The sequence below is a fragment of the Spirosoma taeanense genome, from assembly GCF_013127955.1.
Classification (GTDB): domain Bacteria; phylum Bacteroidota; class Bacteroidia; order Cytophagales; family Spirosomataceae; genus Spirosoma; species Spirosoma taeanense.
Map to the genome: position 1 here is coordinate 1441332 of NZ_CP053435.1, position 57671 is coordinate 1499002.

49 protein-coding genes (1 of these 49 only partly in view) are annotated in these 57671 nt (G+C 51.6%); 17 read left to right on the top strand and 32 right to left on the bottom strand.

Annotated features, from left to right (window positions below; genetic code table 11):
* Together rsfS and ftsH are read left to right on the top strand one after the other, a co-directional pair.
* Positions 1 to 327: the 3' portion of a ribosome silencing factor gene (gene rsfS / locus HNV11_RS06145; RefSeq protein ID WP_171738834.1), read on the top strand. 69 nt of this gene lie to the left of the window's left edge; 327 of the gene's 396 nt are visible here — the last part of the coding sequence; the start codon falls outside the window, past its left edge; the stop codon is at positions 325 to 327.
* A 123-nt stretch (positions 328 to 450) separates the two neighbouring features.
* Positions 451 to 2484 (top strand): ATP-dependent zinc metalloprotease FtsH, encoded by a 2034-nt coding sequence (ftsH, locus tag HNV11_RS06150; protein WP_171738835.1) that lies wholly within the window; start codon positions 451 to 453, stop codon positions 2482 to 2484.
* Between the two features lie 69 nt (positions 2485 to 2553).
* Here the strand turns inward: ftsH and HNV11_RS06155 are convergent, their stop codons facing one another.
* From HNV11_RS06155 to HNV11_RS06210, 12 genes are all read right to left on the bottom strand, one after another.
* Positions 2554 to 3045: a metallophosphoesterase family protein gene (locus tag HNV11_RS06155; RefSeq protein ID WP_171738836.1), complete on the bottom strand. Its 492-nt coding sequence runs from the start codon at positions 3043 to 3045 to the stop codon at positions 2554 to 2556.
* Positions 3046 to 3096: 51 nt separating this feature from the next.
* Entirely contained in the window at positions 3097 to 4770 is a 1674-nt protein-coding gene (locus HNV11_RS06160) for a fatty acid--CoA ligase (RefSeq protein ID WP_171738837.1), read from the bottom strand.
* 141 nt (positions 4771 to 4911) lie between these two features.
* A complete protein-coding gene (locus HNV11_RS06165; protein ID WP_171738838.1) occupies positions 4912 to 6153 on the bottom strand; it encodes a NupC/NupG family nucleoside CNT transporter in 1242 nt (413 codons plus the stop codon).
* A gap of 167 nt (positions 6154 to 6320) precedes the next feature.
* Positions 6321 to 8609, bottom strand: a complete 2289-nt coding sequence (ppk1, locus tag HNV11_RS06170; RefSeq protein ID WP_240163799.1) for a polyphosphate kinase 1 — start codon at positions 8607 to 8609, stop codon at positions 6321 to 6323.
* A gap of 126 nt (positions 8610 to 8735) precedes the next feature.
* Positions 8736 to 10736 carry a DNA topoisomerase (ATP-hydrolyzing) subunit B gene (gene gyrB / locus HNV11_RS06175; protein ID WP_171738840.1) on the bottom strand — a complete coding sequence of 667 codons (2001 nt, stop codon included), beginning with the start codon at positions 10734 to 10736 and terminating at the stop codon, positions 8736 to 8738.
* A gap of 479 nt (positions 10737 to 11215) precedes the next feature.
* Positions 11216 to 11620, bottom strand: a complete 405-nt coding sequence (locus HNV11_RS06180; protein WP_171738841.1) for a hypothetical protein — start codon at positions 11618 to 11620, stop codon at positions 11216 to 11218.
* Positions 11621 to 11686: 66 nt separating this feature from the next.
* Entirely contained in the window at positions 11687 to 12898 is a 1212-nt protein-coding gene (locus tag HNV11_RS06185) for an alanine dehydrogenase (RefSeq protein WP_171738842.1), read from the bottom strand.
* A gap of 77 nt (positions 12899 to 12975) precedes the next feature.
* Positions 12976 to 13398 (bottom strand): tRNA (adenosine(37)-N6)-threonylcarbamoyltransferase complex ATPase subunit type 1 TsaE, encoded by a 423-nt coding sequence (gene tsaE / locus HNV11_RS06190; RefSeq protein ID WP_171738843.1) that lies wholly within the window; start codon positions 13396 to 13398, stop codon positions 12976 to 12978.
* Between the two features lie 39 nt (positions 13399 to 13437).
* Entirely contained in the window at positions 13438 to 14748 is a 1311-nt protein-coding gene (locus tag HNV11_RS06195) for a Gfo/Idh/MocA family protein (protein ID WP_171738844.1), read from the bottom strand.
* A gap of 83 nt (positions 14749 to 14831) precedes the next feature.
* Complete coding sequence (locus HNV11_RS06200) at positions 14832 to 16559, bottom strand: RagB/SusD family nutrient uptake outer membrane protein (protein WP_171738845.1); 1728 nt, start codon at positions 16557 to 16559, stop codon at positions 14832 to 14834.
* A gap of 15 nt (positions 16560 to 16574) precedes the next feature.
* Positions 16575 to 19823, bottom strand: a complete 3249-nt coding sequence (locus tag HNV11_RS06205; RefSeq protein ID WP_171738846.1) for a SusC/RagA family TonB-linked outer membrane protein — start codon at positions 19821 to 19823, stop codon at positions 16575 to 16577.
* A gap of 301 nt (positions 19824 to 20124) precedes the next feature.
* The gene (locus HNV11_RS06210; RefSeq protein ID WP_171738847.1) at positions 20125 to 21882 is read right to left on the bottom strand and encodes a phospho-sugar mutase; all 1758 of its coding nucleotides are present in this window, start codon (positions 21880 to 21882) and stop codon (positions 20125 to 20127) included.
* A 220-nt stretch (positions 21883 to 22102) separates the two neighbouring features.
* Here HNV11_RS06210 and HNV11_RS06215 point away from each other — a divergent pair, with 220 nt between their 5' ends.
* On the top strand, positions 22103 to 24502 hold the full coding sequence (locus tag HNV11_RS06215; protein ID WP_171738848.1) for a TonB-dependent receptor: 2400 nt from the start codon (positions 22103 to 22105) through the stop codon (positions 24500 to 24502).
* An 82-nt stretch (positions 24503 to 24584) separates the two neighbouring features.
* On the opposite strand, the gene HNV11_RS06220 is transcribed toward HNV11_RS06215, so the two are convergent.
* The 4 genes from HNV11_RS06220 to HNV11_RS06235 all read right to left on the bottom strand — a co-directional run bounded on the left by HNV11_RS06220 (position 24585) and on the right by HNV11_RS06235 (position 28850).
* A complete protein-coding gene (locus HNV11_RS06220; RefSeq protein ID WP_171738849.1) occupies positions 24585 to 26246 on the bottom strand; it encodes a D-alanine--D-alanine ligase family protein in 1662 nt (553 codons plus the stop codon).
* Positions 26247 to 26391: 145 nt separating this feature from the next.
* Positions 26392 to 26658, bottom strand: a complete 267-nt coding sequence (locus HNV11_RS06225) for a NifU family protein (RefSeq protein ID WP_171738850.1) — start codon at positions 26656 to 26658, stop codon at positions 26392 to 26394.
* Positions 26659 to 26700: 42 nt separating this feature from the next.
* On the bottom strand, positions 26701 to 27804 hold the full coding sequence (locus tag HNV11_RS06230; RefSeq protein WP_171738851.1) for an Mrp/NBP35 family ATP-binding protein: 1104 nt from the start codon (positions 27802 to 27804) through the stop codon (positions 26701 to 26703).
* A 29-nt stretch (positions 27805 to 27833) separates the two neighbouring features.
* Positions 27834 to 28850 carry a GSCFA domain-containing protein gene (locus HNV11_RS06235; RefSeq protein ID WP_171738852.1) on the bottom strand — a complete coding sequence of 339 codons (1017 nt, stop codon included), beginning with the start codon at positions 28848 to 28850 and terminating at the stop codon, positions 27834 to 27836.
* A 265-nt stretch (positions 28851 to 29115) separates the two neighbouring features.
* Here HNV11_RS06235 and HNV11_RS06240 point away from each other — a divergent pair, with 265 nt between their 5' ends.
* Positions 29116 to 29493, top strand: coding sequence for a hypothetical protein (locus HNV11_RS06240; protein WP_171738853.1), 378 nt, complete (start codon positions 29116 to 29118; stop codon positions 29491 to 29493).
* A 56-nt stretch (positions 29494 to 29549) separates the two neighbouring features.
* On the opposite strand, the gene rplI is transcribed toward HNV11_RS06240, so the two are convergent.
* The 4 genes from rplI to HNV11_RS06260 all read right to left on the bottom strand — a co-directional run bounded on the left by rplI (position 29550) and on the right by HNV11_RS06260 (position 31774).
* Positions 29550 to 29993 carry a 50S ribosomal protein L9 gene (gene rplI, locus HNV11_RS06245; RefSeq protein WP_171738854.1) on the bottom strand — a complete coding sequence of 148 codons (444 nt, stop codon included), beginning with the start codon at positions 29991 to 29993 and terminating at the stop codon, positions 29550 to 29552.
* 83 nt (positions 29994 to 30076) lie between these two features.
* Positions 30077 to 30328, bottom strand: a complete 252-nt coding sequence (gene rpsR, locus HNV11_RS06250; protein WP_012925715.1) for a 30S ribosomal protein S18 — start codon at positions 30326 to 30328, stop codon at positions 30077 to 30079.
* Positions 30329 to 30330: 2 nt separating this feature from the next.
* Positions 30331 to 30705: a 30S ribosomal protein S6 gene (gene rpsF, locus HNV11_RS06255; RefSeq protein WP_171738855.1), complete on the bottom strand. Its 375-nt coding sequence runs from the start codon at positions 30703 to 30705 to the stop codon at positions 30331 to 30333.
* 127 nt (positions 30706 to 30832) lie between these two features.
* Positions 30833 to 31774, bottom strand: coding sequence for a hypothetical protein (locus HNV11_RS06260; RefSeq protein WP_171738856.1), 942 nt, complete (start codon positions 31772 to 31774; stop codon positions 30833 to 30835).
* A gap of 191 nt (positions 31775 to 31965) precedes the next feature.
* On the opposite strand from HNV11_RS06260, the gene HNV11_RS06265 reads away from it, so the two are divergent.
* The 5 genes from HNV11_RS06265 (at position 31966) to HNV11_RS06285 (ending at position 35627) form a co-directional block, all read left to right on the top strand.
* Positions 31966 to 32625, top strand: coding sequence for a YggS family pyridoxal phosphate-dependent enzyme (locus HNV11_RS06265; protein WP_171738857.1), 660 nt, complete (start codon positions 31966 to 31968; stop codon positions 32623 to 32625).
* A 47-nt stretch (positions 32626 to 32672) separates the two neighbouring features.
* On the top strand, positions 32673 to 33050 hold the full coding sequence (locus HNV11_RS06270; protein WP_171738858.1) for a DUF423 domain-containing protein: 378 nt from the start codon (positions 32673 to 32675) through the stop codon (positions 33048 to 33050).
* 122 nt (positions 33051 to 33172) lie between these two features.
* A complete protein-coding gene (locus tag HNV11_RS06275) occupies positions 33173 to 34768 on the top strand; it encodes a peptide chain release factor 3 (protein ID WP_171738859.1) in 1596 nt (531 codons plus the stop codon).
* A 95-nt stretch (positions 34769 to 34863) separates the two neighbouring features.
* The gene (locus HNV11_RS06280) at positions 34864 to 35301 is read left to right on the top strand and encodes a hypothetical protein (protein ID WP_171738860.1); all 438 of its coding nucleotides are present in this window, start codon (positions 34864 to 34866) and stop codon (positions 35299 to 35301) included.
* 47 nt (positions 35302 to 35348) lie between these two features.
* A complete protein-coding gene (locus HNV11_RS06285) occupies positions 35349 to 35627 on the top strand; it encodes a hypothetical protein (RefSeq protein WP_171738861.1) in 279 nt (92 codons plus the stop codon).
* A gap of 254 nt (positions 35628 to 35881) precedes the next feature.
* Here HNV11_RS06285 and HNV11_RS06290 read toward each other — a convergent pair whose 3' ends face one another.
* The gene (locus tag HNV11_RS06290; RefSeq protein ID WP_171738862.1) at positions 35882 to 37315 is read right to left on the bottom strand and encodes a sensor histidine kinase; all 1434 of its coding nucleotides are present in this window, start codon (positions 37313 to 37315) and stop codon (positions 35882 to 35884) included.
* A 71-nt stretch (positions 37316 to 37386) separates the two neighbouring features.
* Positions 37387 to 38064 carry a response regulator gene (locus tag HNV11_RS06295; RefSeq protein ID WP_171738863.1) on the bottom strand — a complete coding sequence of 226 codons (678 nt, stop codon included), beginning with the start codon at positions 38062 to 38064 and terminating at the stop codon, positions 37387 to 37389.
* A gap of 335 nt (positions 38065 to 38399) precedes the next feature.
* On the opposite strand from HNV11_RS06295, the gene HNV11_RS06300 reads away from it, so the two are divergent.
* The 3 genes from HNV11_RS06300 to HNV11_RS06310 all read left to right on the top strand — a co-directional run bounded on the left by HNV11_RS06300 (position 38400) and on the right by HNV11_RS06310 (position 42578).
* The gene (locus tag HNV11_RS06300; protein WP_171738864.1) at positions 38400 to 39611 is read left to right on the top strand and encodes a hypothetical protein; all 1212 of its coding nucleotides are present in this window, start codon (positions 38400 to 38402) and stop codon (positions 39609 to 39611) included.
* Positions 39608 to 41266 (top strand): hypothetical protein, encoded by a 1659-nt coding sequence (locus tag HNV11_RS06305; protein WP_240163801.1) that lies wholly within the window; start codon positions 39608 to 39610, stop codon positions 41264 to 41266. The genes HNV11_RS06300 and HNV11_RS06305 overlap by 4 nt, the downstream gene beginning before the upstream one ends.
* 97 nt (positions 41267 to 41363) lie before the next feature.
* Positions 41364 to 42578, top strand: coding sequence for a S8 family peptidase (locus HNV11_RS06310; protein WP_171738865.1), 1215 nt, complete (start codon positions 41364 to 41366; stop codon positions 42576 to 42578).
* 321 nt (positions 42579 to 42899) lie between these two features.
* Here the strand turns inward: HNV11_RS06310 and HNV11_RS06315 are convergent, their stop codons facing one another.
* The gene (locus HNV11_RS06315; RefSeq protein ID WP_171738866.1) at positions 42900 to 45998 is read right to left on the bottom strand and encodes an efflux RND transporter permease subunit; all 3099 of its coding nucleotides are present in this window, start codon (positions 45996 to 45998) and stop codon (positions 42900 to 42902) included.
* 173 nt (positions 45999 to 46171) lie between these two features.
* Here HNV11_RS06315 and HNV11_RS06320 point away from each other — a divergent pair, with 173 nt between their 5' ends.
* Positions 46172 to 47023, top strand: coding sequence for a response regulator transcription factor (locus tag HNV11_RS06320; RefSeq protein ID WP_171738867.1), 852 nt, complete (start codon positions 46172 to 46174; stop codon positions 47021 to 47023).
* A 21-nt stretch (positions 47024 to 47044) separates the two neighbouring features.
* On the opposite strand, the gene HNV11_RS06325 is transcribed toward HNV11_RS06320, so the two are convergent.
* Positions 47045 to 47527 carry a response regulator gene (locus HNV11_RS06325; RefSeq protein WP_171738868.1) on the bottom strand — a complete coding sequence of 161 codons (483 nt, stop codon included), beginning with the start codon at positions 47525 to 47527 and terminating at the stop codon, positions 47045 to 47047.
* A 442-nt stretch (positions 47528 to 47969) separates the two neighbouring features.
* Between HNV11_RS06325 and HNV11_RS06330 the strand changes: the two genes are divergently transcribed.
* Complete coding sequence (locus HNV11_RS06330; RefSeq protein ID WP_171738869.1) at positions 47970 to 48116, top strand: hypothetical protein; 147 nt, start codon at positions 47970 to 47972, stop codon at positions 48114 to 48116.
* A gap of 358 nt (positions 48117 to 48474) precedes the next feature.
* Positions 48475 to 48759, top strand: coding sequence for a hypothetical protein (locus HNV11_RS06335; RefSeq protein ID WP_171738870.1), 285 nt, complete (start codon positions 48475 to 48477; stop codon positions 48757 to 48759).
* Positions 48760 to 48839: 80 nt separating this feature from the next.
* Here the strand turns inward: HNV11_RS06335 and HNV11_RS06340 are convergent, their stop codons facing one another.
* From HNV11_RS06340 to HNV11_RS06355, 4 genes are read right to left on the bottom strand one after another with little or no spacing between them, the layout of a single operon-like run.
* Positions 48840 to 49259, bottom strand: coding sequence for an arsenate reductase ArsC (locus tag HNV11_RS06340; RefSeq protein ID WP_171738871.1), 420 nt, complete (start codon positions 49257 to 49259; stop codon positions 48840 to 48842).
* Positions 49256 to 49714: an arsenic resistance N-acetyltransferase ArsN2 gene (gene arsN2 / locus HNV11_RS06345; RefSeq protein WP_171738872.1), complete on the bottom strand. Its 459-nt coding sequence runs from the start codon at positions 49712 to 49714 to the stop codon at positions 49256 to 49258. Before arsN2 ends, HNV11_RS06340 begins: the two co-directional genes overlap by 4 nt.
* A 10-nt stretch (positions 49715 to 49724) precedes the next feature.
* Positions 49725 to 50636 carry an arsenite methyltransferase gene (locus tag HNV11_RS06350; protein ID WP_171738873.1) on the bottom strand — a complete coding sequence of 304 codons (912 nt, stop codon included), beginning with the start codon at positions 50634 to 50636 and terminating at the stop codon, positions 49725 to 49727.
* A gap of 57 nt (positions 50637 to 50693) precedes the next feature.
* A complete protein-coding gene (locus HNV11_RS06355; protein ID WP_171738874.1) occupies positions 50694 to 51023 on the bottom strand; it encodes an ArsR/SmtB family transcription factor in 330 nt (109 codons plus the stop codon).
* Positions 51024 to 51295: 272 nt separating this feature from the next.
* Here HNV11_RS06355 and HNV11_RS06360 point away from each other — a divergent pair, with 272 nt between their 5' ends.
* Positions 51296 to 52507 carry a glycosyltransferase family 1 protein gene (locus tag HNV11_RS06360; RefSeq protein ID WP_171738875.1) on the top strand — a complete coding sequence of 404 codons (1212 nt, stop codon included), beginning with the start codon at positions 51296 to 51298 and terminating at the stop codon, positions 52505 to 52507.
* A gap of 15 nt (positions 52508 to 52522) precedes the next feature.
* Positions 52523 to 53803, top strand: a complete 1281-nt coding sequence (locus HNV11_RS06365) for a sensor histidine kinase (protein WP_171738876.1) — start codon at positions 52523 to 52525, stop codon at positions 53801 to 53803.
* Here the strand turns inward: HNV11_RS06365 and HNV11_RS06370 are convergent.
* The 4 genes from HNV11_RS06370 to HNV11_RS06385 form a co-directional block, all read right to left on the bottom strand.
* A complete protein-coding gene (locus HNV11_RS06370; RefSeq protein WP_171738877.1) occupies positions 53800 to 55029 on the bottom strand; it encodes an efflux RND transporter periplasmic adaptor subunit in 1230 nt (409 codons plus the stop codon). The genes HNV11_RS06365 and HNV11_RS06370 overlap by 4 nt on opposite strands.
* A gap of 3 nt (positions 55030 to 55032) precedes the next feature.
* Entirely contained in the window at positions 55033 to 56379 is a 1347-nt protein-coding gene (locus HNV11_RS06375) for a TolC family protein (protein WP_171738878.1), read from the bottom strand.
* A gap of 169 nt (positions 56380 to 56548) precedes the next feature.
* The gene (locus HNV11_RS06380; protein WP_171738879.1) at positions 56549 to 56923 is read right to left on the bottom strand and encodes a YtxH domain-containing protein; all 375 of its coding nucleotides are present in this window, start codon (positions 56921 to 56923) and stop codon (positions 56549 to 56551) included.
* A 32-nt stretch (positions 56924 to 56955) separates the two neighbouring features.
* On the bottom strand, positions 56956 to 57207 hold the full coding sequence (locus HNV11_RS06385; protein WP_171738880.1) for a YtxH domain-containing protein: 252 nt from the start codon (positions 57205 to 57207) through the stop codon (positions 56956 to 56958).
* Positions 57208 to 57671 lie beyond the last annotated feature (464 nt).

Sequence of the window (57671 nt, forward strand, 5' to 3'; positions counted from 1 at the left end):
GAAAAGAAAGCGCATGACATTGTTGTAATGGACCTGCGTAATGTCAAGAATGCCATTTGCGATTACTTCATTCTTTGCTCGGGTAATTCCGATACACAGATTGACGCCATCTCCACTTCTGTAGAAGAAGAAGTTTATAAAGCCAGCAAGCAGGACCCCTGGCACAAGGAAGGAAAGCTGAACCGGGAGTGGATTCTGCTTGATTACGTGGACGTAGTCGCCCATGTATTCAAAAAAGATCGACGGGCGTTCTACGACCTTGAGCAGCTTTGGGGCGACGCCGAAATCCAGTACATTGAAGATGGCGAGTTGTCAACAGTAGGCTAAATCTACTGGCTATTTTGGCCCGCTTATGGGGCAGGCAAACCGCTTGTCCTAACCGTCAACCCAGAGAAACATTCGTTCATAATACGGTGTTACTCAAGAAATCCGTTTGTACAACCTGAGGAAATGTCAGAAAACAACAATAGAAATCCGTTAGTACCCCGGGGTAATGGCCCAAGAAAGCCAAACTTTCAGGGGTGGATTGTAGCGCTGCTGATTGCCGCTATCCTGGGCATTACGTTTTTCAACAAAAGCTCGGCTACCCGCGAGATTTCGCAGAAGCGGTTTGAGCGGATGGTGAAAGATCATGAGGTATCAGAGGTAATTTTAGTCAATGATAAAATTGCGGAAGTAACCCTTACGCAACAGGCCGCTCAAAGTCCTAAATACCGTAGTCAGTTCGCCGATAAGCCTTACTTTGGCACGAGTCACGGACCTCATTTTCAATTTCAGGTTGCCTCTGGTGAATCGTTTAAGAAGGATCTAGACCAGTTGCAGCAGGGCCTGCCTGATAATGAGAAGATTGATTTCAAGTTCGAGAGCCGGAGCGACTTTGGCAGTATTATCAGCACGTGGGGCTTCCTGATTGTGATGATCCTGGCTATGTATTTTCTACTGGGCCGGATGTCGGGCGCGGGTGGACCAGGCGGCCAGATTTTCAACATTGGCAAATCAAAAGCCGCCCTGTTCGACGCAGATAACAAGGTAAAGATTACGTTTAACGACGTAGCTGGTCTGGACGAGGCTAAAGAAGAAATCAAGGAAATTGTTGATTACCTGAAGAATCCAACTAAGTTTACCAAGCTTGGCGCCAAGATTCCAAAAGGTGCGCTCCTGATTGGCCCTCCGGGTACGGGTAAAACCCTGCTGGCGAAAGCCGTTGCCGGTGAAGCCGGTGTACCGTTTTTCTCACTGTCGGGCTCCGACTTTGTGGAGATGTTCGTTGGTGTGGGTGCGGCCCGTGTACGGGATTTGTTCAAGCAGGCTAAAGAGAAAGCCCCCTGTATCATTTTCATTGATGAGATTGACGCGGTAGGCCGGTCGCGGGGGCGGGGCTCCATGCCCGGTGCCAACGATGAACGCGAAAACACGCTGAACTCGCTGCTGGTGGAGATGGATGGGTTTGCAACCGACTCCGGGATTATTATCCTGGCTGCTACCAACCGTCCCGACGTACTTGATTCAGCCTTGCAACGTCCTGGCCGATTCGACCGTCAGATCAGCATTGACAAACCGGATATTATTGGCCGGGAAGCTATCTTCCGGGTTCACTTGAAGCCAATCAAGCTTTCGGCTGACGTTGACCCGAAAGAACTGGCTGCGCAGACGCCTGGCTTTGCTGGTGCTGAAATTGCCAACGTTTGTAACGAAGCGGCCCTGATTGCTGCCCGCAGCGACAAGGAAGCCGTCGATATGAAAGACTTCCAGGACGCTATGGACCGCGTGATTGGTGGTCTGGAGAAGAAGAATAAGCTGATTTCGCCCGAGGAAAAAGAGATCGTTGCTTACCACGAAGCCGGTCATGCCGTAGCAGGCTGGTTCCTCGAACATGCCGATCCGCTTGTTAAGGTAACGATTGTTCCCCGTGGTGTAGCCGCGCTGGGTTATGCGCAGTACCTGCCTCGTGAACAGTATCTGTACCGTACCGAGCAGCTTATGGACGAAATGTGCATGGCGCTGGGCGGTCGGGCAGCCGAAGATCTGATTTTCGGTAAAGTATCGACGGGGGCGCTGAGTGATCTGGAGCGTATCACTAAACTGGCTTACAGCATGGTGACGATGTACGGCATGAACGACAAGATCGGGAATGTATCGTTTTACGATTCCAAACAGTCGGACTACGCCTTTAACAAACCGTACTCGGAAGAAACGGCCAAGCACATCGATGAAGAAGTCCGCAAGATTGTTGAAATAGCCTATAACCGGACGAAAGACCTGCTGACAGATAAGCGGGAAGCGCTGGAGGTTATTGCCAAAGAATTGCTCGAAAAAGAAATTCTTTATCAAAACGATCTGGTGCGTCTGATTGGTAAGCGTCCGTTCGAACGCGAGACGGTCTACCAGGCTTATAAGAACAAAGGCGTTGCCGAAGAGGTGAAGGAAGAAATTGGCAAGGAGGCTAAGCCTGCCGAAACCGAACCGGAATCGTTACCGCTCTAAAGCAATTAATCAACAAAAAAGGCTTCTCAAGCGGGAAGCCTTTTTTGTTTGTGTTCCAGTGGATCGAGGCTATTTTTTGCCCAGCTCAACAACCTGCATATCGGCAATCCGGCCTGCATCGAGTGTAAAACGGATAGCTGTGCGCATGAGATGAAAGCCGGTTTTACCGGCCGCGCCGGGATTGATGAATAATAAATTATGCATGGCTGGATCACGCACGACTTTCAGAATATGTGAGTGGCCGCAAATAAACAGGTCAGGCGGGTTAAGTTGTAAGTTGGGCCTGACGACGGGATTATACCGGGGTGGTGCACCACCAATATGGGTCATCCAGATGTCCAGTTCTTCCAGTTCAAACCGCTGATGGGCGGGAAGGTCGCTTGATTCGCGATCGATATTGCCGCATACAACCCTGGTGGGTTTAAACGCTTTTAACTCATCAATCACCGTTAAGGCGCCCACGTCGCCAGCGTGCCAGATTTCATCACAGGCGTCGAAGTGCCTGAAGAGTTGTGGGTCCAGAAAGCTATGCGTGTCAGAAAGCAGGCCAATGCGAGTCATAAGAATCAATTTTCAGCAAATCCATTTATGGAGTCTGTCTCTGGCTTGCTGTTACTGTAAAATCAGGTCTTTCATCTCCGACCGGATTCGCTTTTTATCTATTTTACCAACGCTGGTTTTAGGGATTTCGGGTACGAACAGAATCCGGTCGGGAACGTACCATTTGTTGAGCTCGCCAAGCTGCACTTTAGCCTGCATGCCAGATTTTATACCCTCAGCGGTTAGTTCAGCCCCCGGTTTCTGCACGATCAGGGCATGCGGGCGTTCGCCCCAGCGTTCGTCGGGCAAGCCAACGACGGCGGCTTCGGCTACGCCGTCAACCTGCGACAACAAGTCTTCAATGTCGAGTGAGGAGATCCATTCGCCACCGGTCTTAATCACGTCTTTCGTTCGGTCAGCAATCAACACCCAGTTGTCGGGCGTAATGCTGGCTACGTCGCCGGTATGGAGCCAGCCACCTTTCCAAAGGGCCGCTCCACATTCGGGGTCTTCGTAATACCCCTGCGTTAGCCAGGGTCCCCGCGCCACAATTTCGCCCAATGAATGTCCGTCGTGCGGCACAAAATTCCCTTCATCGTCCATCAGATGCATCTCAATAAACGGTGCAATCCGGCCGGCGCGGGTGAGATAGTCAACCTTCTCGTCAACAGGTAGGTTACGTTCAAGATCGTTCAACTGGGAAAGCGCCATGATTGGAGCCGTTTCCGACATGCCATAGCCCTGATACACCTGGATGCCAAGTTCAAGCGCGCCTTTAGCCAGCCCTTTCGTCAGCGCCGACCCACCGATGATCACCTTCCAGCGGGTTAAATCGACCTGATTGGCGACTGGACTGTTGACCAGCATATTTAGGATGGTGGGAACGCAGTGCGACAACGTAACGCCTTCTTTCAGCAGGAGTTTCAGCAAAAGTTCAGGCTCATATCGCCCCGGATAAACCTGCTTGGTCGACAGCATGGTCGCCAGAAACGGGAAACCCCAGGCATGCACGTGAAACATAGGCGTAATGGGCATATACACGTCCGTTACCGACGAAAACGGTACAGCTTGGTAGCCGCAGACGTAAGTTGCCAGACCCATCGTGTGCATAAATAATTGCCGGTGCGAAAAATAGACGCCTTTGGGGTTACCTGTCGTACCAGTAGTATAAAATGTGGTTGCCCAGGTGTTTTCGTCAAAATCCGGGAAATCGTACTGATCCGATGCGTTACCAAGCAAAGCCTCGTACTCGCCCGAAAAGCCAGTCGGCAGGTCTCCAACGGCAATGGGATCGGTATAGACCTTATCAGATATAAGCACGAATTTCTCAACCGTCGTCAACTGGTCTTTAATGGCGCTCAGAATGGGCAGGAAGTCTTCATGAATCAGGACGATTTTATCCTGAGCGTGATTCATTGTATACAGAATCTGAGCGGACGAAAGTCGAACATTGATAGTATGCAGTACCACCCCGTAGCTTGTCACACCGAAAAAACATTCCAGATACCGGTGGCTATCCCAGTCAAGTACGGCAACCGTATCACCGGGCTTTACGCCGAGGTCTGTTAATACATTGGCTAACTGCCGAACGCGCCGGTTGAACTCGACGTAATTCATTCGAAACAGATCGCGGTAGATTATCTCACGCTGCGGCTCATATTTGGTGGACTGGGCCAGCAGGGTTTTAATCAGCATGGGCGGTTCAACAGCTTCGGCGGTGCGGGGAATCAATTTCGTCTGAATCATGGCAGTATCCTGGTTTGGAAGACAACGTAGAAGCCGAAGGTACAATTGAACGAACTGAAGAAAAAATAGTAATTAGCAAACGACCCGACTTTATAAAGTCGGGTCGTTTGCTAAGCAGGAAGAACAATAAAAGTCGTTAACTTACAGTAGCAGACCCGCCAGCGTCGCCGACATATAGCTGGCCAATGTACCACAAACGAGGGCTTTGAAGCCTAATCGGGCGAGGTCGCTACGGCGGTTGGGAGCCAGCTCGCCAATACCACCTACCTGAATAGCGATAGAGCTGAAATTAGCAAAGCCGCAGAGCGCAAAACTGGTAATGGCAACCGTCTTCGGGTCGAGGGTAGTTTTAATCTTTACGAGGTCCAGATAAGCTACAAACTCATTAACGACCATTTTGGTACCCATCAGAGCGCCAGCGGCCTGGATGTCTTTTCCGGGCACACCCATCGCCCAGGCGAACACCGAGAACAGTTTGCCAAGTAGAAAATTCATACTCAGGTCAGGAATGTTAAATACCGAGACGCCGATGCGCAGCAGAATATAATCGAGCAGAGCGATCACAGCGATAAAGCCAATCAGCATAGCTACCACATTCAGGCCGACCTTTAGACCTTCGCTGGCGCCACCTGCAATGGCGTCGAGTAAATTGACGTGGTTCTTTTTAATTTCAACTTTGACCACGCCCTGCGTTTCAGAAACTTCGGTTTCGGGAAATACAATCTTGCTGATGACAAGGGCGCCGGGTGCGGCCATTATACTGGCTGCCAGCAGGTAAGGCGCCGGTACGCCCAGCGAAATATACACGGCCAGAACGCCCCCGGCTATGCAGGCAAAACTACCCGTCATAGAAGCCATCAACTCCGAATTGGTCATGGTCCGGAGGTAAGGTTTCACCATAATCTGCGCTTCAACCTGCCCGACAAACGTACTGGCTACGTTGGACAGCGCTTCCGCTCCACTTACTCCCATCAGCGTTTTCATAACCCGGGCCATCATGGAGACCACCCGCTGCATGATACCGAGGTGATAAAAGATGTTGACCAGAACCGCTACGAAAATGATAGTTGGGATGATTTTAAAGAAGAAAATAAAGTCGTTGCCTACCCCAAAGGCGCGGTCCAGAATATCGCGTCTGACCAGTGAACCAAAGACAAACTCGGCACCTTTGTCGGAGAAGGATAAGAGTCTGGCAACGGCTTTCCCTAACCAGTTGAATATTTGGCCGCCAACCTCAGTTTTTAAAATAAAGACGGCCAGCCCAAACTGGAGAGCCAAGCCAACGCCAATAGTACGATAGTTGATGGCTTTACGGTTGTTCGACAGGGCGTAAGCAATTCCCAGAATTAAAACAATACCAATCAGGCCGGTAAAACGATCCATTCAGTGAAAACGAAAGTCTAATTAAGGTGGCGAAGATACAAACAAAAGGGGCTGAAATGACGTTAGAACAGGGCTCAAGAAGACAAAAGTGAAAACGGGACGATTCGGCCATACGAGTGCCAAATCGTCCCGTTCGGCGGTTCACCCGCCCATCCCTTGTGTAATTCTTAAATATCTGCGATAGCCCGCTCGGCGCCTTCCTGATATTCTTCCTCAATCTGGGCAACTTCAGCGGGTTTAATTTCCGGGTCGAACAATCGTGCTTTGCTTGCCTCTTTTTCGGTCACTTCAAAAAAGCGCTGATGCATATTGAACGGCTTACTGCCGACTGGTACGTCGCATTTCTTAAAATTGCCGTCTTCGTTCAACTCAAAGGCATTTACGTTGTCGCGCAGGTTATAATCCAGAATCAGGATTGCCTGTTGCTTGACTCGTGGATCAGCCAGATAAAACAGCGACTCGATCCGCCGGTCAAAACTCCGTACCATGATGTCGGCGCTACCGCCATAAACTTTCGGATCGCCGTTATTATGAAAATAGTAAATCCGGGTATGCTCCAGAAAATCGCCTACGATGGATCGTACCGTAATATTCTCGCTTAAACCGGTGCGGTGGGGACGTAGGCAGCAGATACTACGTACAATCAACCGGATAGGAACGCCTGCCTGCGAGGCTTTATACAGCTCGTTAATAACCTCTTTGTCTTCCAGGGAATTGACTTTGATGCAGATACCACTTGGCAAGCCGTGTTTGGCATTATCGGCTTCTAAGCGAATGAGCCGTACGAGCTGTTCGCGCATGTCGCGCGGGGCCGTAATCAGATACTGGTATTCGTTCGGTAAGGAATGCCCCGTGATAACGTTGAAGAACTCCGAAATGTCGTGGGTGTACACTTCGTTCGTCGTCAGCAGACCAATATCTGTGTATAGTTTTGACGTGTCTTCATTGTAGTTTCCGGTAGCCATATGCGCATAGCGCACTACGCGGCTGCCCTCATTCCGAACGACCAGCAGCAGTTTTGTGTGTGTTTTAAAGCGGCTGATTCCGTAGATGACAAAACAACCCGCTTTCTGCAGACGCTGGGCCTCCCGGATGTTGTTTTCTTCATCAAATCGCGCTTTTACCTCAAACAGAACCGAAACGTGTTTTCCATTTTCGGCGGCTTTGAGCAGGGCTTCCGTAATGCGTGACCGCTTCGCCAGCCGGTAAACCGTAATTTTTATAGCCAGTACGTGCGGGTCTTCTGCGGCCTGTTCGAGCAGCTGCAGGACGGGCTCGAAGTTGTTGTAAGGATGATGAAGGAAAAGGTCCCGCTGCTTGATTAACTCAAAAATGTCGTCGGTTTTGTCGCGCCCAGCCCGCAACAGTCCCAGTGGTGGCACCGGCGCATGCGGTCGGGGCATGTCATCTTTAAAGTCCGGATAATTGATGATTTGCCAGAAGGCCGAAAAGTCAAGCATGGTGCGCGACTCAAAAATATTCAGGTCGTCAATCTCCCAGCGTTTTTTGAGCAGATTCAGCATCCAAGGCGACCCAACATGGCCGGTTGCATCAATTTCAACCTCAACGCGCGTTACGCGTCCCAGCCGCCGGTTTTTGATTTTCTGCCGGACTTCATCAATAAAATCAACTTCATCGTCGTCATTTTCTTCGAGCGTGAAATCGCCATTCCGGGTGATACGAAACAGATTGACCGACGTTAGCTCGACGTTTCGGTAAAGTTTCTTGATGTTCTGCCGGACAATTTCTTCAATCGGAATAAATACCGTTACGTCTTCCCGCTCAAAAGACAAAAAACGCGGCAGGTTAGCCGGAATCTGCACGAACGACAGTCGTTGGCGATCGTCTTCATCTTCGGAGCGCAGGCTTTGCAGTTCGGCGCCGTCGGGACTTTGCGTTACGACGCCGAAGATCAGCACTTTTGCCAGCAGAACCGGAAAAGTGTGCGTGTAGTCGTACAGCATCGGCGTCAGCGTTGGGTAAATTGCCCGGTCGAAGTAGCTGGTCGCTTCGGTCTGTTCGTCAGGTGTCAGGTCCTGATAATCCACCAGCATAAGCCCATTTTCGGCAAAGAGCGGCAGCAGTTCTTCGGTGAACAACTGCTGCTGGTCCCGGCAAAACTGCTGTGCGTTCGTGAACAGAGCCTTACGGAACGGCACCTCGCGCAGACCGGAGTAATCGATCCGCTGTTTGTGGTAATCCAGATAATTATACAGGCTACCTACGCGAATCATAAAGAATTCGTCGAGGTTGGATGCCGAAATGGCCAGAAATTTGAGCCGTTCCATTAGCGTCCGTTCGGTGCTGCGCGCCTGATCCAGGACCCGCTCGTTAAATTTGAGCCAGCTTAGATCGCGACTGAGGTAATCGCTCTGATCAATAACGCTGCTGACTTTTTCGCTAACTTTTGCCATTTTATCAATTGCCTGCGCCGGCGGGTTCGTCTGGCGGTGCATAAATCGGGAAACCAAATTTCCTAATATCGTACGGTTGGGGTTGAAGGAATAACGCATACTATAGATTCTAGCTTTCAATTACAACAAAAAAGCGGGCCAAACAGCCCGCTTTGTGTTATCAATCGGTTAAACATCCACTCGGGCGTATTTTGCGTTTCGTTCGATAAAGTCGCGTCGGGGAGCGACATCATCGCCCATCAATGTTGAAAAGACGTGGTCGGCGTCGGCGGCCGACTCGACCGTCACGATTTTCAGGCTGCGCGTGTCGGGGTTCATGGTGGTACTCCAGAGCTGTTCGGCGTTCATCTCACCTAAACCCTTGTAACGCTGCACCCCTACGTTTTCTTCGCGGCCACTACCGGCCAGTTCCTTCACAGCGGCTTCGCGCTGCTGCTCGGTCCAGCAGTATCGTTCTTCCTTGCCTTTCTTAACGAGGTACAGGGGCGGCTGAGCGATATAGACGTAACCGTTGTCAATCAGGGCCTTCATGTTGCGGTAGAATAACGTCAGAATCAGCGTCCGGATGTGGCTGCCGTCAACGTCGGCGTCGGTCATGATGATGATCTTATGATAACGGAGCTTGTCCAGGTTCATCACCGTTTCGTCGTCTTTCTTTTCCAAACGTACGCCAAGAGCCGTCCAGATATTCTTGATCTCTTCGTTCTCGTAGATCTTATGCTCCATCGCCTTCTCAACGTTCAGGATTTTACCCCGTAGCGGCAGAATTGCCTGGAACGCGCGGTTACGGCCCTGTTTGGCGGTTCCACCCGCCGAGTCACCCTCTACCAGATAGAGTTCGCATTTTTCCGGGTCGGTATCCGAGCAGTCGGCAAGCTTACCGGGCAGGCCCATGCCGCCCATAAAATCCTTGCGCTCGGTCATGATGCGTTTGTAGGCGAGGTCAGCGGCAATACGCGCCTGTGCCGACACGAGCACTTTCTTGACAATACCCTGCGCTGTCTTGGGATTTTCTTCAAGCCAGGTTTCGAGCATATCGGCCATCGCCTGGCTTACGGCGCTGACTACTTCCTGGTTGCCCAGCTTGGTTTTGGTCTGGCCTTCAAACTGAGGCTCCTGCACTTTCACCGAGATAACGGCCGTCAGGCCCTTCCGGAAGTCTTCGCCATTGAAAGTGACCTTACCGACATTTTTGGGCAGAACCCCCGGATTTTTATCGGCGTAATTTTTCAGGACACGCGTTAAGGCCGATCGGAAGCCCTGTACGTGCGTACCTCCTTCGTGCGTGTTGATGTTGTTAACGTACGACAATACGTTCTCACCGGCCTCGTAATTGTACACCAGCGCTACCTGTACCGGGGTCGAACCTTTATCGCTCTCCATATAGATCGGCTTCATGCCGTCGAGTGGGGGACGGGTTTCGTCGAGATACTGCACAAACTCTACCAGACCACCCTCCGAAAAGAAATCGTCCTGACGAAGCGGTGCGCCGGCTTCGTCCAGTTCGCGCAAATCATTCAGAAAGATATGAATGCCTTTGTTGAGGTAAGACAGTTCGCGCAGACGACCGGCAACCGTATCGTATTTGTAAACGGTTTCGGTGAAAATGCTGGCGTCCGGTTTAAAGTGAACCGTCGTGCCATGATCATCAGTCTCGCCAATGACGCGCACCTCATATTGCGGATGGCCGATTTTGTAAGCCTGTTCGAAGATCTTGCCGTCGCGGTGAACTTCCACGCGCAGATCGGTCGAGAGGGCATTTACGCAGGAGACGCCGACGCCATGCAGACCGCCGGAAACTTTATAAGTGTCTTTATCAAACTTACCACCTGCGTGCAGTACGGTCATAACCACCTCCAGGGCCGATTTGCCCATTTTGGTGTTGATGCCGGTCGGGATGCCCCGGCCATTGTCCTGTACAGTGATCGAATTGTCGGGATTGATAGTAACGGTAATCTTGTCGCAGTAGCCGGCCAGTGCTTCGTCAATCGAGTTGTCAACAACTTCCCAGATCAGGTGGTGAAGGCCACGAATACCGACGTCGCCAATATACATGGCGGGGCGTTTACGAACAGCCTCCAGTCCTTCTAAGACCTGGATGTTATCGGCGCCGTAGTTGCCTAAAACGGTTTCGGTCGGGGCGTCTGCTTCAATCAGTTCGTTGGTCATATTGGAATGGAAATAGATCAGAATATCTGTTATCGGGGCCTTAGGAACAGGCGCGTTCAGGAGCGCTTTACAGATTGTAAAAATACAAAATTTTTCCTTCTTTTCCTACCCCTTTTGGTAAGATTACGTTAATATACGTCAAATACAGAAAAAGAACAGACTACCTCTCATATGGAGCGGAATTGAGCCCTTTTGCTAAAGCCGGCCCCTATTTTTTCGGGCGATTAGTGACGCTAATCGCCCGAAAAAAGATGTCTGTTATACCCGTATTGGCGGGATAGATTATTTCTCAGAAAAGTATTATTAATACAGTCAGGTAACCAGTAGGTTTCATTCAGGGTTTATACTCAGAAAACAGCATTCGCAATCTATTCGTTTATACCTGTCCAGGGGGGCTGGCTGACCAACGGAACGCCATATAAAAAGCCGGCTTCGTCATGCGACTGAGCCGGCCTGAGAAATAAGCTGTTAGCTGGAAGTTAATCCTCCGGATAAGGAATATAGATGAAGCCCGCAAAATCGCCGTGAATCACAAACAAACAGCAATATTCGTCGGGTTTTTTATAGTTCTCTTTCCATAAATCCACCGATTCCGGGCCGATCAGCGTACGTTGGGTGAATTCGTCCAGAAACGAGGCTTTGTAATTCCACTGGTTTTCCAGCTCGCTGGCCCCAATCAGAAGCTGCCCCACCGGTACGTCCCGGCGTGATGCTACAAAAATGGGGTACTCCGAGAAGCCTCGTTTCCGAATCTGGTACGACGCTTCTTTCAACTGATCGGCCACTTTGACGAAGTCTGATGAAATCACGCCCATCAACTCCTTGTTAACGTCGTAGGAGTTGGCATCGTCCAGCAGTGTGTTTTCGTTGCTATGATTAATCATGTTGAGGGATTGAACGTGTTTGGTTAATTCGCCAGGTGATCTATCCGGGCAAACCGGGATTCAAACCTAAAACCTTGCTGCCAGCAGTAGCTGCAGATCCTTGAACCGCATGTTAAACTTACGGGCAATGTAGAGGTTAGTCAGCGTTCCCTTATGAGCATAAACACCTTTCATGAACCATCGGTTCGTGTACATCATCTGCTCAATGCCGCCGGTGGTGCCGGTTTCGAGCAGAAAAGGCAGGAAGATGTTGCTCAGAGCCATGCTGGCCGTATAGGCCACGCGGGCGGCAATGTTTGGCACGCAGTAATGAATGACGCCCATATGCTTGAAGGTCGGATGCTTATGGGTCGTCATGCGCGAAGTCTCGAAGTTACCGCCCTGGTCAATTGAAACATCAATGATAACCGAGTCGGGTTTCATGCGGCCAATCATCTCCTCGGTTACAACAATGGGGCTCAGGCCGTCTTCGGCCCGCATGGCCCCAATGACTACGTCAGCCCGCTGAATGGCTTCGGCAAGCGTATCGGAGTCGATAATCGACGTGTAGATATGCTGTCCGATGGAATATTTAAGCCGCTGGAGTTTGTATAAATACTTGTCGAAAACTTTTACATCGGCCCCCATGCCGAGCGCCGTTCGCACGGCGTATTCCGTAACGGTGCCCGCGCCGAGCATCACGACTTTTGTGGGTGGAACGCCCGTAATGCCGCCCAGAATAATGCCCCGGCCGTTATCGGCATTGCTCAGGTATTCGCCTGCAATGAGCATAACTGTACTGCCTGCAATTTCGCTCATGGAGCGAATGATTGGCATGTTACCGGCCTGATCCTCAATGAATTCGTAGCCGAGTACGGTCAGACTTTTCTCGTTGATTTTCTCGAAGTAGCTCCGGTCGTGGGCAGGCAGGTTTAGGGCCGAAATGACCGTACTGCCCGATTTGACGTATTCGAACTCGCCATCGACGAGCGGTTCGACTTTCAGAATCAGATTGGCCTCGTACACTTCCTGGGGCGAATAGGCGATCTGCGCACCGGCTTCGCTATATTCTGAATCCTGAAATTTAGCTTTTTCGCCCGCGCCCTGCTCCACAATTACGTTGTGGCCGTTACGTACCAGAATCGATACCGCTTCGGGCGTCAGCGCGATGCGGTTTTCCTGGAGCGACACTTCTTTCGGCAGGCCGATAAGCAGACTGTGTCGGCTGGTTTTTACGGCCAGCGGAGCTTCTTTCGGATACAGGGCCGTTTGCTTGGCCAATTCCTCAAATCCGGTCACTTTCTATGTCTTTTCAGGAACAGATGACGTCTGAAAATTGCATTAGAACCATACAATCTTCAGACGTCATCTGTTCGCTAGCCAATTAAACTGGTCTCAACTGTTCGGCGGTCATCAACATCCGCCGAAATCTGAATCTGGTAGTACTGAGTTGGCCAAAGCGACGTAATGCGCTCTGGCCATTCCACAAAACAGTAATCGCCCGAATCGAAGTATTCTTCGATGCCGATGTCTAAAGCTTCGGCTTCGTTGCGCAGCCGGTAACAGTCAAAATGATAGACCGATCTGCCTTCGTGGGTGGTATATTCATTAACAATTGAAAACGTTGGGCTCTGGGTTGTACTGACAACGCCCAATGCCCGGCACAACGCCTTGATGAGCGTGGTTTTGCCCGCGCCCATTTCGCCCTCGAAGAGCCATACGGACCGGTTACGTCCTTCGGCAAGCAGCCGGTGGGCCACCGTATCCAGTTCGTCGAGCCGCTGAAAATGGAGTGTCATAGGGCAGTAACAATATACAGCCCGCAAAGATACGGATTTTTAGACGGACCACTCCTTTCGCATGGGACGGCTTAACAGGCGATTGGCTTCGGCGTCGTTCTCAAATTTTTCTTTATCGGGGTTCCAGCGCAGCGGGCGTTTAAGTTTATAGGCAATATTGCCAATGTTACAGACTGTAGCCGTGCGGTGTCCGACCTCTACGTCGCAGATCGGATTTTTGCGGCTTATAATGGCATCCAGAAAATCTTTGTAGTGATTGTCGCTGTAATAAACCGAAGTACCGCTTCCACCTTTTTCGGTTTCGCCAGTTGGTTTATCCTTTAGCGAGGCAGGGGTGGTGATTAGTTCGCCCCGCGCTACTTTCACTTCCCCTTCAGTACCAATAAACTGACAGAATTGTTTGCCTTCGACGGGCTGGTGGTTCATGATAACGCCATTTGCGTACCGATACGTCAACCCTTTGCCGCTGTTATCGGTTGGGGGCGTTAGCTCGACCGGGCCGGAACTATCCATATTCAGGCCCCATTGCGCAATATCGAACATGTGGGCGCCCCAGTCGGTCATGCCGCCCCCACCGAATTCATCAATGTCGCGCCATTGACCCCAGAACGAATCTTTGGCCGTAGGCAGCAGCACGTGGTTGAATGGCCGGGCAATGGTGTTCGGGCCGAGCCAGGCGTCCCAGTTCAGGCCAGTGGGCATGGGTTCAGCCTGCAGATCCCACGGGCGCGGTCGGCCGCCTACGTTGACATTGATAGTTTTGATTTCGCCGATAGAGCCGTTCCGAACCAGCTCGACCGCCTGCCGGAATTCTTTCCAGGACCGCTGCATACTGCCCGTTTGGAACACCCGCTTATATTTTCGGGCGGCTTTCACCATATCGCGGCCTTCTTCGACGGTGAGCGCCAAGGGTTTTTCGCAGTAAATATCTTTGCCCGCTTTTGCCGCCTGAATGGCGAGCACACTATGCCAGTGGTCGGGCGTGGCAATGACGACGGCATCAATGTCTTTGTTGCTGAGCAGCGCCCGGTAATCGTCGTAAGGCAGCACACCGTTGTAAGAGCCTTTATCCGCCTTGTCGGCATAAAAGGCGTTGACGGCGTCCGAAAAAGCAGTTATACGGGGCTTGTCAACATCGCACGCAGCCATAACCCGGGCGTTGTTCTTCAGAAACTGATTTCTCAAGCCCCCGGCCTGTTTACCCAGGCCAATGAAACCAACGGAAATCTGATCGCTGGGTGCAAGAAACCCACGACCCAGCACGTGACGGGGAACAATGTAGAAAGCCGACAGGCTGACAGCCTGCTTCAGAAATGTTCGGCGGTTCGATTGGGCAGATGATTCATTCATGGGCTAATGAAATTAGGAAAAATAAAAAGTGGGCAGCCGACAACCTTTACTTGCCTGCTGCCCACGGTATGAAACGGAGCGAATTAGTAACCCGGGTTCTGCGTCAGCGTTTCCTGACTGCCTTTTTTGCTGTTCAGGATTTCCTGCAGCGGTATTGGGAAGTATTCGTGCTTGCCTTTAATGAACTGTACCCCGTTGAGGTATATCCGCTTCTTCGACTCGGTGGCGTAGTAGGCGTTCAGCACCTGATCGGCAATGCCCCAGCGAACGAGGTCGAACCGGCGGTGGCCTTCCATGCCAAACTCCAGCCGCTGCTCAAACTGAACGGCTTTGCGGGCAACGTCACGGCTGGGCCAGGTCGTCGTGTATTCGTTGATTACGTAATTGGCGGCTGCTTTACCGTCTGGATTCTTGACGAATCCATCGGGGTTGGCCGCCCGCTTCCGAATCTGGTTGACATAACCGCGGGCTTTGTCCAGATCGCCAATTTCTGCCTCTACTTCGGCTAACCAGAGCAATACGTGGCTGTAGCGAATCATGCGGTAGTTGTTGGCGTTCAGACGAGGGTTGCCGGCAAAAGTGTTCGTGCCGACATCCGAGCGGTACATTACGTGCTTCTTGGGCGAATAAGGACCGCCATATGCCTGATCGCGAACGTAAGCCTTGCCGGGGTGAACGCCCCAGTCGAGGTACTGAACACCCCGGCGGCCAACGGTCCAGTCCAGACGCGGATCAAGGGGACCGGCATAGGGCGTAAACGGAGCCGTCGATTCAACCCCCTGATCGCTGGGTACGTCCGACGCATTGAACGAGTCGAGCAGTGGCAGGCCGTTGGCATCGGTCTTGAAGGCGTTAACCAGGTTTTGCGAAGGCTGGAAGAAACCGCAGCAGGTCGTTACGCCACCGCCACCATAGGGGTAGTTCAGCGTCGAACCAATGTTGCCGTTTTCGCCCCCCGATGCTCCGTCGTTTACGGAGTACTGGACCTCAAAAACAGACTCCGCATTATTGTTCGTAACGGCCCGGAAGTTATCGTGATAGCGGTCCACCAGTTTATACTGACCACTGGCCACAATCGCTTCGAGCAGCGGCTTGGCTTCGGCGTATTTCTTCTGGAACAGATAGGCCTTCGCCAGCGTAGCCGCAGCAGCCCATTTCGTCGGGCGTCCCGGCTGGGTTTGCCTGGTGGGCAGCACGTCATAAGCCGCTTTCAGATCGGCCACGATTTTAGGCCAGATGTCCTCTTTATTGGGCAGCTTGGTACTCTCCAGATCATTCGGATTATAGATCTGCTCATCGATGTAGGGCACCATGTTGAACATCTTTTTGAGTTCGAAATGGTAATGGCCCCGCAGGAACCGGGCTTCGGCCGTGATTTGCTGCCGCTCGGCATCGGTCACGTCTTTGGCAGCGGCCAGAGCCTGCAGAACGTCGTTCGTGCGGGCAATCCCGTCGTACATGCCCCGCCATTTACCCCGGAAATAGATGTTGTCGGACTGAATATTACCCTGCTCAATAAGCGATATGGGCGGCTGGTCGCCCGCAATAGTGCCCTTATAGGCATCGTCGGAGGCCACGCTACCGTAAACCCAGTTGTCGGCGCCAGCCTGATAGGAGCGATAAGCGCCTTCGGCCGTTGCCCAGCCGTCCAGCAGCGCGTAAGCCCCGATCAGCAAGGAGTTAACACCGGTCTTATTTTGGAGCGTCGTAACGGCCAGTGCCGCTTTGGGTTGCACGTCCAGGAATTTGTCGGAGCAGGATGACGCGATTGCCAGACAGACAATAGAACTGAGAGTTAGGATCTTTTTCATAAAGGATTAAAGCGTTTAGAAGCTCAGGTTCAGACCAACCAATACGGTTTTTGCAACGGGGTAAGAGCCACCATCGACACCGATCTGGCGGTCGTTACCGGCCGAGTAGCTGCGGAGGTTGATCTCCGGGTCCATGCCGGAATATTTCGTGACCGTCAGCAGGTTCTGCCCCTGCACGTAAACCGACGTAGCGCCCAGCCGCAGCCGCGACAGCAGAGCCTGGGGCAGTTGATAGGTCAGCTGGATATTCTTCATGCGGAAATACGAACCGCTTTCGAGGTAGTAGGTTGAAGGCTGAATGCTAACCTGGTCGCTCGACCGGAGCTGGGGCAGGATAGCATTGGTTGCGCCCGGCCGCCACGACTGATACAGCATGCGGGTGCTGCGGTTACCGGCAAACGTCGGGAAGTCGGTCCAATACTTCACGTAGTTGAAGATCTGGTTGCCCTGAACGCCCTGGCCAAATACCGTCAGACCGAAGTTTTTATAATTCAGATTCAGGTTCAGGCCGTAGTTGAAATTCGGGTGGGGATTACCAATAATGCTCAGATCTTTGGTGTTGACCACTCCGTCGCCGTTTATGTCCCGGAACTTGAACCGGCCCGCTACGTTCTCGGTGGCAGCATTGCCAAACTGCACCGGATGGGCTTTGGCTTCTTCGTTGGTCTGGAAGATGCCATCGATTGTATAGCCAAAGAACGACGAGATAGGGTAGCCCTGCTGGGTAACCACGAAGTTCTGAATCCGTTCATCGTTGATTCCAAAATACTGCGTGTTGGGGTCGCCGGTTGTTTTGGTCACAACGTTACGGTAGGTGCCGACGTTGGCGCTGATGTTATAATTCAGGCCGCTGGTCCCAATTTTATCGCCGTAGCTCAGCATCAGGTCAACCCCCCGGTTACGCATTGAACCAATGTTCTGGAACGGGTTAGTTGCCACGCCCTGGGTCAGCGGAGCCGAAACCGGGAACAGCATGTCGGTTGTTGTGCGGGTGTACCAGTCAAAGGCTACGCTCAGACGGTTCTTCAGCAGGCTGGCGTCAAAGCCAATATTAAGGCTGGTGGTAGTTTCCCATTTGGCTTTGGCGTTACCGAACTGGGTCAGCTCATAACCTGGAATTGACGAGGTACGCGAGCCGTTGATGTCGTAGAACGACGTAATGGGGTTGGTGCTAAACTGCGTGAAGGAGTTGTAGTTACCAATCTCCTGGTTACCAGTCTGGCCAACACCCGCCCGAACCTTCAGGTCGTCGATGAACGTAAGCGGACGCATGAACCCTTCTTTAGATAACCGCCAGCCCACACTGGCAGCCGGGAAGACTGCCGAGCGGAACTCCCGCGCAAACCGCGACGAACGGTCCCGGCGGACGGTCAGGTCGAGCAGGTATTTGTCGTCGAGCGCGTAGTTGATCTTCGCAAACTCCGACGCCAGCCGCCAGTTCGAAGCGCCACCGTTGTTGGTCTGAACGCCTGTACCAGCGCTGAGATATCGGTTTTCGAGGTCATCCACGGCAAAGTTGGTCCGGCTCGCATCGAAGGATTCGAAATAGCTCTTGATGGCTTCAGTACCCGCAATAAAGTTAAGCCGGTGCCGGTCGCCCAGGTTCAGATTATAGGTCAGCATGTTGTACCAGGTCCAGGTCCATTCATAGTTGTTGCTGGTTTGCAGGCTGTTGGAGCCCCGCGCTTCCGCCGATTCAATGTCGCGGATGGTGTAGTTGCGGTAGTTGAACAGGTTATAGTCAATACCAAAGCTGGTGCGGGCCGTCAGGTTCGGCAGAATGTCTACTTCGGCGAAGGCATTGCCAAACAGCCGGACTTCTTTCTGGATGTTGTCCTTATTGCGGTACAACAGGGCCATCGGACTATTTGCATTGTCGAGGTCGCCACCGCGCGTGCCGGCAAAATTGCCGGCTACGTCATAAACCGGAATAATTGGCTGGATGCGGTACGCAAACGAAATTGGATTGCTTTCGGCGTTGTTGCCGTTTGGCTGACCAATCCGCTCGCCGTAAGCCGCCTGAAAATTCTGACCGACCCGAATCCGCTTTGTTACGTTGAACTCCGTGTTCGAGCGCAGTGAGTAGCGTTTGTAGCCCGTGTACTTCATGATACCCTGCTGGTTGAAGTAGTTGAGCGACAGCGCGTAGCGCCCGCCTTCGCTACCCCCCGAAACACCAATCTGGTGGTTCTGAATGGGTGCCGGGTTGAAAATTTCCTCCATCCAGTTCGTGCCTTCTTTGTTGGCCCGCGTAATGAGCAGAAACTTCGACGAGTTGATGTCGTTGTTGTAGTTGACATACGTACCGTCGGGGTTGCGGGCTACGCGTGGATCGCTTTCCGAGGCACCGCTGGGCAGCACGAAATCCGGAATGACGGGCGTCGGGCCGTTGCCAAACTGCGAATGGATGGGGTTGCCATTAGCGCCGACCACCCCGGAATTTTTGCGGGCTTCCCAGGTCAGCTGTGCATACTCCTGGGTGTTGAGCATGTCCAGGAGTTTTCCGTGCCGCTGCGTTCCGTAATACGTGTCATACGTGAATTTGGGCTTGCCTGCTTTGCCTTTCTTGGTCGTGATGATAACTACACCGTTACCCGCCCGCGAACCATAGATGGAAGCCGCCGAAGCGTCTTTCAGCACCTGTAAGCTTTCAATATCGTTCAGGTTCAGGGTATTGAGGTTGCCTTTGGTGGGAACGCCGTCGATGACGTAGAGCGGAGAGTTGTCGTTGATGGTCCCGAAACCCCGGATGCGGACCATGACGCCCCCGCCCGGGGAGTTCTCGTTACCGACCGTTACGCCCGCCACGCGGCCCTGGAGCGCCTGCCCGACGTTGGTCGCCGGCACCGACAGCAACTGCTTGGTATCTACCGTGGCCACAGCGCCCGTAATATCACGTTTAGCCTGCGCGCCATAACCCGTTACCACGACTTCGCTCAGCGTTTTGATGTCCGGGGCCAGTGAAATGCTGATATCTGTACGGTTACCGATGCTTACTTCCTGCGCCGTAAAACCAATGGCCGAGATGGTCAATACATCGCGTCCGTTGGGTACATTCAGGAAAAAGCGACCTTCGGCGTCGGTTACCATACCCGTTTGTGTGCCTTTCACCACCACGTTCGCGCCCGGTAGCGGGCTGTTGTCGTTACCGTCCGTTACGCGGCCGGTAATCCTGCGGTCCTGAGCCATAGCTCCAACGCACAATAACCAGCTTAGCAAAAGCAGGGGGAATGTGCGGTACGCTTGTCGTAAAGCGTTACTCATAGTCGGTTAAAAGATTAGGTGGAAAAGAATTTAAGGATAAGCACATAAGTACTATTGCGCTAAAGATGCGCTCTGGCGGATTCTAATGATTTAAACCTATCAAATCGTAAAATACTGACAAAAAGGCGGAGTAACTTTGGGCGGTAGTACTGAATAAGCACTTTCAGTTCGGGACGAAGGACGGGCTGGCTACGGCTAGTAAGTAGAATTACCTAAACGATTAGGTGGCTGTATAATTAAGAAGCCCCGATGCTGTTTCGCATCGGGGCTCCGGATAAACACAGTTTGGCAGCAACCTTACTTACTTCAGTTGCAGCTCGTCGATCACGCGCTGTACCTTCTCTTTCAACTGAGCATAGGTTGCATCGAAAGCGTCTTTGCTTTCGAGGGGTTCGCGAACGCTGACGTAGAACTTAATCTTTGGCTCCGTACCCGATGGCCGGGCAGAGACTTTAGTGCCGTCGGCCGTAAAAAACTGCAGTACGTTCGAGGACTCGATGCCCATCTTGCCCGCTTCAATCGGCACCGTCAGGTTGTTACCGAGGTCGGTGCGGGTCAGGGCTTTGTAATCGTCAATGCGAACCACCGGCGATCCGGCAATTTCTTTGGGCGGGTTCGCGCGGAAGTCGGCCATCATCTGCTGAATCGCTTCGGCGCCTTCTTTCCCTTTCTTGGTCAGCGACACGAGCGCTTCGTAGTAGAAGCCGTTTTCCTGATACATCGCCATCAACATGTCGAACAGGCTCTGCCCGTTGTCTTTTGCATAGGCGGTCAGCTCAGCGATCATGGTGCAGGAGGCAACCGCATCTTTATCCCGGACAAAATCGCCGATCAGATACCCGTAGCTTTCTTCGCCACCGCCAATGAACTGCTCCTTACCCTCAAGTTCACGAATAACCTCAGCAATATATTTAAAGCCGGTCAGCGTATTATAGCACGTTACGCCATACCGTTCGCACATCCTGTCGATCAGATCGGTAGTTACGATGGTCTTGGCCACAAACTCTTTGCCGGTGAGTTTACCCGCGTCTTTCCAGGCGTTGAGAAGGTAATAAATAATCAGGCTGGCCATCTGGTTGCCATTCAGCAACTCAAATTCGCCGTGGTGATTGCGGGCACCTGCGCCCACGCGGTCAGCGTCGGGGTCGGTCGCCATGACCAGATCGGCGTTCAGCGACTGGGCCAGATCGAGCGCCATCTGCATGGCCGGGCGTTCTTCGGGGTTTGGCGACTTAACGGTTGGGAAGTTGCCATCGGGCGTAGCCTGCCCCTCAACAATATGTACGTTGGTGAAACCCAGCGCGTCGAGGGCGCGGGGCACGAGCGTAATCCCCGTTCCGTGGATGGGTGTGTAGACGATGTTCAGATTGGCCTGCCGCTTGATGACGTCCGGATTAACGGCGTTCGACTTAATCCGCTCAATGTAAGGCGCGTCAATCTCCTCGTCGATCAGATGAATTTTTTCAGGAACGCCCTCAAACCTGATGTCATCAACGGACGTAATCTTACTCACCTCGGCGATAATGGCCTTGTCATGCGGAGCTACGACCTGCGCGCCGTCGTTCCAGTACACTTTGTAGCCGTTGTACTCCGGCGGGTTGTGCGAAGCCGTTACGACGATACCGCTTTGGCAGCCAAGCTGCCGAATAGCAAAGGAAAGTTCGGGCGTAGGGCGCAGGGCGCTGAACAGATACACTTTGATGCCGTTGGCCGAGAAAATATCGGCGACCAGGCGGGCAAACTCCGGACTCATCCGACGGCTGTCGTGGGCAATCGCAACGCTGATGTCCTCACCGGGGAAGGCGGCATTGATGTAATTGGACAGCCCCTGGGTCGCGGCCCCAACGGTATAGCGGTTCATGCGGTTGGAACCCACACCAACCACGCCCCGCAGACCACCTGTTCCGAATTCAAGATCGCGGTAAAACGAATCGGTCAATTCGGTGATGTTGCCGGAATCAATCAGGTGTTGAATTGCTTCTTTTGTGTCGGCGTCGTAGTTGCCGCCAAGCCACTGGTCAATACGCTGCTGTGTGGGGGAGTCGAGGGTGGTTGTCATGCAAAAGGCTATTTTACAATAGGAATTAATGATGCGTCAAAGTTACGATTCCGCGATTGCCAGCCAAATCCAAACAGGAGAATCATCAATAAGGCGGAAGAGCTTTCTAGATAGGATGGCTCCTCGCTGTTATTTTTCATAAAAAGCTTATTCTTATTTGGAAAAATTCTAAACAGTCATCACCTTTGCATTGTCAAGAATTATTCTAAATAAGATTTGCATGTTCTGTCTCTCTACACGGTACGCTATTATCGCTCTTTTCATAACTTTCGTTTCGCTTTTTAACTGTGTTCTGGCTGAAGATGGCGACGCGCCAACAGGTTCAGTCCGGGGACGGGTGAACACAAGCGATGGCAAGCCTGCTCCTTACGTTACTATCTCGCTGAAAGGCAGCAATAAAGGCACCCTTTCGACCGAAGATGGCAGCTATGTGCTGCGGCATCTACCCGAGGGGCAACACGTTATCGTCGCTACGTTCGTTGGATTGCAGCCCCAGGAACAAGTTGTAACAATAGTCGTTGGCCAGGCAATGCAGGTGAATTTTGAACTAACCGAAACGGCCCGCCAGCTGAACGAAGTACAGGTTCGGGGCGCCCGGAGCGATAATCAGAAGCCGGTCAGTCTGGGCAAAATAGCCATCCGACCGATGGATTTACCACAGGCTGTCGCCGTTGTAGAGCGCGAGGTGCTGGAGCGTCAGCAGACACTTCGGTTGAGCGATGTGCTGATGAATACGAATGGAGTTTACATCATGGGCACGTCAGGTGGTACACAGGAGGAAATTGCGGGGCGTGGGTTTGCTTTCAATAGCAGCAATACTTTTAAGAACGGCGCTCGTTTCAACAATGCCGCCATGCCTGAGATCAGCGCCCTCGAACGCGTTGAGGTCCTGAAAGGCAGCAGTGCCATTCTGTTCGGAAACGTGGCGGCTGGTGGCATCATTAACCTGGTTACCAAAAAACCGCAGTTTCAGTCGGGTGGCTCGGCGTCGCTGCGGCTGGGCAGTTTTGGCTTTGTTAAGCCGTCGGTCGACGTGTATGGCGGAATTGGCAAAGGAGAGCGCGTGGCTTACCGGCTCAACACCACTTACGAGCAGAGCAACAGCTTCCGCGATGAGGTGAAAAGCAAGCGGTTTTACGTCAACCCGTCGCTGCTGTTCAAACTGGGCAACAAAACAGACCTGCTCGTTGAGGGCGATTATCTGAATGACAACCGCACGGCCGATTTCGGTACGGGTGCCGTCAACTACGTAGTGGCCGACATCCCGCGCAGCCGGTTCCTAGGTGTATCCTGGGGCTACAACCGCATTGAACAACGCAGCCTGTCGGCTACGCTGACGCACCAGCTGAATCAGAACTGGCAGATCCGGGCGCTCGGCTCCGCGCAGAAGTTCGACAGTGACTTGTTTGCAACGCAGCGGCCAAATGGCGCCGGGCAGTTCATCAAAGCTGACGGTACCTGGATTCGGGGCCTGCAACGCACGCGGGTTGATGAGACGTACTGGATTGGGCAGGTAGATCTGACGGGTCAACTGACGACCGGTTCGATCAAGCATATGCTGCTGATTGGTGCCGATGCCGATCAATACCGTACCAACACCACAGCGTTCAACCCGCTGACGCCTTACGATACCATTAACATTTATAATCTGTCGAAGTATCGCCAGCGTACCGACATTCCGACGCTTTCGGCCCGCACTCTTACCCAGTCGCCCATCAACCGGGCGGGCGTGTATGCGCAGGATCTGATTTCGTTCTCGGAGAAGATTAAACTGCTGGCGGGTCTGCGCTGGAGCTATCAGCAAACGGGCAGTAACGTACTGACCTACGCCGATAAGAAAACCACCTCGGCCACCGCTTTCGACGACGCGGTAACACCCCGCCTGGGTCTGGTGTATCAGCCCGTACCAACCACTTCGCTGTTTGTGAGTTATGCGAATTCGTTTGCGCTCAATACGGGTGTTGACGTGTCTGGAAACGCCCTGCCGCCTTCGTTTATTAATCAGTATGAAGCCGGTATCAAGAACGATCTCTTCAACGGGTTCCTATCGGCCAACGTAACGGCCTACAAGATTGTGAACAGCAACCTGGCCCAGACGAGCCTGGCGAATGGAAACACAAACAGCAACATTAAGGAACTGGCGGGCGAGGTAACGAGCCGGGGTATTGAAGTGGATTTGAAAAGCAAGCAGGTGGGCGGCTTCTCGTTCATTGGCGGCTATAGCTACAACCAGACCAAATACACGAAGAGCAACACGTACGTTGTGGGTAGCCTGCTGCGCTATAACCCGAATCATACAGCTAACGCGAGCGTCTACTACGCCATTCAGCGGGAAGGCTGGGCAAAAGGCCTAAACCTTGGGCTGACGGCCTTCTATATGGGTGAGCGCGTTGCTGGCCGCTCAACGCGGGTTACGGTGAACAACGACACCTATCGCCTGATGCCGATCCCGGCCTTTACGCAACTCGATGCGTCGGTTGGCTACTCACTGCCCCGCATCTCGATTCGGGCGAAGGTTTCTAACCTGCTTAACGTACTGAGCTATCAGGTGCACGACGACAACAGCGTGAATCCCATTGCTCCCCGGATGTTTTCAACGACCATTTTCTATCGCTGGTAAACAGTCCGCTATCGCATCAGCAAAAAGCCCATCCGACTACAGGATGGGCTTTTTGCTATTTATGCGAATCACTTACGCTGCTTTATACGTAACGCTCGGTAATATGTCGGGCGCGTTCGGCGGTTTCAATCAGCAGCGGGTGGCGCGGCTGGCTAAGCGCCAGTTCCAGCTCATCAATCGTTTCTTTAAAAAGCAGATGAACCGGAATCTCGTGCGACTCCTGTTTGCTCTTGATATACATCAACGATGGCCGGACTGTGCCCGAAGCCGCCAGTTCGTTGTACTGCTGCTTGGCTGCCGCAAACTCTTCATCGCTCGATCCGAATGAAATAACCCGTTCCGGCAACGGATTGGCCTTTCGGTCGGCGAGCCGCGCGTCGAGGTCGGCGAGCAGACGCTTGAGGTGGAACGTGTCTTTACCCGTCCGAATCCGTTCGCGCAGCGACTGACGAATGAGGTACGTCAGCGAGTTCGCCAGGTTCAGGCCAATTTCGGCCATCTGTTTAAAGATCAATGACGAGGGCGACATGCCGGGTATGGTATTCGGATCGTGGAGCAGAACCCGCCCCGGTTCGCCGTCGCGGTCGGGCGTCAGAAAACCGTCAATGCGGGAATAAACGTTGATGCCCAATTTGGTGAACACTTCGGCAACCGCGAGCTGAATCTTCCGGTTGTTCTCCAGACTGGTCTCGACCGGAATCCGCTTTTTGGCTACATTCGTTTTGTACTTCGTCTGAAAATCGAACGACTCGGCATTATAGATTTCGGTGGGCGGCAGGGCTATCGCCATCTGATCGTCGTCCTGAATAACACCGCACGAAAACTCCTGTCCGCTGATGAATTCTTCAAACAGCACTTCATCTTCGGCATTGAGCGAAGCCAGCGTAATAGCCTGTCCTTGCAGCGCGTCCAGAGTCTGGACCAATTGAGCCGGATGCCGGATAATCTCACCCGTTTGCTGAATAACAACCGGAAAGCTGATACCCGAATCCAGACTAACCATTGTCTGCGCCAGTTCGCGTTTTTCATCCGTCGTCAGGTCGGCCCATTCGCTGAGTTTGCTCCAGCCGTCGGGTTGAACGCTCATCGTAAAAAAGCACTGCTCTACGGCGCGGCAAAACCTGGTCAGGTCGGCTTCGCGCACTATGGCTACACCAATGCTGGACCCCTGGTGCGGAGCTTTAACTACAATTGGCAGGCCCAGATGCTCGGTTAGTGATTGAAAGAACTGCGCTTTGTCGGCCCGTTCGTAAGCGTCCAGATTGATGGTGGCAGTTTTCTTCTGCTGGCCATTCGCCAGGGCAATCAGCTCGTTCTGCAGGATTTTATTGATACCAACCGCCGAACCAACCAGTCCCGGCCCGGTGTAGGGCATTTTATACCACTCCAGCAGGCCCTGAATAGCGCCGTCTTCGCAGTCGGGGCCGTGCATCGCCAGAAACGCCAGATCGAAATGCTCGCGGAAGTGTTCGGGGCGCAGTTCGGGCAGGATGGCGTCGAGCCGGTTGACGTCGAGCGATTCGTCATACACCGAAAACCCGGATTCGTCCTGAGGCAGGGCGTCGCGCAGGGAAGGAGCCAGTAAAAACTCGGGCTGAACGAGCCGAAACCGACCGCGTCCGTCAACAAATACCAGGACGGGCTCAAACAAGCCTTTGTCCAAATTAGCTAACGCCGTGCGGCCACCCGCAAACGACACCTCGCGCTCCCGCGCCGGACCCCCGAAAAAAATGCCTATTTTCACAGAAATGAGAGATATTGCGAATCGCAAAGAAACAAAAAAGCCGCCTGTTTTTAGACAAGCGGCTATTCTAAGGTTTTATTACAGATAGTTTCGGGGCACCGAAACAAATAACGGTCTGTTTTTGATAATCAGGGCGCGTTTCTAGCTAAAATGCGGGCGTAATATTAACGGCCTCTACTTTTTTGATTTCGGGTACGGCTCGTAAAATAGCCTCTTCAAGGCCGCCTTTAAATGTCATCGCCGACATGGGGCACGAACCGCACGAACCCATGAGTTCAAGCCGAACCGTTTTATCGTCGGTCACTTCCAGCACTTTCACGTTGCCGCCGTCAGCCGCCAGATACGGTCGCATGCTGTCGAGTGCCCGCTCAATTTGGGTAATCAATTGGTCGTTCTTTACTGCCGTTTCCATCAAATGCTCTGATTTACGGTAAATTTACAAGTTAACGGGGTTTTATGCAACTTCTACGCGCTTTGTCTGATCAACGGTTGCATTGCGAATTGCTACCTGCTGAGCCAGCGCTTCGGCCGTAGCCCGGAACGCTTCGCTGGCTACGGGTTCGCCAACGCTGATGGCCGGCCGCCCTTCGTCGCCCGCTTCCCGAATGCTCTGCACTAGCGGAATCTGGCCTAAGAGCGGTACGTCAAACTGATCTGCCAATAGCTTGCCACCACCTTTACCAAAAATAAAATACTGGTGGTCGGGGAGTTCAGCAGGCGTGAAGTACGACATATTTTCGATAACGCCCAGCACCGGCACATTAATCTGCGGCTGCCGGAACATTGCCAGACCCTTTGTTGCATCGGCCAGGGCAACCTTCTGGGGCGTTGTAACAATGATGGCACCCGTAACCGGTACGGTCTGTACCAGCGTCAGGTGAATGTCGCCCGTGCCTGGTGGCAGGTCTATGAGCAGGTAATCCAGTTCGCCCCAGTCAGCATCGGAAAAGAATTGCTGTAAGGCGCGCCCAGCCATCGTCCCTCGCCAGATGATAGCCTGGCCCGGGGCAACCAGCAGACCCATTGACAGAAACTTGATGCCATACTGCTGAACCGGCTCCATTTTGGTCTGGCCGTCAACCTGAAAAATGCGCGGCTGAATGTCTTCGGCACCGAACATGGTAGGCATAGACGGCCCGTAAATATCGGCGTCGATGATACCAACCTTAGCGCCTGATTTATGCAGCGCAATAGCCAGATTCGCCGTTACCGTCGATTTACCAACGCCACCTTTCCCCGACGAAACAGCAATGATATTTTTGACCCCCGGCAGCGTCGGCGCGTTCGACCGTGTAGACGTTACGTCCGAGGTCATATCAATCGTAACCTGGATGTCGGCGCCAATGTGCGTATGAATCGCGTCTTCACAGCGCTTCCGGATCACTTCTTTGAGCGGGCAGGCTGGTGTGGTCAGCACCACCGTAAACCGAACGGAGCTAATGCCCAGCGTAATATCTTTCACCATGTTCAGCGAAACAATATCACGCTTCAGATCCGGCTCCTCAACGGTGCTCAATGCCCGCAAAACGGTATCTTTATGTAAACGGTAATCAGACATACTCGAAGGAAGAAAATGGCAGCAGGAATTTATGCCAGTACTTTGGTTTTGGATTCATCCTGCTCCTGAAATTTCAAACGGTCACGAACCTCCGTCAGTTCCGCCGTTACGTCAACGCGTTTGGCTAACTGCTCTAACTGCGTAGCTAACCGGGTCAGAAACTGCCGATGGGCCGGACTGGTTTCGCCATAGAGGGGGCGGTGGGCCATTGATTTGCTTAGGGTTGCCCACTCTGTTACGAAGCCACGAAGTTCGGCATCAAACGCGCTATCCGCAAACTTTTCAAAAATATAGTCGTGCGCCTGCGCATTGGGATGAATCAGGTCGGCTTCATAGAAACGATAGTCGCGCAAATCGTCTATCATCAGTTCGTAAGCCGGGAAATACGATACCCAGTCGTTCCAGACGGTCAGCTCGTGGGCCAAAACCCGCAGCGTTGACTTGCTCACCGAGTTAAGCGGCAAGGTATCGCGCGTGTGCCGAACGGGGCTAACCGTCAGCAGAAGTTTCAGCTTCGGGTTTGCCTTGTGCAGCGTCTTGACCAGCCGCTTCAGATCGTCGAGCAGATACTCATATTGATATAAATATTTCTCAAACAGCGAGCCAGGCATCTTGTGGCAGTTGGCCACTACTTTGCCCGTTTCAATATGCCGGTACACCACGGCCGAACCGAGGGTCAGAAAAAGAAAGTCGGCCTTGCGGATAGCATCGGCGGTTTCTGCCAGCCGTTTCAGCAGCAAATCCCGCAGATCGTCGCGGCTGGGTGCCCAGAGCGACGAATGAAAGTCGTAATGAAACCAGATGCCATCGCGTTCAACGTAACGATTTTCGTCGGGGGCAGTCCCGTAAAGCGACATAGTCAGCAGCTTGGCAACAGACACCGGGTTAAAAATAGTCCCGAAAGGATTGTTCAGCACGTTCAGCTTATGGTCGGACAGCCGCTGGCCGATTACGTCAGCAAAGCAGGAACCAACCGTTACAATCCGGCTTTTTAAACTCAAGCGGTGGGGAAGGGACTCGGGCGATAATTCCGTATGAAATTGCATATTTTATTAACAGAAATAGAGTTGAATTAGGTCCTTCAAACTGCCTAAATCCGTGTCTTAATTTGCTCATTATTAATAAAGTATGCTGCTTGCAGAAAGAAGTTTTATACGCTGTTTCAGGAGTGTAATCTATATAATCTACTGGATTATCAGATGAAAATAATATTGACAAAAATTAATCTATCTTTAATATTATATCTCATTAGTTTATATTTTGGCCGATAAGTTAATAAAATCTAATCCTGTAAACTGACTACTACCAGTTATGTCTTTCACAAAACGTGTTAGAACGTTAAGTTTTGATTCACTATACCAATTGATTGATCAGGCCCACCACGAAATCAACCGTCGACAGCAATTCATTGAACACGTGCCGGCGCTTCGGCTGCGCGACCTGCCGTTATCCGTAAGGGCCCGCGACCTGCTATACCGCACGATTGCCGAGAAAAAGAAACTGGTGTACTGGCAGGACGCGGAAAAACTTAATCTAAGCGAAACCCTGAAGCTGCTGGTGGCCGAAGACTGGATGCAGATTCGCTACAAGAACGTAAAAGCCTACGACGAAATCCGGACGGCCTTCCATACCTACAAAGCACCACTCGAGCGCTATTATGGAAACATCGAGAGCAATGTAAGCGTATAAATGAAAACGGCCGGTTAGATTCATTCTAACCGGCCGTTTTCAGAATAGGAAGAGGCTTACTCAGCCGCCACTACCTCAAATTTCACCTTGTGCTTCACGTCCTTGTGCAGGTCGAGCGAAGCCTCGTAAGTACCAAGGGTTTTTACGTCGTCAACCGTAATTTTCTTCCGGTCGATGTCGAACCCTTTTTCGCGCAGCGCATCGGCTACCTGGGTGTTGGTAACGCGGCCAAAGATTTTGCCACTGTCGCCGGCTTTAGCCGGGATCGTCAGCGTCATATCGCCGATACCGTCGGCAATAGCCTGGGCGTCGTTTTTTATTTTTTCGGCTTTGTGAGCCGCCTGACGGATGTTCTCAGCAACGATCTTTTTGTTTGAATCGGTTGCCATCATCGCATACCCCTGGGGGATCAGGTAATTGCGGCCGTAACCTGGCTTCACCGTTACGGTGTCGTTCTTGTAGCCCAGGCCAGCTATATCGGTTTTTAAAATGATTTCCATGTGTAAGTCGGCAGTGGTAAGCACTTGTCGCCAGCAGTGGTATTAAACCCGATCTACCGGCAGCAAGCCGCTATTGACTAAATTTATTTCAGTGAGTCGCCTACGTAAGGGAGAATGGCCAGGTGACGAGCACGCTTAACGGCCTGCGCTACTTTGCGCTGATTCTTCAGGCTCGTGCCCGTCAGACGACGGGGCAGAATTTTGCCTTGTTCGTTCAGCAGTTTCAGCAGGAAGTTGCCGTCTTTGTAGTCAATATATTTGATACCAGCTTTCTTAAAGCGGTCGTATTTTTTGCGGTTCTCGGTTTTCGAGACAGATTCGTTTTGCAGACTCATGATTACTTGGCCTCCCCGGCGTTTTCGGTTTGTTTTTTCTTACCCACTAAGCCATTACGCTTCCGATCGTTGTACGCAACAGCGTGCTTATCGAGCGAAACCGTCAGGTGACGGATGACGCGCTCATCGCGGAGATACTCGGTGTTGAGTTTCTCGATGATCGTGCCGGGAGCCTTAAACTCGAAGAGTTGATAGTAACCCGTGTTCTTGTGCTGGATTGGATAGGCCAGTTTGCGCAGGCCCATGTTTTCTTCGTGAACGAGTTCCGCCCCGTTATCGGTCAGCACTTTGCGGAACTTGTCAACGGCGTCCTTCATCTGAATATCAGATAAAACGGGAGTTAAAATGAACACCGTTTCGTAGTTATTGGGAAACATTGTCTGTAATTTGTTTGAAATGAGGGCGCAAAGGTAAGAAAAAAAATGCACGGAGCAAAGAGTCAAGGAGGAAAATTCGCTTCCCCTGAACCCATTGCCCCGTGCATTTTTAGCGCGGTGTTTAACTTTATTTCACCGTAAACTCACCCTCACCAATCCGGAAGCCTTCGCAGTAAATTTCGATGGCGTAACGCCCCGGATTGAATCGCTGGGCGCCCCGTCCATAGATAAAGTCAATTTGTTGGCGGGTGTTGTCGAAGTTAAAACGTTGCATGGCCGTATAGATCATGCCCTGTCCATTATACGTGAACTCGCCCGAACCGGTGGCCATATCCGAAATAACGGCCCCGCTGGGGTCCAGAATCCGTAGGAATAATTCCTTTTCGTTTTGCTGAGCCAGTCCATTGGGGGCCAGTCGTACGGACACTTTAATCTTGTCAATTCGTTTTGATTTATAGCTACCGCCATCGCGTTCCTTGCCGCGTGCATTGAGCGCCGTGACGACAACGTTCTCGGCCCGCAGAGCAGCGGCAATACTTACCTTTTCGCTTAGCTCCTGATTTTTGGCGGCTACCGCTACCACCGAGTCGCTGAGGGATTGTCGCTCGGCTTTAAGACCCGTATTTTCCTGAATGAGCGCTTCGTTCTGCTCCGTCAGCACGCCGTTTTCTTCTTTCAGCCGCGCAATCTCCTGATCTTTCTGAGCGAGCAGGGCCTGGTAGTTCCGGATTTTCTGTTCGAACTTTCGGTTGTCGAACGAATTGACGTTACGCAGTTCCCGTTTGTCTTTCTCTAGTTGTTCCTTCGCTTTCAGCAGGGCATCCACGTTCCCGCCCAGTTGCTGAATCTCCGCAATCTTGGCATCCAACTGTGACGAAATTGAGTCAAGTTTGGTTTTGGTCGTAAGAACTTCTTCGGTTTTGGCGGCAATGGTGGCGTCTTTGGTTTTGTTGTCCTGCCGTTCCTGATACCAGAAATAAAGCAGGAGTACATTCAGGGCGGCCAGAACCAATAGCGCAGCCAGGAGGTAGCTACGACTATTGTTTCGGGTTTGAGGTCGGGGTTCCATTGGATTTGTCATTTGAACAAACGGGTTGATGGCTGAATCCTTAGCAAAACTAACCTGACCGAAGGTTTATTGCCTTCTTTGCGCAGTTTTGGCTTATTCCGGCCAAAAACTACGCGTTTCCGCTTAGTTCTCAAATCTATCTTTGCACAATATTCATAAACGGCCCGTATTGGGCTGCCAGTTACACGCCTATGATTGCCGAAGCTATACGTCAGATTGAAACGGAACTGCAGGGAAAAGCCAGGCTGGTGGCCGTCACGAAAACGAAGCCCGTTAACCTGCTTCGGGAGGCATACGACGCTGGATGCCGGCGTTTTGGAGAGAACAAAGTGCAGGAAATGGCCGACAAACAGCCGCAGCTTCCTGCTGATGTGGAGTGGCACCTGATTGGGCATCTGCAAACGAACAAGGTCAAATACATGGCGCCCTTCGTGGCTGTGATTCATTCGGTCGATAGCCTGAAATTATTGCAGGAGATCGATAAACAAGCCAGGAAGCATAATCGCGTGATTGACTGTTTGCTGCAGATTTACATCGCGGACGAAGAAACAAAGTTTGGCTTGCTGCCCGAAGAAGCGGAAACCCTGCTCAACGCGCCCGAACTGAACGATTTGATCCATATCCGGATTGTCGGATTAATGGGGTTAGCCACCAACACTGATGACCAGCAGCAGGTTCGGCAGGAGTTTCGTGGGTTGAAGCAACTGTACGACCGACTGTCGGCTGTCCAGCGGCCAAACGTTGCTTTTCGGGAGCTGTCGATGGGCATGAGTGGCGACTACCTGATTGCGGTTGAGGAAGGCAGTACGCTGGTACGGGTGGGGAGTGCTATTTTTGGCGCAAGAAACTAATCTGAAAGGAGGTTCCTGCGGATAACGGCGGACCTCGATAAACATCTATGAAATTTTTTATTCAATCCGGGGCCCTGCTGGGTCTGCTTGGGGTTGCCCTGGGTGCGTTTGGCGCTCATGCGCTGCGGGCTTCATTGACGGCCTCCGGTCGGCTCGATACGTTCGAAACGGCGGTTAAGTATCAGTTTTATCATGCGCTGGCTTTGGTGCTGGTGGGTGTATTAATGCAGCAGTTCGGCAGCAATCCGGCTATCATCAAATTACTGAACTGGTCGGGCTACGCGTTTCTGGGGGGAGTGCTTATCTTCTCCGGCTCTCTATACGTGCTGTGCCTGACGGGCGTTACGTGGTTAGGGGCCATTACGCCTATCGGAGGACTGGCCATGATTGCAGGCTGGGCTCTACTGTTCTGGGCGTTTTTGTAATCGCATAGAGGGATAGGGCAGAGGGCTAAGCGTTTATCGTTTTCTTCCCTGACTCAAACCTATGCCCTGTGCTCTGAACCCTGCGCTTTTTTTCTTACCTTTGTATTCTGATTCTGAGAATAATGCAAACCAATATACAGGCTGAAACCGCTCGTCGGCGGACGTTCGCCATCATTAGTCACCCTGACGCCGGAAAGACGACCCTGACCGAAAAATTGCTGCTTTTTGGCGGGGCCATTCAAACCGCCGGTGCTGTTAAGTCCAATAAAATTAAGAAGTCGGCTACGTCCGATTTCATGGAGATTGAAAAGCAGCGCGGTATCTCGGTCGCTACGTCGGTGATGACTTTCGAGTACGATAACCTCAAGATCAATATCCTCGATACACCTGGTCATAAAGACTTTGCGGAGGATACGTATCGGACGCTGACGGCGGTGGACAGTGTTATACTGGTTATTGATTGCGTCAAAGGCGTAGAGGAACAAACCGAGCGACTGATGGAGGTCTGCCGGATGCGCGATACGCCGGTGATTATCTTTATCAATAAACTCGACCGCGAAGGCCGCAACCCGTTCGATTTGCTCGATGAACTGGAGGAGAAGCTGAATATTCGCGTTCGCCCCATGACGTGGCCCGTCAATATGGGCTCCAATTTTAAGGGTGTTTACAGCCTGATCGAGAAAAAGTTATATTTCTTCAAAGTCAACAAAACGAAGGTTGAGGACGACGTCTTACCCATTGAACTGGCCGATAGTTTACTCGACCAGAAAGTTGGCGAACGCGATGCGGCTCAGCTACGCGAGGACGTCGAATTAATTGAAGGCGTGTATGACCCCTTCGAACGGCAGGCTTATCTGGATGGTAAGCTGGCGCCGGTATTCTTTGGCTCGGCGGTCAACAACTTTGGTGTAAAGGAACTGCTGGAAGGCTTCTGCGACATATCGCCGGAGCCTATTGCCCGGCCGACTGATAAGCGGGAGGTTTTGCCTGGTGAAAAGAATTTCAGCGGGTTCGTCTTTAAAATTCACGCGAACCTCGACCCGCGTCACCGCGACCGGATTGCGTTTCTACGTGTTTGTTCGGGCGTTTTCGAGCGCGGGAAATTCTATCATCATACTCGTCTGGACAAGAACGTGCGCTTTGCGTCGCCGTTCAGCTTTATGGCCGATAGCAAAAGCGTAGTGGAAGAAGGCTTTCCCGGCGACGTAGTGGGCCTGTATGATACTGGTACGTTCAAGATTGGCGATACGCTGACGGAAGGAGAGGAACTACAGTTTCAGGGCATTCCAAGTTTTTCGCCCGAGATTTTCAAGGAGCTTGTTAACCTCGATCCTATGAAGTCGAAACAGCTGGATAAGGGAATCCAGCAGTTGACCGATGAAGGTGTCGCGCAGTTATTTAATCTTGAGCTTGGCAATCGTAAGATTGTTGGCACTGTGGGCGAACTGCAGTTTGAGGTTATCCAGTACCGTCTGGAGAACGAATACGGCGCCAAATGCCGCTGGGTACCTTTGAATTACACCAAAGCCTGCTGGATAACCTCCGACAACCCCACTAAGCTGGCTGAGTTTATCCGGCTCAAAGGCAACCAGATTGCTTACGATAAGGACCAGAATCCGGTTTTTCTGGCTGAGTCGGACTGGATGCTCCGAATGAACCAGCAGAACAACCCCGATATTCAGTTCCACCTTACGTCGGAGTTTAAGGTAGCTGCTTAAGCAGTCCCGCTGACTTATTTTATTGGCTTTCTGTAAACTACTGCAGTTGAGTAGAGTTATGTGTTTGTAAATAGACACATAACCACTCAACGCATATGAAAACCATTCTTGCCACTTTTGCCATTGCCTGTCTGGCGGTTGGTTCGGCTGCGGCTCAGCAAAGCAACAACCTGGGCAGCCATGCAGCAAGCACAACGTCTACCGGCACCATCGGGAGCGGTACAAATCTGGAACAGAACAGTGCCGGTTCGGTAACGTCGGGTAATGCCAGCAGTTCAGAGAACACGGGTACGACCAATGCGGCCAGGCCAACACAAAAGACTAATCCGCGCAACGGTACCAAAGCATCGGCGGGCCTTAATAATACGCTGGAGCAGAATAGCGCCGGTACGGTTACGGCGGGGGCTGTTGAAAGTGGCACTCCAATGACAACCACTACCGACGCCCGCAGTAGCACGATGACCAGTGCTCCAAAGACCAAGGCGAGAACAAAGCGGAGTGAGCTGGTTAATCTGAAGCCCAACAAGCCCTGAACTCCTGACTAATCCTTCGCTGGTAAAGCTAATCTCATTATTTTGTTATGAAAACATTCCTGGTAATTACCCTGATGGCCTTCCTGCCAGCCATGGCGTTTGCCCAGCGCGAAAGTGTTAAGAGCAGCAACAAATACAATAGCGCGGCCCTGCGGGTCAGTGATAAGAAAAAGCAGGCGGCCACGTCTGAGAAATTCAATGGGCAGAAGCCAGACGCACCAGCGAAGTCCAGACCTAACAGCGATAAGACCAAACCACGTGTGCAGGGAGCCACTGAGTCCGGTAACCGGGTAAAGAATCCAAAAACGAACTCCGGAAATTTGTAAGATCCTGGAGTTGAAGCCATCAAAAGCCACCGAACGGTTCGGTGGCTTTTGATGGCTTCAACGTTTAGTGTTGACGAGGTGTCTGCTTATTAACAGTCATCTATTTCCCACGCTACAATCAGAAAATGGCTTACGTCGTAATCGCTACCACAGCAGTGAAGCCAACAAAGACAAGCGTGATAGAAGAGAGAAATTTTCAACGATCCGGCCAGCGGTAGCTAAACTCGTATTTCAACAAAAGAGCCAGGGGCAAGCTAGCTTTTGCTGGTATTGATGCTGGTTTCAGGATTGGTAATTTCTTCGGTAGTACGTCCTGCGGATATAAGTGAAGGCCTGTGCCGTTGGGTAGGCAGGGTAATTCGAAATGTAGTGCCTACACCTACTGCTGATTCGACCGCTATCTGCCCTTGATGCAGTTCAATAATACGGTGGGTCAGCGCCAGGCCAATCCCGTGGCCGTGAATGGTCATTGTATGTTGAGAACGATAGAAGGGGTCGAAAATATGTGACAGGTCATTGGCCGATATGCCATAACCCTGATCACTGATAGTCAGATGGATACGGCTGCGCTCAAACGCAATACGCACCGATACCCGTTCATCGGAAGAATACTTGCAGCCGTTTTCCATCAGGTTCTGCAAAGCAGTCTGCAGGAGCGATTCATCACCAACGATCACTAAATCTTCTTCCTGATTGGGTAGGTTGTCAAAATCAATATCAATATGGTACTCCGGCTTTTTAAGCAGGAGCTGATCATGCGCCTGCCAGAGTAGTTCATCAACCCGTACCGGTTGGTAATGCAGAGTCGTTGCATCGGAGTTGGCCCGGGCCAGATCGAGGAGCCCATTGACGAGCCGGATCATATTTTTAACTTCATCCAGGAGGCTTTCCAGCGTGGCTTCATACTCGTCTGGCGATCGGGCCTGGAGCAGGGTTACTTCAATCTGGCCCATCATCACCGTTAGGGGCGTCCGTAGCTCATGCGATGCATGGGACACAAAGCTTTTCTGGGCAACAAAAGCTTCTTCAAGTCGGCTGAGGAGGGCATTGAACGTTCGGGCCAGATCGGCAATTTCGTCGCGCTGACGCCCAACCCGCAGCCGTTCATGGATATTCGTAGCTGAGATCGCATTCGCCTGACCGATCAGTTCACTGACAGGACGTAACGCATCCGTTGCGAACAGGTATCCGGCGAGACCCACGATGACCAGGCACAGCAGCCAGCCAAAAAAGAGAATCTGACGTAGGTGGTTAAGCTTGGTAAAACCGTATTGATCATTGCCGGACGCAACAATAATCAATACTTCTTTTCGGGCGTTGAGATAGCGAACGACGGCAGCTTCCAGGTTATCGATCCGAACGTACTGCGGCTGGCCCTCCTTTACACTACGGAGCAGGCCGGGCGAAATAGGAAATCGTGTTCGTTGATTGCCCTGCGTATAGAGCACATTACCCTGCTCATTATAAACCGTCACCTGCTGGGCGGTGATCGCCGGTAAGTCGCCCTGTGGAAATTCGCCTACGTCTTCGCGAAGCCGGACGGTCGTTGTCGCCTTTTCACGAAGTCGTTTAAAGAATTCCTGTTCCCGAAACTGGTTGTAGAGATAATACACCGACACTGAAAATAGCAGCAGAATCGAGGCTACCAGTAGCACGAAAAGCAGCGTCAGGCGGGTGCGAATGTTCATAACGGAAAAGGGCTGAGCCAATAGAAAGGCCGAGAGGAGTCATCGCCGGATTCAAAATTTCCTGGTTTCTATTATTCATCTTTCAGCATATACCCCATTCCAATAACGGTGTGAATGAGTTTATGCGGGAAATCCTTATCAACTTTTTTACGGAGAAAGTTGACGTACACATCAATAACGTTGGTGCCTGTATCGAAGTGGATATCCCAGACTTTCTCGGCAATGTCAACCCGCGAGACGACGCGGCCCCGGTTGCGCATGAGATAATCAAGCAGACCAAATTCCTTGGCCGTAAGTTCAATCCGCTTATTACCCCGACGAGCTACTTTTTCATTCAGATCGAGTTCGAGGTCGGCTACCTTCAGAACGTTAGCCTGCATACCGGCTTCGCTGCTGCGCTTGGTCAGGGCCCGCAGCCGGGCCATCAGTTCCCGAAATTCAAATGGCTTAACCAGGTAATCGTCGGCACCCGATTCAAAGCCCGTTAGTTTATCATCGACCGATCCCATTGCTGTCAGCATCAGTACCGGCGTTCTGACGTTTTCGTCGCGTAGATACTGAACGACGTCAAATCCGTTCATTTTCGGCAGATTTACGTCCATGACAATAACGTCATAGGGATTGCTGAGCGCCATGTTACGCCCTACCTGCCCATCGTAGGCGACGTCTACCTCGCAGGATTGCTCCTCTAATCCTTTTTTGACGAACGACGCCAGTTTTGGCTCGTCCTCGACTACCAGAATCTTCATACCGGCAACATACGTAGCGATTAGCTGATTTAAAAATAGCAGGCAAATTTATTACTTAATAGTTACCAAAACGCCACTATTGGGAAATATAGCTAAGCTATTAATTTCCTGCGTATATATACTTAGCAGTGGGTTTTGGGCTAACTACCAGTTAATTAATAAATAGCTAAAATAGCCATTTGGCTAGTATGTTTACCATACCAAGGAAAGAATAGTCTAAAGTTTTTACCTGATCACAACCTGAGTTTTCCTGACTTGCTTCGGATCATCCAGCCAGAGTAATTATTCATTTCGCCTTGATGTGTTGGTACTGCACATCAATTGTTCACAAATTAATGATTGATTTTATTCCCTCGACGTTAGCTGCTGCTCGTTACCCCGCCAAAACCAGGTCAGTACCGATTGCGATCTACAGCATTGTGTTTGCCGCACTTTGCACCAGCTGGGGTATTCTCTGGGATATCATGTGGCATATCAGCATTGGGCGCGACGGTCTGTTTTCGGCACCCCATGTTTTAATGTATATAGGAGCGATCGTTACGGGCGTGGTGTCAGGCTATCAGATTCTATCAATTACGTTCAATAAACACCATCCGGCCAGGGCCGTTTCCATTCGGTTCTGGGGTGTTTTTTACGGGTCTCTCGGGGCTATGTTCTGCGTCTGGGGCGCGCTGGCTATGTTAACGTCAGCGCCCTTTGACGACTGGTGGCACAGTGCCTATGGTTTAGACGTGGAAATTATCTCTCCTCCACACGCCCTGCTGGCCGTCGGATTTCTGATGTTGCAGTTTGGTTGTGTGGTGAGTGTACTGGCGTTGCAAAACCGGGCGACCGATCTTGCTGACAAACGTCCGATGAGCGGATCAGCTTCCTTTCAGATTAAACAGCTGTTTATTCTGTCCGCCGGTATACTGCTGGTGCAGTATTACACGCTATTTTACGAGAAACTGATCGAGATAAACTCACACCGATCCCAGTATTATATTCTTTCGGGGCTATTGTTTCCGGGTTTTCTGATGGCGATAGGGCGGTCTGCGCGACTGAATTATGCCATGACTGCCACCACCATTGCCTATCTGCTGGTGATGCTGATTCCGAGCTGGATATTGCAGTATGTACCGGCAACGCCAAAATTAGGTCCTGTTTTAAATCCCATCACGCATTATCAGCCATTTCACTTTCCATTGCTGCTAATTGGGCCGGCTTATGTGCTCGACCGGTTGTTCCAGCGGTACGGCCAACGTTTCAGTGACTGGCAGCTGGCGGGAATCGCAGCGGTTATCTTCATGACCGTGTTTCTGCTGGTTCAATGGCCATTCGGGGCCTTTCTGCATGAGTCTCCTTTGGCTCGCAATCATTTTTTTATGTCGTATTCCTGGCGATATAGCCTGCCGCCAGACTGGCCATACCGGTATAAGTTTGACCCGGCGCATCAGGAGTCGGCGGGGCGGTTTGCACTGGGATTGGCTCTTGCGCTGCTGGGGGCTTTCGGCTCGGCCCGCGTCGGTCTCTGGATTGGGAACTGGATGAGGGAAATCAAGCGATGAGATACCAAAAGCCTACCGCAATTTGCCGCTATGCGGGCAGTATCCTTTTATTGCTGATAAGTATTCTGTCGGCTCAGGCGCACGTTGGGAGCCCCGGCGTGATTGTGCAGAAACAGGCGGGTAATTATCAGGTCCTTGTCAGCATTAATCCACCCGATGTGGTGCCGGGCACGGCCCGGGTTACGGTCTATGTTGAGCGGGGTCGGGTCGGAAATGTAGAGGCTCGGGCCGTTTATTTCAACGCCGGTGATGAGGCTTCTCCCTCGCCCGACAGGCTAATCGCTGCCGCCGGTCAGCCAAACAATTTGTCGGGGGATATCTGGTTGATGGACATTGGCTCGGCCAGTATCGAAATTTTTCTGAACGGACCTGATGGAAAAGCAAAGCTGATTGTGCCGGTAATGTCGGTAGCAACGGCTCAGCGTACGATGCCTGTCGGCACAGGGGCTCTGCTTGCGGGGCTGGGGGTACTGCTGGTGGTAATGCTGATTACAATTATTGGGGTTAGCGTAACGCAGGCAAAACTCAATCCGGGTCAGGCCATACCGGCTGCGTACCGGATTCGACAACGCCTGAGCATGGCTCTGACGGCTTTGGTGCTGCTGGGCATCCTAACGGCCGGCCGGTTCTGGTGGGAGAGCCGTGAAAAGCGGTATCAATCTATAAACCTGTATCGGCAACTGGACGTAAACTCAACCGTAAAAACGGTTGGGGTGAAGCCGCAATTACTTATTGAGGTAGATACCGCCAGCCTGGCCCGTAACAACCGACCGCTCAGCTTTATCGTGCCCGATCACGGCAAACTGATGCATACGTTTCTGGTTCGGTTTCCGCAGTTAGACGCGTTCGCGCATCTGCACCCGATTCGGCACGATACGCTACACTATCAGACGGCGCTGCCTCCTCTACCCCCCGGTCAGTACCGACTTTATACCGACGTAGTTTACCAGAACGGTTTTGCCGAAACGCTCACCGATACGGTAACTTTACGGGGCTCGGAACTCCAATCTTATATTGCCTCTGACCGTGACGACAGCTGGCTGGTTGACCCGAATACTACTAAGCAGCCCTTACGGCTCGATGGCAGTATGGCGTCGTGCGGTAAGCCCGGTGCCTATGTGCGCCTGAGCGATGGCTCAACCATGATCTGGACGGATAAACCCACTGATGTTCTGGAAACGGATCAGCTGTATCAGCTTCAGTTTGCCGTAGCGGACGCGGAAGGTCGCCCTGCTCCGCTGGAACCCTATCTGGGCATGAGCGGCCACGCGGCTCTAGTGCGTGAGGATGGGCAGGTTTACATGCATCTGCATCCGGTTGGCACGTATTCAATGGCTGCCGAAACTTCGCTGGTTCGTCGGATTGCGGATACCGCCCGGACCTATCAGTATCCGAATGCTCAGTTTTTTCGCGACAGCATTGACCGCGCTCTTAAGTCGCTCAACGATTTGACTGGTGACGAATACAATCAGCGGCTGGGCGCGACCATGCCCGGTATGGTCCATGAAAAAGATGGCAACCGTCACCTGAACATGGTGGCTTTTCCCTATCAATTTCCGAGTGCGGGCCGCTACCGGATCTGGGTTCAGGTCAAGCGAAACGGTCGGGTCCTGACGGGTGCTTTTGAGACGCAGGTTCGCGCGGCCTGGCAATAGCAGTAATGAGTTCGTAGTTGAATAACACCGGGCGGGTGGCTTCTGCATCCCGCCCCTTTCCGTAGCTTACTGTTTAACCTTTAAATAAATGTTCACCATGCGTTCACGCACAATGGGTATGGCGGTTACCCTATTGTCCGCCTGTATATTAGGAAGTTGTCGGCCAGGAGCTGAATCCGTCAATACGAAACCTGACGAGCGTCTTGTGCCGGGAGAATACATTGTCGTCTACAAAGCTGATCCGCTGGCGGGCGCTAAATTCATTAATACCTACGACGGTCGCACGCAGAGTGTTCGGCAGTACACGCGTAAACTGCTGACTACACTTAGCATTAAATCGGATCAGATTGATCAGGTGTATGGTACGGCAATCAAAGGGTTTTCGGCCCGGCTAACGAAGGCTGAAGCAGAGCAACTGCGCCAGAATCCGCAGATTGCTTATATTGAGCAGTCGCGTTATGTTAACCCAGACGAACCCCAACGCCTGGACGAGAGCAACGCTCGGGCCACGGCCGGCCAAGAAGTACCTTGGGGCATTAAATACGTAGGTGGGTTTGTTGATTATTCCGGTTCCAACGCTGCCTGGATTGTCGACACAGGAATTGACCTGGATCATAAAGACCTGAACGTTGACGTGAAACGGGGAAAGAACTTCGTTACGTCGGGCCAAGGTGCCAAAACGCTGGATGATCAGCACGGTCACGGCAGCCATATGGCGGGTATTATTGCCGCCCGCAATAACAGCATTGGTGTGGTTGGCGTAGCGGCTGGGGCACCGGTTGTTCCCGTGAAAGTGGGCTGGCGGTTTCAGGATATTACCACGGCTCTGGTGATTGCCGGTGTTGACTACGTAGCGGCCAATGCGAAATCAGGGGATGTGGTTAACCTCAGCGTTGGCGCTTACGTAACGGAATCTATGGATGCGGCTGTGTTGAGCATGGCCCGGCGGGGAGATCTTTTCGTAGCAATCTCCGCGGGCAACGCCTACAACGGCAATTATGATGCAAACAACATCTCGCCGGGCCGGATCAACGCTCCGAACGTATATACGCTATCAGCCTACGACGATAAAGGCATGTTTGCTAAAATATCCTGCGCGGGAAATCCACCAATTGATTTTTCAACACCGGGTGTCCGGATTAAATCAACGGTTAACAATGGGGGGTATGCCACCTTTACGGAAGGGACATCAATGGCAACGGCTCATATGGCGGGCATTCTGCTGGCAAACGGCGGGGTTGTATACGCCAAAGGCTACGTAAAGGCCGACCGTGATGGTGTGCCCGATGCCATTGCTTCACGAATTCCCTGACGATGAACTAACTATATGATCTGGCAACTGTCTAGTTAAATGGGACTAAAAACAAAAAAGCCGCTCCGAAAATCGGGGCGGCTTTCCGCTTCTATCCACACCATTTCAAGACCGACGACCGGGTGGCCGCCGAGTCTTGATGTTCAACCTTCCCTTTGTAAAAGGATTGTTATGCTAAACTAAGCAATATCTTTAACAGTACCATAACCGCACGGGGTTTGCTACTGTTTGCCACTATCGCAAAAGTGGCAATACTCATTGGAATAACGCAAATCTTCAGGTTAAAATTATCTAACGTCGTAAAATTTTCGGGAGAGCCCTCTATAGTTCGCTAAACTTATGCCGGTAAAAAGCATAGAAAATCAGCGGAAAAATAAACAACGTAAGCAGGGTCGCGGTAATGAGCCCCCCGATAACGACAATAGCTAAGGGTTTAGCTGTTTCGGAACCAATGCCGTGGGAAATCGCTGCCGGAATCAGGCCGATCCCGGCCATCATGGCCGTCATTACCACTGGCCTTATACGGGATATAACCCCTTCGCGGATAGATTCGTTCAGCGTCAGCTTGTTATGCAGGTTCTTTTTAAAGACCGAAATCAGAATCACCCCGTTCTGAATACAAATGCCAAAAAGAGCAATAAAGCCTATCCCGGCCGAAATGCTGAAGTTGACGTGCGCAATGAGCAAGGCTGCAATGCCCCCGATAATCGCAAACGGAACATTGAACAGGACCAGACCTGCGTCTTTTACGTTGCCGAACAGAATAAACAGGATAAAGAAAATGCCCAGCAGGCTGACCGGGACGACCTGCTCCAGCCGGAGGGTAGCCCGCTGCTGGTTTTCAAAATCCCCAGCCCACTTAAGGCTGTAGCCCGACGGTAAGTGCACGTGACCGGCTACTTTTTGCTGCGCTTCGGCAACGGCGCTGCCCATGTCGCGCCCACGAACCGAGAACTTCACGGCCCCGTAACGCTGGCCGGCTTCGCGAAAAATCAGAACCGGTCCCGTCTGGGTGTACACGCTGGCAATTTCTTTGATCGGAATCATCGAGCCGTTCTGAGTAGGCACCATCAACTGGCTAATCTGCTCTTCGTTGGAGCGGAAGGGTTGGTCATACCGAATACGCAGGTCGAATTTGCGCTCGCCTTCATAGATCTGTGTAGCCGCTTTGCCGCCGATGGCCATCTCAATTACGGCTTCGGCATCGGCCTTGTCCACACCATACAGGGCTAATTTGCGTTCGTCGAGTTCTACCCGCATTTCGGGCTGGCCGGTCGTGCGGATAACCCCCAGGTCTTCAATCCCCTGAACCGTAGCCAGCTGTTTCTGAATCTCGCCCGCCTTGCCTTCCAGGATGCTCTGGTCTGGCCCGTAAATCTTTACGGCAATAGATCCTTTGACGCCCGATACGGCCTCTTCAACGTTGTCCATGATGGGCTGCGAAAAGCCAAAATTAACCCCTGGAAAAACGCTTAGTTTCTGCTGCATCCGGTCAACCAGCTGCTCTTTGGTCAGGCCGCTTTTCCACTGATCCTGCGGATAGATGTCTACCAGGAACTCGATGTTGTAAAATCCCGTAGGATCGGTGCCGTCGTTCGGTCGGCCGGTCTGGGATATAACGCCCTTGACCTCGGGAAATTCATCGAAAATGTGGCGCATCTGTATCGTCTGCTTTACCGACTCGGGCAGCGAAATGCTCATTGGCATAGTGGCCCGGACGTAAATCGAGCCTTCATTCAATTCGGGCAGGAACTCCGTACCCAACAACTTAAAGCCCGACACGCCAATCACGACCAGGGCGGCCGTAACGAGCAAACTCATTTTCTTGTGCGCGAACGTATAGCCAAAGGCGCGCGTGGCCTGCTTCGTTACCAGGTTAACGAACGGATTATGCTTTTCGCGAACATTCTTCTTTAACAGAATGCTGGCCAGGACCGGCACCAGCGTCAATGTAAAGATGAGCGCGCCCAGCAGGGCAAACCCAAGGGTCCAGGCCAGCGGTGAAAACATTTTGCCTTCCACCTTCTGGAACGAAAAGATGGGGATCAGGCAGGTGATGATGATGAGTTTGGAGAAGAATATGGCCTTTCCCATTTCGGTGCCGGTCTTACGCAGAATTCCCAGCTTGGCCAGCTTATTAAACCGGCTCATGCCCTGCTCATGAGCCAGCTCATCGAGCGTCACGAAGATACCCTCCACCATCACTACGGCGCCATCAACGATGATTCCAAAATCGATTGCCCCCATGGACAGCAGATTGGCCGACATGCCTTTCAGGCGCAGACAGATAAAAGCAAACAGCAACGCCAGGGGAATAACAATAGATACCGTAACGGTAGTCCGCCAGTCGGCCATGAACAAAAAGACAATGACCGTCACGAACACAATGCCTTCGATCAGATTGTGCGTTACGGTATGCGTGGCGAAATGAATGAGGGTTTCGCGATTATAGAACGTATTGATCTGTACGTCGCTGGGCAGGATGCTTGTATTCAACTCATTGATCTTGTCTTTTACCCGCTCAATGACCTCGCTGGGGTTTTCGCCTTTCCGCATCACCACAATACACTCCACAACGTCGTCGCGTTTGTCGCGACCCGCCTGTCCAAGGCGGGGCAGAGCCGATTCAGAGACCTGCGCCACGTTGCGCACCATAATTGGCGTGCCGTTCACGTTTTTGATGATGATATTCTGAATGTCCTGCTGATTACGGAGCAGGCCGATACCGCGCACAACGTAAGCCTCCGAGTTTTTCTCGATTACATCGCCCCCTACGTTGACGTTCGCGTTAGCGACCGCCCGATACAATTGCAGGGGCGTGATAGAGTAGTCCATCAGTCGGCGCGGGTCAACTGATATTGCGTAGGTTTTCACCTCACCGCCAAAGCTAACCACGTCGGCTACGCCCGGCACACTTTTCAACTGGCGCTCGATGACCCAATCCTGCAGGGTTTTCAGTTCGCGGGCGTTGCGCGTCGGCGACTGGAGCGTATACCGAAAAATCTCGCCCGTTGGCCCGTAGGGCGGCTGCACATCCGGTTTTACGTTTTCGGGCAGGTCTACGTTCCCCAGCAGATTGTTGACCTGCTGGCGGGCGAAGGCATCGTCGACCCCGTCTTCAAACAGAACCTTTACGACCGACAGCCCGAAAAGTGAGGTTGAGCGGATATCAGTTCGCTTCTGAACCGAGTTCAGCCCAATTTCAATGGGAATCGTTACGAACTTTTCAATCTCTTCCGCCGACCGGCCGGGCCACTGCGTAATAAGCGTGATCTGAGTATTTGTAACATCCGGAAACGCTTCAATGGGTGTATTCTGGTAACTGATAATCCCGGCGACAACCGCCAGCGCAGTTAGAAAAAAGATAAAAAATGTATTCTTCAGCGAGAACGTAAGGATACCCTTAATAAACTTATTCATGAGCAAACGACAAGGCATGTGCTGTTGTCGGCTATAAAAGTGAGGGCGGAGGTTTAAATCAGGTTTAAAGCGCGGTTAAAAGAAAGTTAAATTGATTAGCCAGCTTTGAAATAAGCCCGTTTGCCGGGAGATTAGCTGACAAACAAAAGGGTTATAAATTGATTTTACAGTGTATGAAGCATATCAACGAGGTTATCAGCCGACCCAGCCAGATTACTCATTTGACCGGGGCCAGTAATTATACCTGGGTGCATTTCCGGGATGGAGCTACGGTGCTGCTGTCAAAACCGTTATCATACTTCGAAGAGTATCTGCCCGATTTCGTCCGGGTTCATAAAGTGGCTATGGTTAATCCGCACTATATCCAGCAGATACAGAGTCCACCCCGGGCCAAAACGCCGGGTTCGGTAACCCTGCAGAACGGCGTGGTGCTACCGGTAAGCCGCCGGCGGTGGCCCGACGTAACGGATGCTTTGGATCGGCTCACCCGGCTGGAAAATTCTGAATTTACGCAACTGGCGAATAATCAGCGGGGGGTAGGCGAATCCTTACGCGGCCGGGTCGAGCAGGAAACCGGCGTGCCGAGTCAGTTGATCACTCCACCCAGCCGCCAGGTCTATGCTGTAATCAAAGACGACGTAAAGAGCCTGTTGCTGCAGCAGATACTGCAAGAAAAATGGCCGCAATGCACCGTTCGCTTTTTCGCCAACGGGTCTTCCCTGATTGACCACATCGCCCTGCGTGAACCGCCCGCTCTGGTGCTGTTAGACATACGGACCGTGGGCTGGAATGGTCTGAATGCGCTGGAAGAGCTGAAGCGAGACAAGCGGCTGCGGGCGATCCCGACGGTAGTATTTATCAGCAATCAATCGGGCAACGACGTAGAGGTATGCTACGCAACGGGAGCCAACTCGGTTATTTCGCAGACGGGTAGCCACGAAGAGTTTAAGAACGCCGTTGAACGGATCTGCCAGTACTGGCTGAACTTTGCCGCTCTGCCCATCGCGCGTTCGCTGCGTGCCTGAAGGGTGCTGCACTGCACCGGCTTACATCATAAAACGGTCGCTGGGTAGCGTTACAGTTTCCCACCAGTAGGTGCGTAACATCTGAAAATACTCCTGCCAGCCCTGTATGTTAATAGGTTTAGTGACGTAGGAGGTGCTGCCGTAAAAATACGACTCAGTTATGTCCTCAAGGTCGTCTGAGTAGCTCAGGATAACGACCGGCACTTGTTTAAATGACGAATCTGGCTGTTTGATTTCCTGCAAGAGATGCCAGGCATCCTCCCGGTCTGGTATGTACAAATCCATCAGAATCAGCTTCGGAAGCTCGTTCCCGTCCAGCAGGCAGTTGTGCAGGTACGTCGAGGCTTCATCAGCCGTTGCGGCCCGAACTGTTTTCACCTCGGGTAAAGCCTGCATAAGCGCCATGCTTATCAAATGCCAGTGGTCGTCACTATCTTCAACGACCAGCAAACTGGCATGTTGAAAATTTTGCTTGCTGACGGAGCGGTTATGGCGATTATTCATGAGGAAGGTGTAAAGTATTGAATTACAAAGATAAGTTATTTACCACAGCTATTTGCCGAATAAACGAAGATTAACGTCCGGTACGAGTAAACGTTTATTAACAAAGTGATAATGCTAATGCGCTGATTATCAGGTTGACTTTATTCAATTTGATGGATGGTTTATTTGAGTTGTCTGCTTAAGCAGCGTTTAGCCCTGAGACTGTTTATCGGTATTGGCAATGTCGGCAATAGCCTGAATTTCCTGCAACAAAAAACCCGGATTAGTCCGGGTTTTTTGTTGTGACAGTTTATTTTTTTCGCCGGCTTTTTTTCATCTGCTTTACCTGCGCATGACCCGCCGGAAGGGGTGGACCTGACCGAAGCTCATTGCCGAAGAGCTGAACGGCTGCTTCCCTGAAGGCCGACAGTCCGTCAATAGAGGGGCCCTGTGTCTAGCGACGATGCTCGCCCACGGACTCCTCTTTATCTATGTTCGTGTTAATGAACGTGTAGCTAAACTCCTACGCTTCTTTATCCTGTGGGAAGCTATTCGGGATGAGATGCACTTTACGCATACCGCCGTGGCCCAGCTTTTCCAGGTTTGGTGACTGGCTGATGAACGTTCACCCTGCCCCGCTGCAGTATTCACGTTTGTAAGTGAGGGGATGTCTGTTTCCGATTCAGAAACTCTATGCGACTAATGCCATAGTGAGCCATTTTTCAACAGTTGAGTTCCGTTATATAAATCTTAGCTGTCAACTCATAACACTGAGTAAATTTTTGTAACTTTAACTATATAGTTAAAGTGTAGAGATCGATATAGTTACGGTTTATAGCTGATTCCAGAGCACAAACAGCTCCTAAAGGTTTAGTTAAGTATAATCCTCTTTGTTGCTGCGCTTCCTAAACGGTTTGAGCCACTCAGCCGGGCAGGCTGAGTCAGGCAACGTTAACATCATACGGAATATGGACGAACAACTGAAATTAATCCTCGCCCTGCTTGGCTTGCTGGTTGCATCCGGGCTTTTAACGTATTTCACGAAACCATCACCTTACATGCCGGTGGAGACAAAACGAAAACGCAAAAAGAAGATACGGCTGCGGGATGCTCAGCCGTATCTGACGGAAGATGGATTCGTGGCGTTGAACATTGACAGACCTTACGCGAAAGTCAAAACTCAGTCCAGCGAAGCAGGCGGTCATAATACGCTGGATTTCAATCGGCCGGAGCCTAACGCCGACGTGGCCTGAACAATTTTCCAGCAAGGTCTTTTTTGAGGTAATGAACATACGGGCGGGCTGACTTTACAGAATAAAGTCAGCCCGCCCCGTTATAGAGGTACGTGCTGCTGAATAAACTCCCGGCAGAACTGTTTGATCTGGTCACGAACCGCCCGGTAGGTATCCATCACTTCTTCGGCCGAACCCACAGCCCGCGAAGGGTCCGTAAAGTTTTGGTGAGTCACGTGGGCCTGACCAATCCAGACTGGACAGTGTTCACGCGCATTATCGCAGACGGTAATTACGTAATCAATGGGCAGATGGGCGTATTCGTCAACTAAGTTGGACGTATGATGGCTGATGTCGATTCCATCCTCAGCCATCACCTGAACGGCCTTCGGATTCAGACCATGGGTTTCTACGCCCGCACTCAGAATATGAGCACGATTGCCCGCGAAGTGGTGCAGATAACCGTGTGCCATCTGCGAACGGGTCGAGTTACCCGTGCAGAGTACTAAAATCTGTTTCATACTACCTTAAGAAGCTGTTTCATGACAACTGCCGAAGACGGGCACAGGCTGCTGAACTGTTGCGTTTGGGCAATTGGTTCGGGTACGTTGATTCGTTCAACGGGCGTAAAGCCTAGTCGTCCGAAATATGTATCGGCCGTGGTTGTGATTAGGTAGAGGGTCGAAAGGCCCGTCTGTTGTGCCTGCTGCCGAATCGCGTCGATTAGCCGCTGACCAATCTGACGGTTACGGTAGGCCGGGTCAACTGCTACCGAGCGGAGCAGCCCCGCATCGGCGTACGATTCGACACCCGCCGACCCAACGAGCCGATCTCCTGCAAAGACCAGTTGAAAACCCGATAGGTTATTGGGCAGATCCTCGGTTGGCAGACCGACTGCTTCCAGCAGGCTGATAAGGCTCAGGCGATCATGGGCGGTAGCGGTCCGGGTTTGAAGATTGGTTGATATAGTTGTCATGAGCGATGCATTAACAGCAGCCGCTGCCGGGTTGGCAGGCCTTATTAGCGTTACTGGTTAAATCCGATAGCTGAACACGCGTTTTGGGGCTGGAGGAAACGTCCGACCCCGGTTTTTCAGCGTAAACCGTAACGCTGACAATGCCGGTGCCCGATTGCCGGTAAGCCGCAATTTCATCAGGGGTAAGATATGCCCTGAGAATATCGTCTGGCAGAAAAACAGGCTTGTCTTTCTGGATAGTCAGGTTAGTAAAGCCCGTTTCCTGAATAAGCGCCAGATAATCTGCTTTCTGAATTGCTCCCGATACACAACCGGCGTATAACTCGGCGGCATCCCGCAGGTTGCCGGGCAACTGGCCCTGCAGAACTATATCGGATATGCTGAAATGTCCGCCCGGCTTTAGAACCCGAAAAATTTCCCTGAACATAGCCCGTTTGTTGGGCACCAGATTCAGAACGCAGTTAGACACGACAACGTTGGCGCTGGCGTCGGCCACAGGCATCTGCTCGATGTCGCCAAAGCGAAACTCAACGTTTTTGAAACCAAGCTGATCGGCATTCCGGCGCGCCCGGTCTATCATGGCGTCGGTAAAGTCAATGCCAATTACCTTACCGGCAGGGCCTGTCTCGTGACGGGCCACAAAACAATCATTCCCAGCTCCTGAACCGAGGTCAATTACCGTATCGCCCGGCTGAATACGGGCAAATTGGGTTGGCAACCCACAGCCTAAGCCTAAATCGGCTTCGGCCACGTAGCCGTCAATCTGACTGTAATCATCGGCCATAATAGCCGCATCATCTACGGGTGAACAGCACGAGGGGCCAGATCCACAGCAGGAACTGGCATTCTGTTGACGGGATTGGTTAGCAACGGCTGTATAGGTTTCCCTGACAACCGTTTTGAGCGTTTCAGATGCTTGCATATGTGTATAGGTTTATTGTAATATTACGATTGATAAAAAGAAAAAAAGAGATTCCTCTTACGAACAGCATTGTCCGGCGAAACCTGAGTCCAGTACCTGCCCGAATATCTGCCGGGCTTCTTCCCAGACGACCTCATTGATGCAGTAACAAACGCGGGGTGGATCAATGTCGCCTTTAATGATACCAATCCGTTTTAGTTCTTTCAGGTGCTGCGAAACGGTTGCCTGCGCTAATGGCAGCTCGTCAACCAGATCACCGCACACGCAGGCTTTTTTCTGCGCCAGCAACTGCAGAATAGCCACCCGCGCCGGATGCGCAAACGCTTTGGCCAGTTCGGCGATCCGGTTCTGACTAGCCGTAAATACTTCTGCTTTAGTGATTCCCATGCCGCAAAGGTATAGTAAAAAAATCAATCGCAATATTGCGATTGATTTTTTTTATCGCATTGGAATGTTAAGGCTGATTCAGCAAGGGTTGAGCGGTGCGTATAAGGTGTTCGTCGCTGACCGTTGCCTCACTTGTGAAAGCCGCTCCGAACTCCTCAGGAATTACTCAGTTCTCTGGCTACTACGTCTGGAAAACCGTTCGTCACAGGCGAGCCGGCTGGGTGACTAAGGGCCAACACCTGCTCGGATAAATCCCGGCCGTGAAATGACTTATGAACCTACTCAATTCAACCTACAGCGATTCATTCAGCCAATCCGAACCAACCCTCAGGGCTACCCCCCAAAAAAAGCAGGTTATTTCAGTGCCTGTCAATAAACCAGTAGAGCATCTGGTTTGCTTCTCGCATCTACGCTGGAATTTCGTTTATCAGCGTCCGCAACACCTGTTAAGCCGGGCTAGTCAGCACTGGCAGATCTGGTTTATTGAAGAACCCATCTATGGTAGTGAAACGCGAATGGATTGTTGCGCGGTTAACGATCGACTGACCGTAGTTGTACCGCATCTGCCCCATGGTACCCGCCCCGACGAGGCTATTTATCACCAGCGGACTATGGTTGATCAGTTTCTGGCTCAGCAGAATATTCATGAGTTTATCGCCTGGTATTATACGCCAATGGCTCTGGCCTTCAGCGAGCATCTGACCCCACGGCTGACGGTTTATGACTGCATGGATGAGTTGTCGGCATTTCAGGGTGCTCCACCCAGTTTGTTGAGACAGGAAGAGATCCTGCTCAAACGAGCGGATCTGGTATTTACGGGCGGATTCAGTTTATACGAAGCTAAGCAAAGCCGGCATGAGAGCGTATTTGCGTTTCCAAGCAGTATTGATCATAAGCATTTCTGTCAGGCTCGTCAGTCCATGGCTGAACCGGCCGATCTGAGTGGAATACCATCCCCCCGGATTGGTTTCAGCGGAGTGATTGACGAACGGCTGAACCTTACCCTGCTGAACGAACTGGCCGACCGCCGGCCAGACTGGCAGTTTGTGCTGTTGGGGCCCGTGGTCAAGATAGACCCGAATACACTGCCCCGGAAAGCGAATATCCATTACCTGGGGATGAAAGCCTACGATGATCTGCCTGGTTACTTCAGTCATTGGGATGTGGCAATGATGCCATTTGCCATCAATGAAGCCACCCGTTATATTAGTCCAACCAAAACACCCGAATATCTGGCAGCCGGACTACCGGTCGTTTCAACGCCAATCCGCGACGTGGTCCGGACGTATGGGGAATGGGCTCAGGTATTCATCACCGATTCCGCTTTTACGTTTGAACAGGCAATTGAAAAAGCGTTGCGGAGTCGTCGGCTGGATGCCTGGACAGCTGTGGATACTTACCTGCTCGGGAATACCTGGGATCACACCTGGTCGGCCATGCAGCGAATCATGCAGTCCCGGCTGGCGGTCGTTACCGACCAATAAAGGAAATTGATTTCTATGCCTACCGATTCATCGATACCGGTGTTGCCCGATCTGGCAGCTTACCTGTTTGCCCGTCGTGAAGCCATGATGAACACGTGGCGCCTGGCCTGTGATCAGGACCCTATGCTTAACACGGCTGCTGGGCTGTCGCGGGAGGAATTCAACGACAAAATGCCGACTATCCTGAACGTACTGGGGAATCGGTTGCGCAGGGAGCAGGTTGAAATGGATCCCGTGCAGCTCGCCAGTGAACACGGGCTGCACCGCTGGCATAAAGGGTATAAACTGCAGGAGTTGCTTCGGGAGGTTGGTCACCTGTTCCGCGGGCTGGCCTCCGAACTTCAGACGTATGCCGGAATATACCCTACTGTAGAGCCGGTAGTATTAACAAAGGCATATCAGGAAATATCCCGCCTGCATCAGGAAGTTATTGAGGGAAGCATAGTCAGCTACGATGAATTAGCCCGCATATCAGCTCGCGAACGGGTTGATACGCTCCAGACGGCTCTTGCCTCCATGAGCGAGTTGGCCCGGCAGCGAACCGATATGCTGCGGACTTCCAGTCATGACCTACGCAGCAGTTTCGGTATAGTTCAGGGGGCGGCCTTTATGCTTGACCTCGAGCAGCAGACCCCCGAGGAACGTAGTCGGTTGCTGGATATCCTGAACCGGAATCTGGGCAATCTTCAGGCAATGCTCGAAAAGCTGATGAATCTTGCCCGCCTTGACGCCGGGCAAGACCCGCCTGAAATTACTCGTTTTGACGCTTCCGAATTGCTGCGTGAACTGGCTCAGAGTATGCAGCCCCTGGCCGACGAGCAGGGGCTGAAACTGTTGATTGATGGACCGGAGCAACTTGTTGTCGAGAGCGATCCGGTCAAAATCCGTCGAATAGTTCAGAACCTGCTGGTTAATGCCCTCAATTATACCCAGGAGGGTATTGTGTCGATATCCTGGTCAACCGAAAATGATTATCGCTGGCAGGTAAGCGTTCAGGATTCCGGCCCCGGTTTGCCCCACCAGACGCTTCAGGTTTTATCTGAAACCCTCAAACCCACTCAGGAAGCGACATCTGTATTCGAAAGTCAGCAGTCTACAGGATCATTGACCAATACTGCTACCGACAACCCCAAAAACGCTGCCGGTAGTGGAAAGGGCGAAGGAATTGGTTTGCACATCGTAAAGCGGCTCTGCGAATTACTCGATGCGAATATCGATGTCGAAACCCGGACCGGCCAGGGAACCATGATCCGGGTTCGGTTCCTGATGAAGCCTGCGAAGGCAAACGGTGCTTAATTTCCCAGTGCGTTATAAATCAGCAACTGGTTATTCGTAACAACCCGGTCGCCGGCAGTCAGACCGTCCGACAGGTAAGTCTTCTGCCCAACTGTTTTATAAATATTCACTTCGCGCACGACGGGCTGCTTATTCTGGTTAATAGCCACCACAAAATTACGGTTCTTGTCAAAGACCACCGCCCGCGCCGGAATGGCTACCCGCTGGTCGTGGCCGGCATACGTAACGCTTACGTTGGCAAACATCTCGGGTTTGAGCCGATAATCTGCATTGTCGAGTGTTACGCGGACTTTCAGCGTTTTGCTGTCGGGGTCAAGGACATTAAAGATTTTGTCAATCCGCCCGTGAAAAATCGTATTGGGGTAGGAGAGAGTCGTAATATCCGCCGGATCACCCTCGTGAACATTAGCCAGATCAGATTCATAGACGTTTGCCAGCACCCACACCCGGGCAAGGTTAGAGATGGTAAACAGACTCTCTGGATCATCGGGCCGAAGTTCCATACCGGGCGAGGCCGTCTTCTCGACAATAAAACCGCTCATCGGTGCCTTTACGACATACGCTGATCCGCTGCCACCCAGAATCTGACGTCGTTCGTTCACGCGCCGGACCTCGCCCTGGGCTGCCTGCAACTGCTCTTTACTGGCCACCAGATCCCGCTGCGAATTCAATCCTGCGTTCGCCATGTCCTGAGTTACCTGCAGATTTTTCTGGGCAATCGACAGCTGGCCCCGGGCTGTAATGGACTGCTGTTCCAGATCGGCCAGATCGCCGGAACGAATAATAGCCAGCGTTTGCCCTTTCTTCACAAAGTCGCCCAGATCTGCTTTGATGGCGTCGATGTGGCCGCCCACCAACGGGAACACCTTTATGACCTGATCCTGGTTAAAAGTTATCTTACCCGTTAAATCCAGTTCATTCTGAGCGTTTTCGAGATGAGCCGTGTCCAGAGTAGCCGTAGCCAGCAGGTTGGTTTCCTGCCGGACAGTTGTAGTGCCTGCATTGGTGCTCTCCGATGAACTGCAGCTGGTCAGACCACCCAGAAACAGCAGTCCCGCAAGGGCAGCAATAGCCTGTCGCCGTTTTCTGGCAATGACACTTGCGTTGGAACGAATCAGAAAAGCAAAAGCCGATGCCGACCCAACAGACTTGTCGGTATTAACACCAAACTGGTCGCGGAGACGTAACGGGCGTGAACAGGGTGGAATAAACGAGTATTTTTTCATGGCTTAAATGCGAAACGGATTTGTGCCTACGGCAAAGACAATTTCTTCTAGGCTTTGCATGCGGTCGTTTTGTAACTGAGCGAACTGGATCTGGCTGTTTTTATACGAGTCGAAAAAGTCCAGAAATTCCACGACGTCAATATTTTGTTTTTTATAGTTCATTGTTACGCCCTGAATCAGCCGTCCGAAATCATTATTGAATCGCTGGTCGAAGGCCCGGTAAAGTTGTTCTGTCTGCTGAGCTTTGACGTATGCTCGCTGCACATCGCTATCCACCTGAAGGGTGTAGGCGCTTAGCGCCTGCTGGCTGCTTTGCGTACGAATGGTGGCAGCCTGAATGTTGCCCTGGTTTTTATTCAGTACGGGTAATGAAATCCCAATGCCAACACCAATGTAATTCGGGATGTACCCGGCATTTCGGTCGTATGTTCCCTGTACGGTCAAATCGGGTACCGCAAGGGCTTTTTGCAGCGTCACGTTCTGTTGCTCCTGCTTGACCACGTCGCGGTACGTTTTCAGGTCAAACCGGTGCTGTTCGGCCAATTGATATAGATTAGATAAAGCCAGGCTGCTCACTACAAACTGGTCAGGAGCCCCGGAAGGCAGCAATGGCTGAATGGTTACGGTGGGACTGGCGTTGAGCAGCACGGTCAAATCGCCCTGATCATCGGTGATTCGGTGGAGAATCTGCTGGCGCTCGGTCGTAAGGTTGAAGAGGTAGGCTTTCAGCCGACTCAGGTCCTTTAACGGAACATTACCTTTATCAAACTGTTGCTGATACAGGTTAACAGTCTGCTGAAGCGTAGTTATCTCCTCATTGTAAATCCCCAGCGACTGTCGGTCGTAAAACAGATTGTAAAAAGTAGTGTGGAGCTGATAGGTTAACGTACGGATCAGGTCATAAAAGCGATCGGTCGCCAGTTCCGTGCCTGTTCTGGCAATAGCTAACTGTTTATTACGCTTACCCGCCAGCCGGATCAGTTGCTGCACCTGAACGACTTGTTCGGAGTTGGTTTGCTTGAACGGCAGTGTTTCGTGCGTCTGGGCATTGTAAGGCATCGTCTCGATGTAGAGTGTCGGGTTAATACGTAACTGCGCCTGCAGTTCGTAGGCCTGATTCTCGCGGATACCAGACTGAGCCGCCAGCAATGTCAGGTTGCGATTTTTAAACAGTTCATCGGCCTGGGGTAACGTAATCCGCAGTGTATCGCTAACGGCCGAAATCGGCAAGGCCTGATTTGATACGGGCATCTGCGCCGAGGAGCTGGTAGCTGAAGCCGCGACTAGGCCAATGACAAAAAGCCAGCTTAGCAAGGTTGAGAAAAACGATGAGCGCAGTAGGTGATGCATACTACAGGTGGATATTCTGCCCGGTTCGGCTACAAAACTCTACCCCGTTGATTAAACCCCCCTTAAACGCGAATTAAAAGGCTGTTAAACTGCCTTAAATGCGCAAGCCCCACCGGGTTGCGGTGGGGCTTGCTTTCATATCCGTTGAGTAAATCAGGTACTTTTTGTCTTAGTTAACTTTGAACGAATCTTTCGAATTTTCAATGCCGCTTTCAGCATTGTTCGCCAGTTCGTCTACTTTATCATTATACTGCGACTTTGTGTTGTCTTTGTCTTTCTGCAGGGCTTCCTGTGCCTGTCCTTTATACTGATTGAACTGGTCTTTAGCTTTATCAGCGTATTCGTTCACCTGAGTTTTCGCCTGCTCGTAGCCGGTTTTAACCTGAGCTACCCCTTTTTCCCACTGATCTTTTAAATCGTCTGAACGCTTATTCGCTTCTTCAACGAGTTTATCACGTGTTTCTTTACCACTACGAGGAGCCGTCAGAATTCCGATAACAACCCCTGTAATAATACCCGTCAGAAAATCTCTTGTACTTCTCATTGTTTTGTTCGTTTTAGGTGATTGGTGATCAATTAATAGTTTGCTTTACGCTTTGCCTGATTCGCTGCATCCTGTGCTTTGCTGGCAGTCGTATCCACAAAATCATTGTATTGTGTCTTAATGCTTTCCAGACCAGCCTGTAATTGATCCTGCAGGTCTTTAAAGAACGAATCCGATTCAGAGGAAATCCGCTTGCGGGTTTTCTTTCCACTTTCAGGAGCAAGCAGAACGCCGATGACCGCGCCTACTGCCAAACCCACTAAAATTCCAGATAACGACTTCATGAGTTCTTGATTTAGTGCGTGATTGATTACGGCTTGCTTATAGAAAATACTGTACCAGAATGCTTAATTTTAGTTAACTTGTTATTTTCCAGTAAGTTAGCATTAGTGATAGATAATCTCATAAAAACCATTTATGAGGATTAATTTCCCCAACGCAGACCAACAATTCCTCAACTAACTATTTGGATACATGAAAACAACTGGCTTTTACAGTAGACTAACAGCAGTTTTTTGACTGTTTCAACTGCCAGATTAACGCTGTTAGGTTATACCATTGCACCACCAGGTTGTTTGCTGAACAAACGGCCTAAGAACCTAGAGCTATGATTCGGAATTAAAGGGGGATATAATGAAAAAATCCCTGCGCTCAACTTGGCGCAGGGATTCCGTACCCACCGTAACTTGTACTTAACCTAAAATGAAACCACCTAAACCTAAACGTACCACTTTGTTAGGAATGTCGT

Coding starts and splice junctions, on each gene's coding strand:
- ftsH (WP_171738835.1), top strand. CDS start 451: ATGTCAGAAAACAACAATAGAAATCCGTTAGTACCCCGGGGTAATGGC.
- HNV11_RS06155 (WP_171738836.1), bottom strand. CDS start 3,045: ATGACTCGCATTGGCCTGCTTTCTGACACGCATAGCTTTCTGGACCCA.
- HNV11_RS06160 (WP_171738837.1), bottom strand. CDS start 4,770: ATGATTCAGACGAAATTGATTCCCCGCACCGCCGAAGCTGTTGAACCG.
- HNV11_RS06165 (WP_171738838.1), bottom strand. CDS start 6,153: ATGGATCGTTTTACCGGCCTGATTGGTATTGTTTTAATTCTGGGAATT.
- ppk1 (WP_240163799.1), bottom strand. CDS start 8,609: ATGCACCGCCAGACGAACCCGCCGGCGCAGGCAATTGATAAAATGGCA.
- gyrB (WP_171738840.1), bottom strand. CDS start 10,736: ATGACCAACGAACTGATTGAAGCAGACGCCCCGACCGAAACCGTTTTA.
- HNV11_RS06180 (WP_171738841.1), bottom strand. CDS start 11,620: ATGATTAATCATAGCAACGAAAACACACTGCTGGACGATGCCAACTCC.
- tsaE (WP_171738843.1), bottom strand. CDS start 13,398: ATGACACTCCATTTTCAGCGGCTCGACGAACTGGATACGGTGGCCCAC.
- HNV11_RS06195 (WP_171738844.1), bottom strand. CDS start 14,748: ATGAATGAATCATCTGCCCAATCGAACCGCCGAACATTTCTGAAGCAG.
- HNV11_RS06200 (WP_171738845.1), bottom strand. CDS start 16,559: ATGAAAAAGATCCTAACTCTCAGTTCTATTGTCTGTCTGGCAATCGCG.
- HNV11_RS06205 (WP_171738846.1), bottom strand. CDS start 19,823: ATGAGTAACGCTTTACGACAAGCGTACCGCACATTCCCCCTGCTTTTG.
- HNV11_RS06210 (WP_171738847.1), bottom strand. CDS start 21,882: ATGACAACCACCCTCGACTCCCCCACACAGCAGCGTATTGACCAGTGG.
- HNV11_RS06215 (WP_171738848.1), top strand. CDS start 22,103: ATGTTCTGTCTCTCTACACGGTACGCTATTATCGCTCTTTTCATAACT.
- HNV11_RS06225 (WP_171738850.1), bottom strand. CDS start 26,658: ATGGAAACGGCAGTAAAGAACGACCAATTGATTACCCAAATTGAGCGG.
- HNV11_RS06230 (WP_171738851.1), bottom strand. CDS start 27,804: ATGTCTGATTACCGTTTACATAAAGATACCGTTTTGCGGGCATTGAGC.
- HNV11_RS06235 (WP_171738852.1), bottom strand. CDS start 28,850: ATGCAATTTCATACGGAATTATCGCCCGAGTCCCTTCCCCACCGCTTG.
- HNV11_RS06240 (WP_171738853.1), top strand. CDS start 29,116: ATGTCTTTCACAAAACGTGTTAGAACGTTAAGTTTTGATTCACTATAC.
- rplI (WP_171738854.1), bottom strand. CDS start 29,993: ATGGAAATCATTTTAAAAACCGATATAGCTGGCCTGGGCTACAAGAAC.
- rpsR (WP_012925715.1), bottom strand. CDS start 30,328: ATGAGTCTGCAAAACGAATCTGTCTCGAAAACCGAGAACCGCAAAAAA.
- rpsF (WP_171738855.1), bottom strand. CDS start 30,705: ATGTTTCCCAATAACTACGAAACGGTGTTCATTTTAACTCCCGTTTTA.
- HNV11_RS06260 (WP_171738856.1), bottom strand. CDS start 31,774: ATGGAACCCCGACCTCAAACCCGAAACAATAGTCGTAGCTACCTCCTG.
- HNV11_RS06265 (WP_171738857.1), top strand. CDS start 31,966: ATGATTGCCGAAGCTATACGTCAGATTGAAACGGAACTGCAGGGAAAA.
- HNV11_RS06270 (WP_171738858.1), top strand. CDS start 32,673: ATGAAATTTTTTATTCAATCCGGGGCCCTGCTGGGTCTGCTTGGGGTT.
- HNV11_RS06275 (WP_171738859.1), top strand. CDS start 33,173: ATGCAAACCAATATACAGGCTGAAACCGCTCGTCGGCGGACGTTCGCC.
- HNV11_RS06280 (WP_171738860.1), top strand. CDS start 34,864: ATGAAAACCATTCTTGCCACTTTTGCCATTGCCTGTCTGGCGGTTGGT.
- HNV11_RS06285 (WP_171738861.1), top strand. CDS start 35,349: ATGAAAACATTCCTGGTAATTACCCTGATGGCCTTCCTGCCAGCCATG.
- HNV11_RS06290 (WP_171738862.1), bottom strand. CDS start 37,315: ATGAACATTCGCACCCGCCTGACGCTGCTTTTCGTGCTACTGGTAGCC.
- HNV11_RS06295 (WP_171738863.1), bottom strand. CDS start 38,064: ATGAAGATTCTGGTAGTCGAGGACGAGCCAAAACTGGCGTCGTTCGTC.
- HNV11_RS06300 (WP_171738864.1), top strand. CDS start 38,400: ATGATTGATTTTATTCCCTCGACGTTAGCTGCTGCTCGTTACCCCGCC.
- HNV11_RS06305 (WP_240163801.1), top strand. CDS start 39,608: ATGAGATACCAAAAGCCTACCGCAATTTGCCGCTATGCGGGCAGTATC.
- HNV11_RS06310 (WP_171738865.1), top strand. CDS start 41,364: ATGCGTTCACGCACAATGGGTATGGCGGTTACCCTATTGTCCGCCTGT.
- HNV11_RS06315 (WP_171738866.1), bottom strand. CDS start 45,998: ATGAATAAGTTTATTAAGGGTATCCTTACGTTCTCGCTGAAGAATACA.
- HNV11_RS06320 (WP_171738867.1), top strand. CDS start 46,172: ATGAAGCATATCAACGAGGTTATCAGCCGACCCAGCCAGATTACTCAT.
- HNV11_RS06325 (WP_171738868.1), bottom strand. CDS start 47,527: ATGAATAATCGCCATAACCGCTCCGTCAGCAAGCAAAATTTTCAACAT.
- HNV11_RS06330 (WP_171738869.1), top strand. CDS start 47,970: ATGCTCGCCCACGGACTCCTCTTTATCTATGTTCGTGTTAATGAACGT.
- HNV11_RS06335 (WP_171738870.1), top strand. CDS start 48,475: ATGGACGAACAACTGAAATTAATCCTCGCCCTGCTTGGCTTGCTGGTT.
- HNV11_RS06340 (WP_171738871.1), bottom strand. CDS start 49,259: ATGAAACAGATTTTAGTACTCTGCACGGGTAACTCGACCCGTTCGCAG.
- arsN2 (WP_171738872.1), bottom strand. CDS start 49,714: ATGACAACTATATCAACCAATCTTCAAACCCGGACCGCTACCGCCCAT.
- HNV11_RS06350 (WP_171738873.1), bottom strand. CDS start 50,636: ATGCAAGCATCTGAAACGCTCAAAACGGTTGTCAGGGAAACCTATACA.
- HNV11_RS06355 (WP_171738874.1), bottom strand. CDS start 51,023: ATGGGAATCACTAAAGCAGAAGTATTTACGGCTAGTCAGAACCGGATC.
- HNV11_RS06360 (WP_171738875.1), top strand. CDS start 51,296: ATGAACCTACTCAATTCAACCTACAGCGATTCATTCAGCCAATCCGAA.
- HNV11_RS06365 (WP_171738876.1), top strand. CDS start 52,523: ATGCCTACCGATTCATCGATACCGGTGTTGCCCGATCTGGCAGCTTAC.
- HNV11_RS06370 (WP_171738877.1), bottom strand. CDS start 55,029: ATGAAAAAATACTCGTTTATTCCACCCTGTTCACGCCCGTTACGTCTC.
- HNV11_RS06375 (WP_171738878.1), bottom strand. CDS start 56,379: ATGCATCACCTACTGCGCTCATCGTTTTTCTCAACCTTGCTAAGCTGG.
- HNV11_RS06380 (WP_171738879.1), bottom strand. CDS start 56,923: ATGAGAAGTACAAGAGATTTTCTGACGGGTATTATTACAGGGGTTGTT.
- HNV11_RS06385 (WP_171738880.1), bottom strand. CDS start 57,207: ATGAAGTCGTTATCTGGAATTTTAGTGGGTTTGGCAGTAGGCGCGGTC.